A 57368-nucleotide genomic window follows, 5' to 3' on the forward strand; every position below is an offset into this window, starting at 1 on the left:
TTCGATACGCACGGTTAACGGGGAGATCGCTTTTACCGTGGTGCCTTTATAGATCAGGCGGAACTGCGGCACCCCTTCGGTCATAAATTTATGGAAGGTGAATGCCACATCACTGGCCCGGATAGGTGAGCCGTCGTGGAAGGTGGCGCGCGGATTGATTGAGACTTCGACCCATGAATAATCATCGGCGTAGCGGGCCACCTCAGCAATCAGCGGATAGTAGCTTCCCGGTTCATCATCAGAGGTGGTAAACAGGCTGTCATAGAGCGACTCGGTGCGCACGGCGGCGTTACCGCGCAGCGCAAAGCGGTTAAAGTTATCGAACGTACCGAGAAAGGAAAGCGTAATATTGCCGCCTTTAGGCGCAGCGGGATTCACATAGTCAAAATGTGAGAAATTGATGGCATATTTGGGCTCGCCAATAACGGCAAACGCGTAATTCTCTTTAATGGTTTGCGCATGGGTAATGGTGCCCACTAGCAGCAAACTCAAAATAAACAGGCGCACAAACTTCATCGGGCGGGATCCTTTACCAGTGGCGCTCCGGGCGCACCAACGTTTTCTCATTGAATAATAAGGGAGGGTGCGCCCATTGTGAAATAATTAACGGCCTAAAGTCGTGATGAAAACTGCGGGGGATGCCACATTGTGAATTGTTCAAGTGTCATTGGGCGGCTGAAATAGTAACCCTGCATAAAATTAACGCCATGTTCCCGCAGCCAGCGAGCCTGTTCCGGCGTTTCGACACCTTCTGCAACAGTGGACATATTCAGACGTTTCGCCAGCGTCAGCACGGCATCAAGCACCGGTGACGTGACGGTTTCAGTACCAATGGCATTCACAAAGCCACGATCAATTTTAAGATAATCAAGGGTGAATCGTTCAAGATAGATAAGTGCGCTGTGACCGGTGCCGAAATCATCAATGGCAATTTCATAACCTTCATCACGCAGCCACTGGAATAATTTCACTGCCTCACTCTGGCGCAACATATCCCGCTCGGTGATTTCCAGCACGAGGCGGAAATAGTCGTCCGGAAGGGAATGGGTAAACTGGCGAATATCCTCAGCAAAGCTTTCAACATGCAAATGGCCGGGCGAGATATTAATACCCAGTTTGGCCCCCTGCGGCAGCAGCGTTTGCAAGACCGGCGCATCGTGGGCAATAAGCTTAAACAGATGCAGCGTTAGCGGCACGATTAGCTGTTGCGCCTCGGCATACTGGATAAATGCATCTGGTGGGATCTCTCCGGCAGTGGGGTGCTTCCAGCGCATGAGTACCTCGACACCGCGCACCCGTAATTCGCTGGCATCAACCACTGGCTGGTACACCACATAAAACTGATTCTGTTTAATGGCGGTAAGGATCTCTTTGCCAGGACGCATTCGGATATACAGATACCAGGCCGTCAGCAAACCGGCAAGCGTACCCACCATGCCGCCAAACAGCAGGGCAAACTGTACATCTTCGGGCTTCCAGGTTTCAGTATAAAGATTAATAGTCAGCGGAAGGCCAACAAGATGAGCCGTGCGAAACGGCGTGGTTTTCAGGGTACGCAGATCAACAAGGCCCGTCGAAAAGGTGGAGATCGCGTTGTGGCCGATTCCGAGAGCAATACCGGTCAATTCTTGTTGCTGTGAGGTATAAAGCAGGAAAGGGGGGAGGTTGACATTGAGTGATACAAAAACGCCACGGTCATCAAGCAAGGGGCTGCGGAACCACATTGCAATTGCAGGTTTGTCCGGCATCATTGGCGTGCCGTGTAAGATGACCATATTAAAGTCTTTGTGCAGATCAATCTCCGGCAGGAGATCCTTCATCGGCACGTGCATCACGCCCGTAGCGGAAGAACAAAATGCGTTATCGTTTTTGACTAATAAAAATGCGCGGACATTGGTGCTAAAAGCGGCGCGCGAGGTCAGTTCACTGGCGACATCAGCGCACTCATTGAGCGTTAGCGGCTGGAGCGCCTCAGCGGTGGTTTTGATATCGCTAAAATAGTCTGTGAGCCAGTGCTGCATGCCCGCGAGTACGGCATTCATCTTTTGTTCGTGTTTCTTCTGAACAACTAAAAATTGAATCCCGCTAACGGCAATAGCCGCGAAGAGACCGACCAGAAGGCTAAACAGAAGAATTTTCCGGCTGGCGGAAAAGCTGCGGGTCAACATCACTTATATCCATATCTGGCGAGTTTGAGCGAAAAAAAGCCAGGCGATTGCTCTGTTTGATTTCCTGGAATATAGCCTGGAAAGTGTTAATGAGACATATAAAAAGGCAAGAAAAACGGGTATAAAAAAACACCGCCGAAGCAGTGTTCTTTTATCGTTTCGCGCCAGCCAAGGGATAACCGGCGAAAACATGCGTTAGCTGCGGGACAATATGCGGCGCGCTTCGTTGTAGCGCTTCTTCCAGTAAGGTTCATCCATACTGGAAATCACCACACCACTACTTGTCGAAGCATGGACAAACTGGTTATTGCCAATGTAGATGCCTACATGGCGACCCGTTGACCCCGCTCTGAACAACACCAGGTCACCGGTACGCAAACTGGTGCGTGATACCGACTTACCCATTTCCTGCTGTTCGTAGGTTGAACGCGGTAATTCTAAACCAAACTGCTCACGGAAAGTGCGCTGGACGAAGCCGGAACAATCAATACCTTTCTTGGTGTCGCCGCCTAAGCGGTAACGTACACCTTTCCAGTCAGCATATTGATCGAGGATGCGATTTTTCACATCCAGATTGCGCACCATATTTTCAAATTCATCCTGAGAGGCTTGCAGTGAAGAGATATCTTCGCCCACAGCATGCGTCTCAGAATGCATGTTTTTCGCGGTATTTGTTGAACAAGCTGATAACAGAACCGCCACTGCTACCGCGGGAATCGCCCGCAAGATATATCTCAAAATCGGCTGAGATTTGACCATGTTAATTATTTTCCCTTGAAGTCCTTAACGATAAATATCGTTATAAAAAATGCCAACGCAGCGAGAGTAATTAGCTGTATGCAATGAGACAATTACCCGTGGTCAAATCTGTGGATGAACGCACAAATTTATTTGTTATGAGAATAATTGCTCATTAGCTCAAAGCAGACCCGAGATTACCCTATCACTACGGGCATTGCGAGCGCTTTTCTGCGTTTTTTTATAAGAAATTATGATACAGAAAGTTAATTATCAGGAATGGCTAAAAAAGCGGCAATTTAGGTTAAGAATCATGCAAATCGCTAATTTGAATAGTGATTGTTATGACAGGGGGATGACAGAAAAGGCGAAGTTTTGACAAATTTGCATCAGGGATCGAAAACGATCCCTGATGATTAGCGTACATCCATGTTATTAAATTGTATGAAAGTTGTTTATTTTCCCGGTAGGTAACGATTAAACAGGCTAATTATTTTGTCGCTAAGTGGTGTCATCAGGCACCACGGCAGGCCAATCAGCACCACAGAAAGAGAACCAACAGCAATATCGGTAAACCAGTGGGCGCCAATCATCACGCGTGGGAATGCGAAAACCACAAAAATAATCAGGGCAATGGCGAACGCTTTTTTACCGAAATAACGCAGCATGATAGAAGAAAAAATAAGCAACATCATGCCATGATCGCCCGGGAAACTGTCTTTGGAGGCATCCTTGGTCGGGAAATCCAGTAATTCACTGACCCGATGAATGCCGCTAAAAAAGAGTGTCGGGCTTTCGCGTTTAACGGGAATAAGCAATTGCGCGAGCTGATTAATAGCCACCGCAAACAGCAACATAGTCAGGCCAATAATGACGATCCGGCGACGTCCGGCGCTGTCTTCACGCAACCAGAACGACAGCATCAGGCAACCCATTGCAATGAGCGAGCAGGCGTCAAAGGCGCGGTTGTTGGTCAGCGCGACCAGCCACAGGAATGCACGGTTCTCAACGAGGCCGTTATTGAAGAAGTGGAAAATTGCCGCGTCCAGCGGAAACCAGAATCCATGATTGACCGGTAAATACCAGGACAGGAACAGCGCAAAACCAGCGACATTAAGCAAAAAAATAAGCGGTAAACGAGTCTTCATCTTTATCCATTTTTGAACAATACGGGCAAAACAGTAGTGTCCTTAACTTAAACGAAGCTTCAACAAACTGGCCTGCAAGGCATTCCAGTCCGCTTCGGAGGCGGTAATTAATTCAATACGGCTGTCCGGCGGCGCGACATTTTGCGTCTCAATATGCAGATCCAGCCCCTGGCGATTAATACGCACCAGCCCTTCGGGAATACGCATTACACCCTTGACGCGTTCAACTGGCGCAAGGCGCGCCCACTCAAGTAAACCAATGGTGTCAAACTGCGTATCTGCGTCAAAAATCCAGCCGCACGCATGATGACCCTGGCCACTATTCAGGCTGCGTCGCCAGCGTTGATGTTCAGGCAAGCTTAACGCCGCCAGTCCTTTTCTTTCGCCGGTGTGGTGATGATGTTCGGCACTGGTGGGAAGTGCGCGCAGATTGCGGCGAGGGTTATCCAGCAGCGACACGGGAATATTTCCCTGTGTGGCGTTGATACGCAGACGGTCGCCGCCATGTTGCTGCCACCATACTTCCAGTGCCTGTTGGCTCTCAACGCTGGCGCGGTCTTCTTTATTAGCAACAATGATGTCAGCCGCCGCAAGCTGGTCGCGGAAGTTTTCATTACCCGTCACTTTTTCGTCCAGCAACTGACGTGGGTCGATAAGGCACAGGGTCGCGCGCAGATCGATCCAGGGTTCATAGACCGGGGCAGTGAGCATATCGAGAATCTGTTTTGGATGGCCCAGGCCGGTAGGCTCAATCAGTAAACGATCGGGTTTACCCTGACGTAACAGCGTGTTAAGGCCAACCTGCATTGGCAGGCCGTTCACGCAGCACATGCATCCGCCGGGGATCTCTTTTAATAAGGCCCCGCTGTCCGCCAGTAACGCGCCATCAATGCCCACTTCGCCAAATTCATTGACCAGAACGGCCCATTTTTCGTTGGGGTCTTTATTTGCCAGCATATGGAGAATGGACGTCGTCTTCCCGCTGCCAAGAAAGCCAGTAATCAGATTTGTTTTCGTCACGTTTACTCCAGCATTACGCACAATAATAAGTGCGACAATCCTGGCGAAAATTGGCAAAAAAGAGAAGGGCAGGAGCGGAGAAAGCACTTTCCGCCCCTTTTAATGGCAGAAAATGTTAAATCTGCAGGGCGTTACGCACCGCCTGGTGCGCCCCTTGCGTGCGCAACTGTTGCCATGCACTGTCGATGGCATTCACAAAACGCGGGTCGGTGGGTAAATCAGTACCGAAGATTTCACTGAGCGCCAGCAACGCCCCAACGCGCTCCCTTTCACTGCTGGTCTCGACGATAGCCCGTAACTTATCGACCAGAGGATCGCGCACATCAATGGCCTCGCCTGCGTCATCCGTTCCGCTGACATAGCGCATCCAGCCTGCCACGCCGAGTGCCAGCAACGGCCAGTGGCTTTCACGCTGTAAATGCACGCGAACGCTATCCAGCATACGCTGCGGCAGTTTCTGGCTACCGTCCATCGCTATCTGCCAGGTGCGATGTTTAAGCGCCGGGTTGGAAAAACGGGCAATCAGATTGTCCGCATATGCGTTGAGGTCCACGCCGGTAATAGCAAGCGTAGGGGCCTGTTCGCCAAGCATCAACTGACGTGCGGCACGGCGAAAAACCTCATCCTGCATACAATCGCTGATATGGGCAAACCCGGCCAGATACCCCAGGTACGCGAGGAACGAATGGCTACCGTTCAGCATACGCAGCTTCATCTGTTCCCACGGGCGAACGTCTTGTACCAGTTGCACGCCTGCCACTTCCCATTGCGGACGACCGGCAACAAAGTTGTCTTCAATGACCCACTGAATATAAGGCTCGCAACTGATGGCACAGGGATCGGCAACCCCCAATTCAGCGGCAATTTCCGCCAGGGATTCGTCAGTAGCGGCCGGCACGATACGGTCCACCATGGTTGAGGGGAAACTGACATGCGTATCAATCCACTGCGCCAGTTCGGAGGAACGGGTCTGCGCCATACCCAGTACCGCATTTTTCACGATGTGACCATTATCCGGAATATTGTCGCAAGAAAGCACCGTAAAGGCGGGCAGGCCGCGCTCACGTCGACGGGCGAGCGCTTCAACCAGAATGCCTGGTGCGGAATGCGGTTCGCCAGGTTCCTGGAGATCATGGGCAATGCGCGGTTGAGTGAAGTCAAGTTTACCGGTTGCCGGGTCGATGCAATAGCCTTTCTCGGTGATGGTCAGGGAAACAATGGCTACCTGCGGTTCGCAAAATTTTTCAATGATGGCCGCCAGTGAGTCCAGTTTGGCATTCAGACATTCGTTAACCGCACCAACAACGTAGGCTTTATTCCCTTCAGCCCCTTTTTCCTGCACGGTGTACAGATGATCCTGCGCGCGCAACTGCGCCATAAGCTGGTCGCCGCTGAACAGGCTAATCTCGCATATGCCCCAGTCGCCCCCCAGCGCGTTCAGCACACGGTCAGTCAACAGTGCCTGATGGGCGCGGTGAAAGGCGCCAAAACCGAAGTGAACAATGCGCGAACGCAATGAACGGCGATCATATTGAGGTAACTGCACCGTTTCTGGCAGCGTTACGGAGGCAATTGTTTGCATTGAAATACACCTGTTTAACCATTAATTAACAATATGCAGTGTAAAGTTATATGACAGCAAATTGAATTGGTGTGCCTGAAATATCCGGGTAATGTGAGCTGGATCAATCATTCTTGCGGCGGCGTTTGACCCTCTCCGTTAAACATGTATGGTAGTCGTCATAGGCTTTGCGGTATTGGTATAACAACTTTGAGGGTGAGGCGATGGAACAAACCTGGCGTTGGTACGGACCGAACGATCCGGTTTCATTAGATGATGTGCGTCAGGCTGGCGCAACAGGTGTTGTGACGGCACTGCACCATATTCCCAACGGTCAGGTCTGGCCGGTAGAAGAAATCAAACAGCGTCAGGCATTGCTGGCTGAAAAAGGGCTGACCTGGTCGGTGGTGGAAAGTATTCCTGTGCATGAAGATATCAAAACGCACAGTGGACAGTATGACACCTGGATTGCTAACTATCAGCAAAGCATCCGCAACCTGGCAGCCTGTGGCATCGATACCGTGTGCTACAACTTTATGCCGATCCTCGACTGGACGCGTACCGATCTGGAATACGAACTGCCGGACGGCTCCAAAGCGCTGCGTTTTGATCAGATTGCTTTTGCTGCGTTTGAACTTTATATCCTCAAACGCGACGGCGCGCAGGCTGATTACACCGAAGAAGAACAGCAGCAGGCGCAGGCCTATTTTGAAGCGATGAGCGCAGCGGAAATTGAAAAACTGACGCGCAATATTATTGCTGGTCTGCCGGGTGCGGAAGAGGGTTACACGCTGGATCAGTTCCGTGCCCGTCTGGCGGAATACGATGGCATCAATAAAGATCAGTTACGCGAAAATATGGCTTATTTCCTGCGTGCAATTGTTGCCGTGGCAGAAGAAGTCGGCGTGCGTCTGGCGGTGCACCCGGACGATCCGCCGCGTCCAATCCTTGGCCTGCCGCGTATTGTCTCGACCATTGAGGACATGCACTGGCTGAAAAACGCGGTCGACAGCATCAATAACGGTTTCACCATGTGCACGGGTTCCTATGGTGTACGCGCCGATAACGATCTGGTGAATATGATTGAGACTTTCGGCGACCGTATTCACTTCACGCACCTGCGTTCTACCTGCCGTGAAGATAACCCGAAAACCTTCCATGAAGCGGCGCACCTGCAGGGCGATGTGGATATGGTTTCGGTTGTGGCGGCGATCCTGAGTGAAGAGCAGCGCCGTAAGAAAGCCGGCGACCTGCGTCCGATTCCGTTCCGTCCGGATCACGGTCATCAGATGCTCGATGACCTGCGTAAGAAAACCAACCCAGGCTATTCGGCGATTGGTCGTCTGAAAGGGATGGCGGAAGTGCGCGGCGTGGAACTGGCGCTTAAGAAAACGCTGTTCCGCGACCTGTTGTAATCCGTTAGCTTCGTTCTGAAATAAAAAAAGGACAGTTTTTACTGTCCTTTTTTACTTTTACAGGCTGGCTTAGTCCGCACGGCCCATATAACGGCTTTCTTCAATATGAATGCGGATTTTCTCGCCGGTGGTCAGGTATTCCGGAACCTGAATCACCAGACCCGTGCTCATGGTTGCCGGTTTGGTACGTGAACTGGCTGACGCGCCTTTAATGCCTGGTGCGGTTTCAACAATTTCCAGATCAACGGTCTGCGGCAATTCCAGCGCCAGCAATTGACCATCCCAGGTCAGCACCTGCATATCAGGCATCCCGCCTTCCGGGATAAACAGCAGTTCTTCTTCGATCTGCTCTTTTGTGAAGGTGTACGGCGTGTAATCTTCTTTATCCATAAACACGTATTCGTTGCCATCAACATAGGAGAAGTCAACGAAACGGCGGGTCAGGGTCACGGTATCAACGATATCGTCACCTTTGAAACGTTCTTCGACTTTCAGGCCGGTGCGCACATCGGAGAAACGCATTTTATAGAGGGTTGCGGCGCCGCGGGCGCTCGGTGACTGAATATCAATATTCTTTACAATCAGCAGCTTGCCGTTGTAGTTCAGCACCATACCTTTCTTGATTTCGTTCGCTCTTGGCATCAGTGGGATCCTGTAAATTAGAAATAACGAAAATATCGCGACAAAGTACCCGCGAGGGCCTTTACAGGCAAGTGGAATCGCTGAGTTTTGCGTTTGACGGGGAAAACAGGTAGTTTGGCGGCCAGCCCAACAGAGAGTCATGATTATGGAATGCCGTACGGATTGCGGAGCGTGCTGTATCGCCCCTTCGATTTCAAGTCCTATCCCCGGTATGCCACAGGGCAAGCCGGCCAACACGCGTTGTGTCCAACTGGCGGATGACAACACGTGTAAAATTTTCGGCTCCCCGCTACGTCCAGCGGTGTGCGCCAGCCTGCAACCGAGCGCTGGCATGTGTTTCAGCGATCGGGAGGCGGCCATGACTTTCCTGATTAATCTGGAAGCCGCGACCACACCTTAAGGCGACTCCGCGCTGTACTGATATTTCGCTTCATGCTCCAGTAACCATTTCTTGCGCGCAATACCGCCGCCGTAGCCGGTCATTGCACCGTCCTTGCCGGGGATCCGGTGGCAGGGGATGACAATCGCAATACGATAATGAACAGATGGTGTTGTTCGTCAGCAAGGCGCTGGCGGATGGCGTTCAGTAGTGATGCAAATTCAGCAGAATCCTGCAACACCCGCTTTCTTTGCTGAACGCGGCTGTCTTCCAGGTCAATGCCTGCGACACCGAGTTCAGCCAGCGCGAGCAGGTTTTCGATGATCTGTTCGTGATTGTCACCATAGCCATACTCCATATCAACGGCCAGCGGGATGGAACAGCATGCCTGTAAACGGACGATCGGGTGGTGGAGTTCTGCGAAGGTAATGCCGTCGCCATCGTCATAGCCATACATCGTGGCAATGGCGGCACCCATTGCCTGATAACCCGCGGCCTGTGCGGCTCTGGCGCTGAAGACATCCCAGACATTTGCTAGCAGTAACGAGCCGTCTTGTCGGTGTAAAAGGGCAAAATTCATCATCACAATCCTCTGTTGAATGGCCGCTTATCGGTACCGATAAGGCGTGACGGGCGACAACCGAAAAACGGACAGGTATTTTTCCCCCTCTCTTATTTGCTCACAAAAACGGAACAACATTTCAACGATACTGCCGTGCTGATGGGTGCTGAATGTGACCTAAAAGACGGTCAGCTTTGTTCAGCAAAAATGGGATGCCAGGGAGTGAAATGTGCAGTAGATCGTAATTTTGCAATCAAAAACGAGACTTTTCTTGATTGCTGAAGCGGAAAAGTCAAGACTTCTCGAAACGTTTCAGCGTCATCTTGTTTTCAACACATTTCAGGGTGGCGCATTATTTCTCAAGTTAGCTGAAACGATTCAGTTCAGCAGGAGAGGATTTACATGTTCCAGTTATCCGTTCAGGACATCCATCCGGGCCAGCAGGCCGGGACGAAAGAAGAGGCGATTCGTCAGATTGCTGCCGCACTGGCAGAAGCAGGCAATGTCGCCGGTGGTTATGTTGATGGCATGCTGGCGCGTGAGCAGCAGACGTCAACGTTCCTTGGCAACGGGATCGCCATTCCCCACGGGACGACTGATACCCGCGACCAGGTGTTGAAAACCGGCGTCAAAGTGTTCCAGTTCCCGCAAGGCATTCTCTGGGGGGAAGGCCAGGTCGCCTATGTGGCTATCGGTATTGCCGCCAGTTCTGATGAACACCTGGGCCTGCTGCGTCAGCTAACCCACGTCCTGAGCGATGATTCTGTTGCTGCACAACTGCAATCGGCGACCACAGCAGAAGAACTGCGTGCGTTACTGATGGGTGAACAGCAAGTGGCGTCGCTGAAACTGGATAACGATACCCTGAGCCTGGACGTTGTCGCCAGCGACCTGGTGACGCTGCAGGCGTTGAACGCTGCGCGGCTGAAAGAAGCGGGCGCGGTTGATGCTGTCTATGTGGCACGCGCGATTAACGAACAACCGCTGAATCTCGGTCAGGGGATCTGGCTGAACGACAGCGCACAGGGCAACCTGGCGAGCGCGGTGGCTGTCAGCCGGGCTGCAAAAGCATTTGATGTGAACGGTGAAAGCGTTGCGCTGCTGGTCAGCGTAGCAATGGCTGATGACCAGCCGGTTGCCGTGCTCAAACGTCTGAGTAATCTGCTGCTCGACAACAAAGCTGACCGTCTTCTGAGCGCAGATGCCGCTACTCTGCTGGCACTGTTGACCAGCGATGACGCTATTGCTGACAACCTGCTGACCGCCGAGTTTGTTGTACGCAACGAACATGGCCTTCATGCCCGTCCGGGCACCATGCTGGTCAATACCATCAAACAATTTAATAGCGAAGTGACTGTCGCTAACCTCGACGGTACCGGTAAATCCGCCAATGGTCGTAGCCTGATGAAAGTGGTCGCGCTGGGCGTGAAGAAAGGTCACCGTCTGCGTTTTACCGCACAGGGTGATGATGCTGAACAGGCGCTGAAAGCGATTGGCGAAGCCATCGCTGCCGGTTTGGGGGAGGGCGCATAATGAGCAGACGTGTCGCTACTATTACCCTTAACCCTGCCTATGATCTGGTCGGGTATACCCCGGAAATTGAACGCGGTGAAGTAAACCTGGTTCGCACTACCGGCCTGCATGCTGCGGGTAAAGGTATCAACGTGGCGAAAGTGCTGAAAGATCTGGGCATCGACGTGACCGTTGGCGGCTTCCTGGGTAAAGACAACCAGGACGGTTTCCAGCAATTGTTCAGCGAACTGGGCATTGCTAACCGCTTCCAGATTGTTCAGGGCCGTACGCGTATCAACGTGAAGTTGACGGAAAAAGACAGCGAAGTCACTGACTTCAACTTCTCCGGCTTCGAAGTGACGCCGGCAGACTGGGAACGTTTTGTTGCAGACTCTCTGACCTGGCTGGGTCAGTTCGACATGGTTTGTGTCAGCGGCAGCTTGCCATCGGGTGTGAGCCCGGAAGCCTTTACCGACTGGATGACGCGCCTGCGCAGCCAGTGCCCATGCATCATTTTCGACAGCAGCCGCGATGCGCTGGTTGCCGGTCTGAAAGCTGCGCCGTGGCTGGTTAAACCTAACCGTCGCGAACTCGAAATTTGGGCTGGTCGCAAATTACCAGAATTGAAAGATGTGATCGACGCGGCGCATGCGCTTCGTGAACAAGGAATTGCCCATGTGGTTATTTCACTGGGCGCGGAAGGGGCGTTGTGGGTTAACGCTTCGGGCGAATGGATCGCCAAACCGCCGTCAATGGAGGTGGTAAGCACCGTTGGCGCAGGGGATTCAATGGTTGGCGGTCTGATTTATGGCCTGTTAATGCGAGAGTCCAGTGAACATACGTTGCGCCTGGCCACTGCCGTGGCTGCACTGGCCGTTAGCCAGAGCAATGTAGGTATTACCGATCGTACCCAGTTAGCCGCGATGATGGCGCGTGTTGACTTAAAACCCTTTAACTAACAGCAGGAGAGCATAATGAAAACGCTGCTGATAATTGATTCTGAACTCGGTCAAGCTCGCGCATATATGGCGAAAAGCCTGTTAGGCGCAGCGGCACAAAAAGCGAATTTGCAGTTTATCGACAACCCCGGTGAAGCTGAACTGGCGATCGTTCTGGGCTCCCGCGTGCCGGCTGACAGCGCGCTGAGCGGTAAGAAAGTCTGGTTGGGCGACATCAATCGCGCTGTGGCTCATCCGGAACTGTTTTTAAGTGAAGCAAAGAACCACGCTTCTCCGTACACGGCTCCGGCGGCGGCACCTGTGACGTCCAACAGTGGTCCGAAACGTATCGTGGCCATCACCGCCTGCCCGACGGGTGTTGCACACACCTTTATGGCGGCAGAGGCCATTGAAACCGAAGCGAAAAAACGCGGCTGGTGGGTGAAGGTGGAAACACGCGGCTCTGTTGGCGCGGGTAACGCCATCACGCCGGAAGAAGTGGCACAAGCCGATCTGGTGATCGTTGCCGCTGACATCGAAGTGGATCTGGCGAAATTCGCTGGCAAACCGATGTACCGTACCACCACGGGCCTGGCACTGAAGAAAACGGCGCAGGAATTAGACAAAGCGCAAGCCGAAGCGAAAACGTATCAGCCGAGCGGCGGTACGCAAGCTGCGAGCAGTGAAGGTAAAAAAGAGAGTGCGGGCGCCTATCGCCACCTGCTGACCGGTGTTTCTTACATGCTGCCGATGGTCGTTGCCGGTGGTCTGTGTATCGCCCTGTCCTTTGCCTTCGGTATTACTGCATTTAAAACGCCGGATACGCTGGCTGCCGCGCTGATGCAAATCGGTGGTGGGTCTGCGTTTGCCCTGATGGTGCCGGTGCTGGCCGGTTACATTGCCTTCTCCATCGCTGACCGTCCGGGTCTGACGCCGGGTCTTATTGGCGGTATGCTGGCCGTAAGTACCGGCTCTGGCTTTATCGGCGGTATTATTGCCGGTTTCCTTGCGGGTTATCTGGCGAAAGCCATCAGTAAAGGCGTTAAGCTGCCGCCAAGCATGGAAGCGCTGAAACCGATCCTGATCATTCCGCTGTTCTCAAGCCTGATTGTTGGTCTGGCAATGATCTACCTTATCGGTAAACCGGTTGCGGGTATCCTTGCAGGTCTGACGTCCTGGCTGCAATCCATGGGTACGGCGAATGCTGTCCTGCTGGGGGCAATCCTCGGTGGCATGATGTGTACCGATATGGGTGGTCCGGTGAACAAAGCGGCCTACGCCTTTGGTGTTGGTCTGTTGAGTACACAGACTTACGCACCGATGGCCGCTATCATGGCTGCCGGTATGGTGCCGCCGCTGGCGATGGGTCTGGCGACCCTTGTTGCCCGTAAGAAATTCGATAAAGGGCAGCAGGAAGGGGGCAAAGCGGCGCTGGTACTGGGCCTGTGCTTCATCTCCGAAGGTGCGATTCCGTTCGCGGCACGTGACCCGATGCGTGTTCTGCCATGCTGTATCGCCGGTGGCGCGCTGACGGGGGCTATCTCCATGGCGATTGGCGCGAAACTGATGGCACCGCACGGTGGCCTGTTCGTTCTGCTGATTCCAGGTGCAATCACCCCGGTTGTAGGTTATCTGCTCTCTATCGTGGCAGGTACCCTGTTGGCAGGCCTGGTCTATGCGTTCCTGAAACGCCCGGAAACCGACGCTGTTGCCAAAGCCGCATAATGTGATTGACTGAGTAATAAAGGGGCCGGGAGACCGGCCCTTTTTTTATTTCCCCGCCTTCTGTGCCCCGCATCTCATTTCTGTAACGTGTTTTAGTCCCATCCCCTATAAATTTGTGATGACCTTCATATCTATTCACCTTCGCTTGTCTGGGCGTATTTACTTTACGCAAATTCAGCTTACGATAAACACATGTTCAAAAATAAACATGTGCTCTAATAAGGTTTCGCAACCAGACGATAAACGAATTGTTGTCTCGACGATCTCATTAATATGGCATTTCTTGCCAGAGGGCGTTTTATGCGTAAAAAGGATTATATAATCACTATTGGTTCCGCCAATATGGATGTGGCGGGCTATTCACATGGTGTATTGAATTACGCGGATTCCAATCCGGGGAAAATAAAATTCACGCCGGGCGGTGTGGGGCGTAATATTTCACAGAATCTGGCATTGCTGGGAACTGAGTCATGGCTACTCACCGTGGTGGGCGATGATTTTTATGGCCAGTCTCTCTTAAATCAAACCAGTCAGTCCGGTGTACGAATAGAAAAATGTCTTATTGTTGCAGGTGAAAATACATCGAGTTATTTATCGCTCCTCGATAATACCGGCGAAATGCTGGTAGCCATTAACGATATGAATATTACCGATCATTTGTCTGCGGATTTCCTGGCAAAACATATCGATTTTATTCGCGACGCCAGCGTAATTGTTGCCGACTGCAATATCAGTGAAGACGCGCTCGCCTGGCTGCTGACACATACGGGAGATACGCCTGTTTTCATCGATCCGGTATCCGCCTGGAAATGCGTCAAAATACGCGACTGGCTGGGACAGATTCATACGCTGAAACCCAACCGCCTTGAGGCCGAAACGCTCAGTGGCATTACGCTTTCCGGGCGCGACGATGTAGGAAAGGTTGCCGAATGGTTTCATGCTCGCGGCCTGCGACGGCTGGTACTGAGCATGGGCGGCGACGGCGTTTATTACAGCGAGCGCGATGGCGTAAGTGGGTGGTCACCTCCGATTAAAACCCAGGTCGTTAATGTCACCGGGGCGGGTGACGCCATGATGGCGGGTCTGGCGGCCTGTTGGGTAGAAGGTTTTTCATTTATCGATTCGGTCCGTTTTGCGCAAGGGTGTTCGTCTATGGCTCTGGCGTCCGAATATACCAATAATCCTGACTTATCTTTTTCAAAAGTCACATCACTAGTGGAGAAACAAGATGTCTGAATTAACGATTTCCCCTGAATTACTGCATATTTCTGCGGAAGTAAAAGAAGCGCTGGAAAATAATAAACCGGTTGTGGCGCTGGAATCGACAATTATTTCTCACGGTATGCCCTTCCCGCAAAACGCGCAAACGGCAATTGAAGTCGAAGAGACTATTCGAAAACACGGTGCGGTACCGGCAACTATCGCCATTATTAAAGGCGTCATGAAAGTTGGTCTGACGAAAGAGGAAATTGAATTATTAGGCCGTGAAGGGCACAGCGTCGCAAAAGTCAGTCGCCGGGATTTACCTTTTGTGGTCGCCGCTGGATTAAATGGCGCAACCACGGTGGCATCCACCATGATTATTGCCGCGCTGGCCGGTATTAAAGTTTTTGCGACCGGAGGTATTGGCGGCGTTCACCGTGGTGCCGAACATACATTTGATATTTCCGCTGATTTGCAGGAGCTGGCGCACACTAATGTCACGGTCGTTTGCGCAGGGGCGAAATCTATTCTCGACCTCGGCCTGACCACCGAATATCTGGAAACCTTCGGTGTACCGTTAATTGGTTATCAGACCAAATCATTGCCGGCGTTTTTCTGCCGTACCAGCCCGTTTGAGGTCAGCATTCGTCTGGACAGCGCAAAAGAGATCGCGCGTGCGATGGCGGTGAAATGGCAAACCGGCCTTAACGGTGGCCTGGTGGTAGCGAACCCGATTCCTGAACAGTTTGCGATGGCGGAAGAGAAAATCAACGCCGCTATTGATCGGGCGGTGAAAGAGGCCGAAGAGCAGGGCGTGGTTGGTAAAGAGAGCACGCCGTTCCTGCTGGCTCGTGTAGCCGAACTAACCGGCGGCGATAGCCTGAAATCAAACATTCAGCTGGTGTTCAACAACGCCGTGCTGGCATGTGAAATCGCAAAAGAGTACCAACGTCTCGCATAAACCGGGCGCGGGCAGTGAGCGGTCGCCCGCAGGGATATCAGACATACCAAAACCTGGCGTTTACGCCGGGTTTCCTGGCATGAAGGGAAAATCATTATGGATATAATGAGAAGTTTTCTGGGTATGGTGGTATTACTGGCCATCGCTTTTCTGCTGTCAGTAAATAAAAAACGCATTAGTTTACGCACGGTTGGCGCGGCGCTGCTGCTGCAAATCGCTATCGGCGGGATTATGCTCTATTTCCCGCCGGGCAAATGGCTGGTTGAGCAGGCGGCGCTGGGGGTACATAAAGTGATGTCCTACAGCGACGCGGGCAGTGCCTTTATTTTCGGTGCGCTGGTCGGGCCTAAAATGGATGTGCTGTTTGACGGTGCCGGGTTTATTTTTGCCTTCCGCGTACTACCAGCGATCATCTTCGTTACCGCCTTAATCAGCCTGCTTTACTATATTGGCGTGATGGGGCTGTTGATCCGCATTCTGGGTGGGATTTTCCAGAAAGCGCTTAAGATCAGCAAAATCGAATCCTTCGTCGCCGTGACCACGATTTTCCTCGGGCAGAATGAAATCCCGGCTATCGTGAAGCCGTTTATTCATAAGCTCAATCGCAACGAACTGTTTACCGCTATCTGTAGCGGGATGGCGTCAATTGCCGGGTCGATGATGATCGGCTACGCCGGAATGGGGGTGCCGATTGACTACCTGCTGGCCGCGTCACTCATGGCGATTCCGGGCGGTATCCTGTTTGCCCGTATGCTGAGTCCGGCAACCGAGGCCTCGCAGGTCACGTTTGAAAATCTCTCGTTTACCGAAACACCGCCAAAAAGCATCATTGAAGCGGCGGCGTCTGGCGCAATGACCGGGTTGAAAATTGCCGCCGGTGTGGCGACGGTGGTGATGGCATTTGTGGCGATCATTGCGCTATTAAACGGCATTATTGGTGGTGTGGGCGGTTGGTTCGGTTTCGGCAACGCGACGCTTGAAGGGATCTTTGGTTATGCGCTGGCACCGCTGGCATGGATCATGGGTGTGGACTGGCACGATGCAACGCTGGCTGGCAGCCTGATCGGGCAGAAACTGGCGATCAATGAGTTCGTTGCCTATCTCAATTTCTCCCCTTATCTGCAAGCGGGCGGCTCGCTGGATGTCAAAACCATCGCCATTATTTCGTTTGCGCTGTGTGGGTTTGCCAACTTCGGTTCCATTGGCGTGGTGGTTGGCGCGTTTTCCGCGATAGCTCCCCAACGTGCGCCGGAAATCGCCCAGCTTGGGATGCGGGCGCTGGCGGCGGCAACGCTCTCTAACCTGATGAGTGCCACCATCGCCGGGTTCTTTATCGGTCTTGCCTGAGTCAACGGCACGCCAGTGTCACTGGCGTGCGTTCTTACGCTTCAGCTTTGCTTGTATTGAGTAACGCCATCGCATTTTCTGCTGAGAGGGCAGGGTTGTTGATGCTCACGCTGGCGCGGGATATCGCCGCACAGGCCATGGCAAAGTGGGCGCTCTCGGTAAAATCTCCCCCTTCCAGGAAGCTATATAACAGCCCCGCCATAAATCCGTCATCGGCCCCGAAGCGGTCGGTGAAGGTGTGATCCGGAGAGGTCAGCAGAAGCTGCTCGCCATCACGTTTAGAGCAGAACACGGAATCATCGTCCAGATACACGAAGATGCGTTGCACCCCTTGTTCATGGAGTGAATTGACCGCCGCGATTTTGTCTGCTTCACGACGAATCGGCTGACCCCATAAGATTTGCAGCTCTTGTAACGTGGGTTTCAGCGTGTGAATGCGTGACAGCCAGGGGCGAATCTTATCGGCTTTGAACTCGGAAACCGTATCGACGAAGACCGGAATATTCCCCGCCATGGTGAAGACCCACTGCAATGCCTCTTCGGTCAGGTTGCAATCAGCGAGTACCACACCCGCATGCATCACCAGATCGCGTGAGGCATTGAGCAACTGCGGCGTTAATTGCTGCAGAATGTGGGTATCGTTGATGGCCAGTACAGTCTCTTCCTGCTGATTGGCAACCGACAGATAGGTAGAGGTATTGTGCCCGTGCAGACGAATACAGCTTTGCACGTTCACTCCGGCCTGGCGGGTCTGTTCCAGTAACGTTTCGCCGTAAAAATCATCCCCCACGGCGGAGATAAGGTGCACATCGCGGCCCAGCAGGGCAAGGTTGTGGGCAACATTACGCCCTACGCCGCCTGCGGAGCACTGGATGTTACCGGGGTTGGAGGCGGACTGCGGGTAATGGATATCCGCCACGCCGCGAATATCCATATTAATGGCGCCAAACACGACGCAGTAATCCTGCTCGGTCAGAATGTAGCCTTTGCCTTTAATAAGCCCTTTACGCATCAAATCCATAATATGGGCGGCGACGCGTGAACGGCTGATTTGTAAAATATCGCCTATCTCATTTTGCTGAATAAGTGGGTTGCTGCGCAGGATTTGTAATATCTGTTTTTCCCTGTCGTTCATTTACGCCACGGCCTCTTCATTTTGTTGGGCTTTCAGCCAGGCAATCTCTTCTGCCCAGATGTCCGGGTTGATGGTTTCCAGAATCATCGGAATACCGTCGAAGCGATCGTCTTGCATGATCCAGCGGAAGGCATCATGACCAATATTGCCTTCGCCCAGGCTGTGATGGCGGTCGACACGGCTGCCGAATGCGCTTTTGGCATCGTTGAGGTGCATACCGCGCAGGTAGTTGAACCCCACTACGCGTTCAAATTCGGCGAACACTTTCGCGGTGCTTTCGGTGGTGCGCAGGTCGTACCCGGCGGCAAACGCATGGCAGGTATCGATACACACGCCGACGCGGGATTTGTCTTCGACACCATCGATAATGGCGGCCAGATGCTCAAAGCGAAAGCCGAGGTTGCTACCCTGGCCTGCGGTATTTTCGATAACCGCCGTGACGCCTTTGGTTTGTGCGAGCACAACGTTAATGGATTCGGCAATGCGCGCCAGGCACTTATCTTCATCGATTTGCATCAGATGGCTGCCGGGGTGGAAGTTCAGCAGCGTCAGCCCCAGTTGTTCGCAGCGTTGCACTTCATCGAGAAAGGCATCGCGGGATTTCTCCAGCGCCTCTTCAACCGGGTGACCCAGATTAATCAGATAACTGTCGTGGGGCAGAATTTGTCCCGGCTGATAGTGGTATTTTTCGCAGGCGGCTTTGAATTCATCAATCGTCTCGCTGGTGAGCGGCGCGGCACGCCATTGACGCTGATTTTTTGTGAACAGGGCAAACGCAGTGGCTTCGATTTCTGCTGCGCGAATGGCGGCATTGGCCAGACCGCCGGCGGCGCTGACATGCGCTCCGATGTATTTCATGTAAAGACTCCTGTTAAACCCGCAATACGCGTCATCCTTCACGCTGCATCGTTGTTGGCTTCATTCACACACCCCGCGCCGGGGATGCTTTCATTTGCCGCCTTGATACAACGCGAAGGATTTTGCGTAATTAAATAAACATTTTTCCAATAATAGCGGGTTAACAGGGAACAGACGTAAGGTTTTATGCCATCACATGGTGCACCAGCAGGTTAATTGCACCGCCACCGACAATCAGCCAGACAAACAGCGCCAGCGCCATCAGTAGCGGCTTCGCTCCTGCCTTTTTCAGTGCGCTGATATGGGTGGTTAATCCCAGTGCGGCCATCGCCATCGCCAGCAAAACGGTATCGACGGTAATCAGGACATCAACCACACTTTTCGGCAGTAGATGGAACGAGTTAAATACGGCCACCAGGATAAACAACACCGCAAACCACGGAATGGTAATTTTGCTCTTTTCGCCGTCTGCCGCCGGGGAGAGTTGTTTAACCCGCGAGGCGAGCAGGATCAGGAACGGTGCCAGCATCATCACGCGCAGCATTTTGGTAATGACCGCCGCATTCTCGGCATCCGGGCTGACGGCATGGCCTGCGGCCACCACCTGCGCCACTTCATGCATGGTTGAACCCATATAGATGCCGTACGCTTCCGGGGTGAACCAGTGCGCCAGCAGCGGATACATGGCCGGGTAGATAAAAATGGCCAGCGTTCCGTAAATCACCACGGTGGCGACGGCAACGGCGACTTTGCTGGACTCCGCTTTGACCACCGGTTCGGTTGCCAGCACGGCGGCAGCGCCGCAAATACTGCTGCCTGCACCAATCAGCCAACTGGTTTTTCTGTCCAGCCCAAAGACCTTTTGACCGAGTAAACAGGCCAGTATAAAGGTGCTGGAGAGCATCAACACATCGATAGCGATGCCGCTGACGCCCACCTCGGCAATTTGCGAAAATGTCAGGCGCAAGCCATAAAGAATAATACCGAGACGCAGCAAATACTGTTTTGACCATAATACGCCCGCATCACAGTGAACATGGATGCGCGGGTAAAGCGTGTTGCCTGCGACAATACCAAATAAGATAGCCAGCGTTAGCGCGCTAAAGCCTGCACCCGCAACCGAAGGAATATTACCCAGCCACAATGCCAGCCCGGCGATGACCGCACTGAGTAACAGACCCGGTGCGAACAACGCGACGTAATTCTTGCGTGGAACATGATGTGTGATTTCAGTCATAACCTTCTCCTTTCTCCGGGTAAAAGGTTACGGCGCTCTGGTTTAAAGGTAAAATTGATTATATATTTATAATTAATCTTTATAAGTGGTAAGTGACCCTTGCCCCGACGGTGAAAATTTATGCATATCACATTACGGCAGCTCGAAGTTTTCGCCGAGGTGCTCAAGAGCGGTTCCACGACCCAGGCTTCGCAAATGCTGTCTTTATCGCAGTCGGCGGTCAGCGCTGCGCTGACTGACCTCGAAGGCCAGCTCAGCGTTCAGCTTTTCGATCGCGTCGGTAAACGGCTGGTGGTGAATGAGCATGGCCGTTTGCTCTATCCCAGGGCGCTGGCGCTGCTGGAGCAGGCGACGGAAATTGAGCAACTGTTTCGTGAAGAAAATGGCGCAATTCGCGTGTACGCCAGCAGTACGATTGGCAACTACATACTGCCGGAGATCATTGCCCACTATCGACGGGATTTTCCCCAGTTGCCGCTGGATATGAGCGTGGGCAACAGCCAGGACGTTATCAATGCGGTGGCCGATTTTCGTGTCGATATAGGTCTGATTGAAGGGCCTTGCCATACGGCTGAGATCATCGCTGAACCCTGGCTTGAGGATGAACTGGTGGTGTTCGCGCCGCCAGACTCCCCGTTGTTGCAAGGGGAGGTTACGCTGGCGCGTCTGGCCGCTGCGCCGTGGATCCTGCGTGAGCGCGGCTCCGGTACGCGTGAAATTGTCGATTACCTGCTGCTGTCCCATCTGCCTGAGTTTCATCTCGGCATGGAGCTTGGCAACTCAGAAGCTATCAAACATGCTGTGCGCCACGGGCTTGGCATCAGTTGCCTGTCACGGCGCGTGATCGCCGAACAGCTTGAAGCGGGTTCGTTGGTCGAAGTCCCTGTTCCCTTGCCTCGCCTGGTGCGCACCCTGTGGCGCATTCACCACCGTCAAAAGCATCTTTCCAGTGCACTGAATCGCTTTTTGCGTTATTGCGACATTTGATTGCACCAGTAACAGGCAGTTGCACCATTCTGGTGTGCGACTGCCTGCTTTATCTTCTCTTTATGACCGCTTAACTGCCGCTATAGCGGGCCTGCTCGCGTTTTTATCTCGTTGGCACATTAGTTGCAAAAAGTGATTCAAAGAATCTTTTGTTTCATGAACGATGAGGTGACGAGAATGAAGAAGTGGATGATGGCAGCAGCGGGTGCGGCATTAATATTGTCCTGTGCAGGGCAGGCGATGGCCGATCAGCTCCAGGATATTCAAAAGCGTGGCGTGCTGCGCGTGGCGGTACCGCAGGACTTCCCGCCGTTTGGCTCCGTGGGAACCGATCTCAAGCCGCAGGGCTACGATATCGACATGGCGGAGTATCTGGCCAAAGAGATGAAAGTGAAGGTGGAGCTGGTGCCGGTAACCAGCGCTAACCGCGTCCCTTATCTGCAAACCAATAAAGTTGATCTGGTCATCTCCAGCCTCGGTAAGAATGCGGAGCGCGAAAAAGTGATCGACTTCAGCCGCGCCTATGCTCCGTTCTTCCTTGGCGTATTTGGCCCGAAAGACGCCACTCTGGCAGACGCTGCCGCGCTGAGCGGGAAGTCGGTCGGCGTCACCCGTGGGGCGGTGGAGGACATGGTGTTAAGCGATCTGGCCCCGAAAGATGCCGAGGTCAAACGCTACGAAGATAACAACACCACCATCTCTGCTTATCTTTCCGGCCAGGTGCAGTATATGGCGACGGGTAATGTGGTGGTGGCTGCGATTGCCCGCCAGAACCCGGAAAAAGCGCCGGTCAGCAAATTTATGCTTAAAGATTCCCCCTGCTTTATCGGGCTTAAGAAAAATGAGCCTGCGCTGAAAGCCGAAGTGGACAAGCTGATTGAACAGGCATTGAAAGACGGCACGCTCAACAACTTCTCGCAGAAATGGATGCAGGCGCCGCTGCCCGCCACCCTGGGCGTGTAAGGGTCTGGCATGACGACAACGCTTGATTTTGCCGCGCTGTGGCCGTTCTGGCCGCAGCTACTCGCGGGGCTTTGGACCACGGTAACCTTAACCATTCTGGCAACCATCGGCGGTGTGTCTCTTGGCATCCTGGGCGCGGCGCTACGTAGCGGCAAGCCCACGCTGGCGAGCCATATCTGGGGCGCGTATGTCGAGCTTATTCGTAATACGCCGTTCGTGGTGCAACTCTTTTTTATCGTTTTCGGTCTGCCTGGTCTGGGGCTGAAATTAACGGCAGGCGAGGCGGCGTTAATCGCCATGCTGGTCAACCTTGGGGCTTACAGTACGGAGATTATCCGCGCCGGGATCCAGGTGGCGCCAAAAGGACAATGGGAAGCGGCGCGCGTGCTGGGGCTAACGAAAACGCAGACCTTTATTCGCGTGATCCTGCCGCCATCGCTGCGGCGTATTTATCCGGCCCTGGTCAGCCAGTGCATTATTGTAATGCTCGGATCGTCGGTAGTCTCGCAGGTGTCCTATGAAGAGCTGACGTTTGCGGCAAACCTGATCCAGTCGCGTACGTTTTTAAGTTTTGAAGTTTATCTGGTCACCACATTGCTGTATCTGGCGCTTTCACTGTTGATGCGTCAGGTATTGATGGCAGCGGGACGGAAGTGGTTGGGGAGCGAGAGTTGATGAGTACATTTACCGACTGGGATATTCTGCGCAACCTGTTGCTGGCGGCGCGCTGGACCTTGCTGCTGTCGCTGATCGCGTTTATCTGCGGCACGCTGGTGACACTGCCGCTGCTGGTATTACGTATCAGCCGCTGGCACTGGCCGAAACGTCTGATCAGCGCCTATGCCGCGCTTTTTCAGGGTACCCCGCTACTGATGCAGCTCTTTCTGGCTTTCTTCGGTATTGCCTTGTTCGGTATCGATGTTAGCCCGTGGACGGCGGCAACGCTGGCGCTGACGCTCTTTACCAGCGCGTTCCTGCTGGATATCTGGTACGGGAGTATTAAGGCGTTGCCGAAAGGGCAGTGGGAGGCCTGTCGCTGTCTGGGGTTGAGTTTTGGTCAGACACTGTTTCGGGTAATTGCGCCACAGGCTATTCGCATTGCCATCGCCCCGACGGTCGGCTTTTCCGTACAGGTGATTAAAGGGACGGCGTTGGCCTCGATCATCGGCTTTGTCGAACTGACCAAAGCAGGCACCATGCTGAATAATGTCACCTTCGCTCCTTTTAAAGTGTTTGGCCTGGTTGCCCTGGGCTATTTCCTGATGTGTTACCCGCTGTCGCGTTACAGCCGTTATCTGGAGAAGAAATTCCATGCCGCTCATCACCATTAATGACGTGCAAAAATATTATGGCGAGAACCATGTGCTCAAAGGCGTAAGTCTGGATATCGAAATGGGCGAAGTGGTGTCGATCATCGGGCGCAGCGGCTCCGGGAAAAGTACCTTGTTACGCTGCATGAATGGGCTTGAGGGCTACCAGGACGGCAGTATTAAACTCGGTGGGATGACGGTGACCGACCGGGAGTCGCAGGCGCGGGAAATCAGTCGCTCGGTGGGGATGGTGTTTCAGAGTTTTAACCTGTTTCCACACATGACCGCGCTGGAGAACGTGATGCTGGCGCCGCGTCGGGTGCTGAAATTACCGGCGGATGAGTGCCGCAAGCTGGCGATTGAGATGCTGGAGAAGGTCGGTCTCGGTGAGCGCATCGATTATTACCCGTCGAATTTGTCAGGCGGGCAGCAGCAGCGCGTGGCGATTGCCCGTGCGCTGGCGATGAAACCAAAAGTATTACTCTGCGATGAGATAACCTCAGCGCTGGATCCGGAGCTGGTGGGCGAGGTGTTACGTGTGCTGGAGCAGCTTGCCGCCGAAGGGATGACCCTGATTCTGGTGACCCACGAGATGAGTTTTGCCCGCGAAGTGGGCGACCGGGTGGTGTTTATGCATCAGGGAAAAGTATGGGAGCAGGGCGAAAGTAAGTCGTTCTTTAGCCAGCCGCGTACCCCGGAATTGCAGCAATTTATCGCCTCAGTGCGTGGACTGAATTAGGTCTTTGCGTTTTTCCCCCTCACCCTAACCCTCTCCAAAAGGAGAGGGGAGGTTGCAGTTACGCCGCTCTCCGTCAGCTTTCAGCCTCTTTCTCCCCTCGCTCGCCAGATGTCGATTCCACTGCTTTACTTATAATCCACTGGCGATCATGAAGGTCTCTAATAAAACGTTGATTGTGCCGGAAGGATGCCCTTTCGTTTGCTACAATCGCGCCTCATTTTTTAGATGGATAGCATTTTCTTATGGTTTCCGAAACTAAAACCACACAAGCGCCCACGCTTCGCCGTGAACTCAAGGCGCGTCACCTGACGATGATCGCCATTGGCGGATCAATCGGTACAGGGTTGTTTGTCGCATCAGGGGCGACGATTTCTCAGGCGGGCCCGGGCGGCGCGCTGTTCTCCTATATTCTTATCGGTCTGATGGTCTATTTCCTGATGACCAGCCTTGGCGAGCTGGCGGCGTATATGCCGGTGTCCGGCTCCTTCGCGACTTACGGCCAGCAATACGTTGAAGAAGGCTTTGGCTTCGCGCTGGGCTGGAACTATTGGTACAACTGGGCGGTGACCATCGCCGTTGACCTGGTGGCTTCGCAACTGGTGATGACCTGGTGGTTCCCGGATACGCCCGGCTGGATCTGGAGCGCCGTATTCCTGTGCGTGATCTTCCTGCTCAACTACATCTCCGTTAAAGGCTTTGGCGAAGCGGAATACTGGTTTTCGCTTATCAAAGTGACCACCGTTATCATCTTTATCGTCGTTGGCGTACTGATGATCGTCGGCATTTTCAAAGGCGACCAGCCGGCTGGCTGGAGCAACTGGCAGGTAGGCGACGCACCCTTTGCGGGCGGGCTATCGGCGATGATTGGCGTGGCGATGATTGTCGGCTTCTCCTTCCAGGGTACCGAGCTGATTGGTATTGCGGCAGGGGAGTCCGAAGACCCGGAGAAGAACATTCCGCGCGCGGTGCGTCAGGTGTTCTGGCGTATTCTGCTGTTCTATGTGTTCGCTATCCTGGTCATCAGCCTGATCATTCCTTATACCGATCCGAGCCTGCTGCGTAACGATGTGAAAGACATCAGCGTCAGCCCGTTCACCCTGGTATTTGAACATGCGGGTCTGTTGTCTGCGGCAGCGGTGATGAATGCCGTTATCCTCACGGCGGTACTGTCGGCGGGTAACTCCGGTATGTACGCGTCTACCCGTATGCTCTACACCCTGGCCTGCGATGGCAAAGCGCCGCGCATTTTCGCTAAACTGTCGAAAGGCGGCGTGCCGCGTAACGCCCTGTATGCCACCACCGTGATTGCGGGTCTGTGCTTCCTGACGTCGATGTTTGGCAACCAGACTGTTTACCTGTGGCTGCTGAACACCTCCGGCATGACCGGTTTTATCGCCTGGTTGGGTATTGCTATCAGCCATTACCGCTTCCGTCGTGGTTATGTCATGCAGGGGCACGATCTGAACAACCTGCCGTACCGTTCAGGTTTCTTCCCGCTGGGGCCGATCTTCGCTTTTGTGCTGTGTCTGATCATCACCCTGGGCCAGAACTATCAGGCTTTCCTGGCGGATACCATTGACTGGGGCGCCGTAGCGGCAACCTATATTGGTATTCCACTGTTCCTGATCATCTGGTTTGGTTACAAACTGTCGAAAGGCACCCACTTTGTAAGCTACAAAGATATGGTGTTCCCGGAGCGCTTTAAGAAATAACCGGCAGTCGTTCTGCGATGACCAATAAAAACGCCCCGGCAAATTACCGGGGCGTTTTTTGTTAAGCGTTATTAGAAGTTATAGGTTAAGCCAACGGTATAACGGCGGCCATCAAGGACCGTGTCATAGGTGTCGTAATCAATCTGTTTATCCAGCACGTTGTAAACCCCGGCGGAGACCAGCAAATTCTTATTCGCGTTGTAACGCAGACCCACATCCACCTGACTGTAAGAAGGCGTACCCTGCGACATTGAGGTGCGGCTTAAGTATTCCGAGGTTTTGCCACGGAAGTTCAGGCGTCCCCAAAGACCCACATCCTGCGTGGCCTGCCAGTCGAGCGTGGTGTTAACCATGTGTTTCGGCATTTTGTTAAGCGGCTTGCCGGAAAACTGACCGCTTTTCTGTTCTGACTCGGTGAAGGTGTAGTTGGCCATCAGGTTAAGGTCGCGCGTGATGTTCCAGCCGAAGGTGGATTCGACGCCGCGCATATTGGCTTTATCAACGTTAACGCGATCGCTGACAAAATCGTAACTGACGCTGCCGATCGTACAGGCCGGATCGGCGCTGCTGTTGCACCGACGTACTTCGGTGATTTTATCCTTGAAGTCGGTGTTGAACAGCGTAATGCCTGCGTTGAGGGTGTCATTGTTATCCCACAGCAGGGCGATTTCTTCGCTCAGGCTTTTTTCCGGTTTCAGGTCGGGGTTGCCGACAATCATGCCATTCATGCGGCCACCGCCTGTCGCTTGTCCCCAGCTTGCGGAAGACTGACGCAGATCCGGGGCGCGATAACCTGCCGACACGCCGCCTTTAATTGTCCACTGGTCGGTCAGATGCCACACGCCGTAGCCGCGCGGTGTCCAGTTGGTGCCGTAGTTTTCATCTTTGTCCATGCGCAGGCCGCCAGTCAGCGTCACGCTGTCGAGCACCGCCCATTCATCTTCTGCAAATAACGCCCAGCTCCAGCGGGTGAGTTTATTCAGCCCGTCCGCCGCTTCCAGTTGATTGCCGTTATCGCGCAGTTTCTCATAGCGATACTGCCCGCCGACCGTCATGGTATGGCTGCCAAGGAATATCTGGTTCTGGTTGTTGACGATGGTGTTATACGACTTCATCTGGCGACCCGGGTTATTGGTCTCTTCCTGCTGAATGTAGCTGGATGTATTGAAGTCGCTGTAATAACCGCTGTGGGTTAACGAGTAAGTAGTGTGCTCGTAGCGGCTGTCACTTTTGCTGTTGGGCGTACAAACGTTGCCACGGCAGGTCTCCGCCGCCGAGGACATACCTGGCGTACTGTTGCGATCCTGCAATTCGCGGGCAATATCCAGGTCGAAATCGTTTTTATCATCCGGGGTGAAATTGAACGTCACGCCACCGTTGCGCAGGCGCTGCTCGTTATAGCCGTTGAGGATTTTATCTTCCGCGCGACGGGATAATAGCCCGCTCACTTTCGCGCCCAGTAGCCCGTCAATCAGCGGGCCGGAAGCGGACGCGTTGGTCTGGAAGAGATCGCCGGAATCACTGTTTTCCTGGAAAGTGGCATCGCCATGCACAGAGCCCGTCCAGCCTTTGGTATTGGACACTTTTTTGGTGATGACGTTAATCACACCGCCCATTGCGTCCGAACCGTACAGCGATGACATCGGGCCGCGGATCACTTCAATACGCTCAATAGATTCCAGCGGCGGCAGCCAGCCTTGTTCGATACCGGCGTTATCACTGTTGGGGCGCGTACCGCGGGTGCTGATTCGTTTGCCATCGACCAAAAAGAGGGTGTATTGCGAAGCCATGCCGCGAATGCTGATATCACTGCTGCTGCCACCACCGGTCACCACCACACCCGGAACATCTTTCAACGCGTCGGTGACATCCCGGTACGCTTTATCTTCAAGCTGCTGTTTAGAAATAACCGAAATAGAGGCCGGGGCGTTCTGAATTTTCTGTTCAAATCCAGTTGCGGAGACGACAACAGTGTCTTCTCCAGCCGCAAGGAGTGCCGGGGGGAAGGTGGCAGCGCAGACGGCAACTGCCAGCAATTTAGCGCGAGGTAAAGTCATTTTGTCATTCCGTTTAAATGAATAAAGCTCCATCGGGCAATACCATGAAGACTATAAGTGTTTGTCTTTTAAGAACTCTGGTGATGGAGAAGCGGAAGGATTGTGGATAAAAAGTGAATTTATGTAAATACAACTGATAATTGAAATCATTTGCATTTGTTGATTTTGATGAAGGGAAATCTAATATTTTCAGCGGGATAGTTGCAAGTGTAAGGAATCGTAAAGAGGAGGGCACCGCCCTCCGGTGATTATTTCAGCAGATATTGCGCGTGGAAACGCAGGTGGTCTTCAATAAACGAGGCCATAAAGTAATAGCTGTGATCATAGCCAGGCTGAACGCGAAGCGTGAGCGGCCAGCCGGTCTGGCGGGCGGCCTCAGCCAGACGGGCGGGCTGTAGCTGTTCTGCGAGGAATTGATCGGCATCGCCCTGATCGATAAGCGTCGGGATCGCATCTTTATTTTGACTGGCCAGCATCAGCGCGCAGCTATCCCAGGCCTGCCAGGTTGAGGTGTCGTTGCCCAGATAAGCGCTAAAGGCTTTCTGTCCCCAGGGGACCTGTGCCGGGTTCACAATCGGCGCAAACGCAGAAACACTGGTAAAGCGCCCCGGGTTTTTCAGCGCCATGATCAGTGCGCCGTGGCCGCCCATCGAATGGCCGCTAATGGCGCAACGTTCGCTGACGGTAAATTGTGATTGAATCAACGCGGGGAGTTCATCGCGCAGATAGTCATACATGCGGTAATGCGCCGCCCACGGTTGTTCGCTGGCGTTGAGATAAAAGCCCGCGCCTTTGCCCAGATCATAGCCATCGGCGTCGGCAACGTCATCGCCGCGCGGACTGGTATCTGGCATTACCAGAACAATCCCCAGCTCAGCCGCAACGCGTTGCGCGCCGGCTTTGGTGGTGAAGTTTTCATCGGTACAGGTCAGGCCCGACAGCCAGTACAGCACCGGAGGGGGGGTTGTTGTCTTCGTAGGCGGTAAAAAAATGCTGAATGTCATGGTGCAATTCAGCACGGTGGAGTCGTGCCGCCAGCGTTGTTGGCGCCCCTCAAAACAGCGGTGCTCTTCAAGCAATTCCATGCAAGGCTCCTTGATTATTTGTTAACAGTTAAAGCGTGACGATCACTCATAATACAGATAATTCATGCGCCTGTGAGTAACTTTCACTTTCACCTCGCTGCATCATAATGCATCATAAATTTTACTTTTTTTTAACGTTAGAGGTTTCCATGGCGCTACGCATTGCGCTCTGTGGCTTTATCGTACTGGTGGTGGCAATGGGAATAGGGCGCTTTGCTTTCACGCCCCAGGTGCCGCTGATGATTCGCGATGGACAACTGACGTTAACCAGCGCCGGACTGGTCTCCGCGATGAATTACCTCGGTTATTTACTGGGGGCGTGGGATGCGATGCGCGCCACTAAACATATCGAGATGCGTCTGTATCTTGGCGTTGCGGGGGCTGTTGCGCTGACCTTTCTTTCGGCGCTGGCGGATAACGCCATTGCACACGGCGCGCTGCGCCTGGTGATTGGTGCGATGAGCGGCTGGGCGATGGTGCTTACCGCGGCCTGGACGAACGAGCGTCTGGCGCATTACGCCCGTCCGGGTTTGAGTGCCGCCGTGTTTGCCGGGCCGGGGGCGGGCATCGCCCTGAGCGGCCTGCTGGCGGTGGTTATTCAGTCGCGCGCGCTCTCCTCAACGGCAGCCTGGCAGGTCTATGGCGTACTGGCCCTGGTGCTGGTGGTATTGATCGCCCGCTATTTGCCGCGTCCGGGCCAGTTACATCGCTCCGGCGTTCAGCCAGAACCGCTGCATTTGACGACCGATCTGAAACGACTGGTCTGGAGCTATAGCCTGGCGGGGTTTGGCTACATCTTACCCGCGACCTTTCTTTCGCAAATGGCGGCGCTGCGCTTTCCCGGTAGCCTCTTTGCACAGTTTGTCTGGCCAGTGTTTGGTGCTGCCGCAGTTGTCGGGATTGGGCTGAGTATTGCCCTGCGTCATGTGGGCCACAGCCATCAGCGGCTGGCGATTGTGCTTTGGCTACAAGGGGTGGGGGTGGTGGCCTCTTGCGTATTGCCGGGGATGAGTGGTCTGGTCATGGGCGCGCTGTTGGTCGGCGGGGGTTTTCTGTGTGCGGTGCAGTTATCTCTGCTGTATGGCCGCGAACTGGCGCCGAATCATACCCGGTATATGGCAGGTTTGCTCACCACTGGCTATGCCGTCGGGCAATTGATTGGGCCGATGACGTCTGCGCTCTCCACCTGGCTTACGCAGCGGCTGGAACCCGCACTGGGACTGGCCGGGCTGGCGCTGCTGCTCGGCGGGATTTTGGTCTGGAAACGTACGGCGTGAAAGGTACGAGCAATTTCATTAATTATCTCCGTGAATACTGGATTCTGTGCGCGACCTCACGCACAATGATTGCTCGCTTCGCCCGTCGCACGGCGAAGATGCCACACCTGCAGGAGAATAAAAAATGTCATCACTCAGTAAAGAAGCGGCTCTCGTTCATGAAGCCCTGGTTGCCCGTGGCCTTGAAACCCCGTTGCGCCCGCCTGTCGACATGGATAACGAAACCCGTAAACGCCTGATAGCCGGTCATATGACCGAGATTATGCAGCTCCTTAATCTCGATCTGAATGATGACAGCCTGATGGAAACCCCACATCGCATCGCCAAAATGTACGTTGATGAAATTTTCTCGGGACTGGATTATGCCAATTTCCCGAAAATTACCGTCATCGAAAATAAAATGAAAGTGGATGAGATGGTGACGGTGCGTGATATTACGCTGACCAGCACCTGTGAACACCACTTTGTCACTATCGATGGGAAAGCGACCGTCGCTTATATTCCCAAAGAGTCGGTGATTGGTCTGTCGAAAATTAACCGTATTGTGCAGTTCTTTGCCCAGCGTCCGCAGGTGCAGGAACGTTTGACGCAGCAGATCCTGACGGCGCTGCAAACGCTGCTGGGTACCAATAATGTGGCGGTGTCCATTGACGCGGTGCATTACTGTGTGAAAGCACGTGGCATTCGTGATGCAACCAGCGCCACCACCACAACGTCATTGGGCGGCCTGTTTAAGTCCAGCCAGAACACTCGCCAGGAGTTCCTGCGCGCAGTACGTCACCATAACTAATTAGCCCGGAGAGCTGGATACATGGAGAGAAATGTCACGCTGGATTTTGTTCGTGGCATTGCCATTCTCGGTATCCTGCTTCTGAATATCACCGCTTTTGGACTGCCAAAAGCGGCCTATCTTAATCCCGCCTGGACTGGCAGCATCACCTTAAGCGATGCCTGGACATGGGCTGTGCTCGACCTGTTTGCGCAGGTGAAATTCCTCTCCCTGTTTGCGCTTCTGTTTGGCGCGGGCCTGCAAATGCTCTTGCCGCGCGGTAAGCGCTGGATCCAGTCACGCTTAACGTTACTGGTACTGCTGGGTTTTATTCACGCGCTGGTCTTCTGGGATGGCGATATTTTGCTGGCTTACGGACTGGTGGGGCTTATCAGTTGGCGCATGATTCGCGATGCGCAAAGTGTGAAAGCGTTGTTCAATACCGGGCTGGCGCTGTATTTGATTGGCATTGTGGTACTGCTGTTGCTGGGATTCATATCTGGCAGTGCGCCAAACCGTTCATGGCTGCCGGGGCCAGCCAATATCCAGTATGAAGTCTGGTGGAAAACCACGGGCAGTATGATGGAGGCCATCAGTAATCGTGCTGATATGCTCTCTAGCGGTCTGCTGGCGCTGGGGGCGCAGTATGGCTGGGAGTTGGCCGGGCTGATGTTGCTGGGCGCAGCGCTGATGCGTAGCGGCTGGCTGAAAGGGCAGTTCAGTCTGGGGCACTATCGCCGTACGGGATGCTTTTTGATAGCGCTTGGCGTAGCGATAAACCTGCCGGCCATTATTGCCCAATGGCAACTTGACTGGGCATATCGCTGGTGCGCGTTTATCCTGCAAGCGCCGCGTGAGCTGGGCGCACCCATACAGGTGCTGGGTTATACCGCGCTTATCTTTGGTTTCTGGCCGCAACTGTGCCGCTGGAGACTGGTTAATGCTGTGGCCTGCGTTGGGCGGATGGCACTGAGCAATTACCTGCTGCAAACGCTCATTTGTACCACGCTGTTTTATCGTTTCGGCCTGGTGATGAAGTTTGACCGCTTGCAACTGCTGGCTTTCGTCCCACCTGTCTGGGCCGTCAATATTCTCTTCTCTGTTTTCTGGCTGCGCCGGTTCCGTCAGGGGCCGATGGAATGGTTGTGGCGGCAATTAACCGCACGTGCTGCGGGGACATCATTGCCGCGCACATCCAGATAACGATCTGGATCACAATCATTAACAAAATGGATGTAACCGTTTCCATTGATGTGATGCCACTCACGCAGCAACCTCTCGCCGACTGAGAGAATAGCCTCCTTGCTAAACAGGGGGTATCTGTGAGCTGCCGTAATCAACATAAAGGTTGGTCAATATGATCACCATTCGTGATGTGGCCCGTCAGGCGGGCGTTTCCGTCGCGACGGTTTCCCGTGTGCTGAATAACAGTGCGCTGGTCAGTCAGGAAACGCGGGAAGCGGTGATGAAGGCGGTTGCGCAACTGGGCTATCGCCCGAATGCCAACGCCCAGGCACTGGCCACGCAGATCAGCGACACCATCGGCGTGGTGGTGATGGACGTCTCCGACGCCTTCTTTGGCGCGCTGGTGAAAGCGGTAGATACCGTGGCGCAGCAGCACCAGAAATATGTGCTCATCGGCAACAGTTACCACGAAGCGGAAAAAGAGCGTCACGCTATTGAGGTGCTGATACGTCAACGATGTAACGCATTGATCGTTCATTCAAAAGCGCTAAGTGATGAAGAACTCGCCGGGTTTATGGAACAGATTCCTGGCATGGTGGTTATCAATCGCGTGGTGCCGGGTTATGTCCACCGTTGTGTCTCACTCGATAACGTCAGCGGTGCGGTGATGGCCACCCGCATGCTGCTCAATCACGGACATCAACGCATAGGCTATCTCGCCTCCAGCCATCAGATTGAAGATAACGACATGCGCCGTGAGGGCTGGGTTAAAGCGCTTGCGGAGCAGGGTATTGCCGCGCCGGATGCCTGGGTGGGTATGGGGTCACCGGATATGCAGGGCGGGGAGGCTGCTATGGTGGAGCTCCTGAGCCGCAACCAGCAGCTTACGGCGGTGTTTGCCTATAACGACAGCATGGCCGCCGGGGCGTTAACGGCGCTGAAAGATAATGGCATTGCGGTGCCACCGCATCTTTCTCTCATTGGTTTCGATGATATACCGATTGCCCGTTATACCGATCCGCAATTGACGACGGTGCGATATCCGATTGCGTCAATGGCCCGCCTGGCCACTGAACTGGCGCTGATGGGGGCTGCGGGCAAGCTCGATCCTGAGGCAACGCACTGCTTTATGCCAACGCTGGTACGCCGTCATTCTGTCGCCTCACGTCAATCTGTGGCAACGATCACTAACTTATGATGTTTGTTGATGTAACCGTTTTCAATCTGTGAGTAAATTCACAGTATCTTAACAAGACGGTGACTATGATGTCAGCGTTTTAGAAGCTGAAACACAATGTAACGGTGATTATTCATTTTCACCGAGTCATTCAGCCTCAAGCATCGAAGAAAGCGCATTATTGGAGCGTTACCGAACACGGAAGAAAGAATTTTTTGAGTGAACTTCGGCGAACAGTAACGTTTCATTAACTTGCTGCCCCGCCGATCATTATTCGCATGAACTACCCTGCATAAAAAAACCGGAGATACCATGAATAAGAAGGTGTTGACTCTGTCTGCTGTTATGGCAAGCATGCTTTTTGGCGCAGCCGCACATGCAGCTGATACCCGTATTGGTGTGACCATCTATAAATATGACGACAACTTCATGTCAGTTGTCCGTAAAGCCATCGAGAAAGACGCCAAAGAAGCTTCTGGCGTACAGCTGCTGATGAACGACTCCCAGAACGACCAGTCCAAACAGAATGACCAGATCGACGTTCTGCTGGCGAAAGGCGTTAAAGCCCTGGCAATCAACCTGGTTGACCCGGCTGCTGCAGGCACCGTTATCGAAAAAGCACGTGGTCAAAACGTTCCGGTTGTGTTCTTCAACAAAGAGCCTTCTCGCAAAGCGCTGGACAGCTACGACAAAGCTTATTATGTGGGTACTGACTCCAAAGAATCCGGCATCATTCAGGGCGACCTGATCGCCAAACACTGGGCTGACAATAAAAACTGGGACCTGAACAAAGACGGTCAAATCCAGTACGTTCTGCTGAAAGGCGAACCAGGTCACCCGGATGCTGAAGCTCGTACCACTTACGTTATCAAAGAGCTGAATGACAAAGGCATCAAAACTGAGCAACTGCAGTTAGATACCGCGATGTGGGATACCGCTCAGGCGAAAGACAAAATGGACGCATGGCTGTCGGGTCCGAACGCCAACAAAATTGAAGTCGTGATTGCGAACAACGATGCGATGGCAATGGGTGCGGTTGAAGCGCTGAAAGCGCACAACAAATCTTCCATCCCGGTATTCGGCGTGGATGCGCTGCCAGAAGCTCTGGCACTGGTTAAATCTGGTGCAATGGCCGGTACCGTGCTGAACGATGCCAACAACCAGGCGAAAGCAACTTTCGATCTGGCGAAAAATCTGGCAGACGGTAAAGGCGCAGCTGACGGCACCAACTGGAAAATTGAGAACAAAATTGTTCGTATTCCTTACGTTGGTGTAGATCAGGGCAATCTGTCTCAGTTCATCGGTAAATAATTCGTTTTAAGCATGTTCTCACCGGGCGCAACAATAATAGTTGCGCCCTTATAATACGATATGCCAGGCCAACAAGGTACAATTATGGTCAGCAATAATACTCAGTCGTCCGGTGAATTCTTGTTGGAAATGAGCAATATCAACAAGTCTTTTCCAGGGGTAAAGGCTCTCGATAATGTGAATTTAAAAGTGCGTCCGCACTCAATCCATGCATTAATGGGTGAAAATGGCGCCGGTAAATCGACATTATTAAAATGCCTTTTTGGGATATACCAGAAAGACTCCGGCAGTATTCTTTTTCAGGGAAAAGAAATCGATTTCCATTCTGCAAAAGAAGCGCTGGAAAATGGTATCTCAATGGTTCACCAGGAACTTAACCTGGTGTTGCAACGTTCTGTAATGGACAACATGTGGTTAGGTCGTTACCCAACCAAAGGCGTGTTTGTCGATCAGGACAAAATGTACCGTGATACAAAAGACATCTTTGATGAGCTGGATATTGATATTGATCCGCGTGCGCGTGTCGGTACATTATCTGTTTCGCAAATGCAGATGATCGAAATTGCAAAAGCGTTCTCATACGATGCCAAAATTGTCATCATGGACGAACCAACTTCTTCGCTGACCGAAAAAGAAGTTAATCATCTTTTCAAAATTATCCGTAAGCTGAAAGATCGCGGCTGCGGTATTGTTTATATTTCCCATAAGATGGAAGAAATCTTCCAGCTCTGTGATGAAATTACGATCCTGCGTGATGGTCAGTGGATTGCGACCCAGCCGCTTGAAGGGCTGGATATGGACAAGATCATTGCGATGATGGTAGGGCGTTCGCTCAACCAACGTTTCCCGGATCGCCAGAACACGCCGGGTGAGACGATTCTCGAAGTACGTAATCTGACCTCATTGCGCCAGCCGTCAATCCGCGATATCTCCTTTGATCTGCGTAAAGGTGAGATTCTTGGTATTGCTGGTCTGGTTGGGGCGAAGCGTACCGATATCGTAGAAACATTATTTGGTATTCGTGAAAAAGCCACGGGTACAATTAAGCTACACGGCAAAAATATTAATAACCACAATGCGAATGAAGCCATCAATAATGGTTTCGCATTGGTTACCGAAGAGCGTCGCTCTACCGGGATTTACGCTTACCTGGATATCGGATTTAATTCGCTTATTTCCAATATTCAGAACTATAAAAATAAAGTCGGTCTGCTGGATAATTCCCGTATGAAAAGCGATACCCAATGGGTTATTGACTCCATGCGCGTGAAAACACCCGGCCACCGTACCCAAATTGGATCGCTTTCCGGTGGTAACCAACAGAAAGTGATTATTGGTCGCTGGTTGTTAACCCAACCAGAAATCTTAATGCTTGACGAACCCACTCGTGGTATTGACGTTGGGGCGAAGTTCGAGATATATCAGCTGATTGCGGAGCTGGCGAAGAAAAACAAGGGGATTATTATTATCTCCTCTGAAATGCCTGAATTGTTGGGTATCACTGACCGTATTCTGGTGATGAGCAATGGTCTCGTTGCCGGAATTGTTGACACTAAAACGACAACGCAAAACGAAATACTCCGTCTTGCGTCTTTGCACCTTTAAGATCAGGGGCTCCTCATGAGTGCGTTAAATAAAAAAACTTTTCTCACTTATCTGAAAGACGGCGGTATTTACGTTGTTCTTTTAGTGTTACTGGCGATTATTATTTTCCAGGATCCTACGTTCTTAAGTCTGCTGAACTTAAGTAACATTCTGACCCAGTCTTCCGTGCGTATTATCATCGCACTGGGCGTAGCCGGGCTGATTGTGACACAGGGTACTGACCTGTCCGCAGGGCGTCAGGTAGGCCTGGCGGCGGTAGTGGCAGCGACCTTGTTGCAGTCGATGGAAAACGTCAACAAAGTGTTTCCGGAAATGCACACGATGCCGATCATCGCGGTCATCGGCATTGTTTGTGTGATCGGTGCAATCATCGGTCTGGTGAACGGTATTATCATTGCTTACCTCAACGTGACGCCTTTTATCACCACGTTGGGTACGATGATCATCGTGTACGGTATCAACTCCCTGTACTACGACTTCGTGGGTGCATCGCCGATTTCCGGCTTTGACAGCGGCTTCTCTACCTTCACGCAAGGCTTTATCGCGCTGGGTGCGTTCCGTCTGTCTTATATCACCTTCTATGCATTGATTGCCGTCGCCTTCGTTTGGGTGTTGTGGAACAAAACCCGCTTTGGCAAAAACATATTCGCTATCGGTGGTAACCCGGAAGCGGCAAAAGTGTCTGGTGTTAACGTTGCGCTGAACCTGCTGATGATCTATGCCCTGTCCGGTGTGTTCTATGCGTTCGGTGGGATGCTGGAAGCAGGTCGTATCGGCTCGGCAACCAATAACCTCGGTTTTATGTACGAACTTGATGCTATCGCAGCGTGCGTGGTAGGCGGCGTCTCCTTTAGCGGCGGGGTAGGTACGGTTCTGGGCGTGGTGACCGGTGTAATCATCTTCACCGTTATCAACTACGGTCTGACCTATATCGGTATCAACCCGTACTGGCAGTACATCATTAAGGGCGGCATCATCATCTTCGCGGTGGCGCTGGACTCCCTGAAATACGCGCGTAAGAAATAACAATCAGAACCCGGATACGGCGTTGCCTTATCCGGGCTACTTTTTGCAGCAAATCCGGATAAGGTGTTTTAATGCCGAATCCGGGATTGCCTTACCTTGATAGCGCATCGGCGGCGCAAATCAGCGCCAGATGGCTCAACCCCTGCGGCACGTTGCCGCGCCATTCGCCGCTTCGCACATCGAACATCTCATTAAACGTCTCCACATTGCCCTTATCGCAGAGCGTCTTAAGGATGGTGTCCATACAGTGCCGGGCGCGTGTTTTATCCCCCATCTCCGCCAGCGCCTCCACCATCCAGAACGAACAGGCGACAAAGGTGCTCTCCTCCTGCTCGACACCACTGTAGCGATAGAGCATGGGCTCGCCGTGCCCCAGTTCGTCCATAATGGCGTTGAGGGTTGAACGCATGCGCTGCGGATTACAGTGCTTACCATAATGCCAGGCAAGACAGAGCGAGGCATCGAGCCGGTCGCTGCCGGCATAAAAGGTATACGCCTGCTTTTTCTCCGACCAGCAATGCGTCTCGACCCATGCCTCGATGCGCGCTTTTTCACGATCCCAGCGGGCCACCCAGGTTGCCTCCAGGTGCCCCTCGCGCGCCAGATGGGCGGCAATATCCAGCGTTATCCAGCAGGTGATTTTAGAGTGGGTGTAGTGTTGCAGGTCGTGCAGTTCCCAGATGCCGGAGTCCGCCTGCTTCCAGATATCGGCGCAGGTATTCGCCAGCGAGGCGAGCAGCCGGGCGGTGGTAAGATCCAGCACGTGTCCGGCGCGGACAAACAGCAGAGCGGTAGCCAGCAGATCGCCATACATACTGAGCTGTTGCTGGTCACGTGCGTTATTGCCGATGCGCACCGGGCGTGAGTTCTTATAGCCGCATAATGGCGGGTAGCTTTCCGCCGGAACGATGCCGCCATCAAGGGTATAACAGACGCGGACTTTGCCGTCATGGCGCAGGATGGTGTTGGTAAGCCACGAGAAGGCCGCCTTGCACTCCTCCAGCGCACCGATAACGGTAAAAGCACGGATGATCATGCAGGCATCTCGTGTCCAGGCGTAGCGGTAGTCATAGTTTTTCTCGCCGCCGATGCCTTCCGGTAATGATGTGGTCGGTGCCGCCGCCAGGGCGCCGGTCGGGGAATAGAGCAGGAACTTTAGCGCCAGAGCCGAACGCGTCACGTGCTCAGGGAACATGCCTTTATAGGTCAGGCTTTCGCACCATAACTGCCAGACGTGGTCGGAGATATCAATATGGCCGTCAATTTTTTCAAGAGAGGGTACGGCGAGCGGTTCTTTATGGCTGACCAGCAACGCCACCAGTGAACGCACACCTTCACGGGCGATAACGGTTCCCTCTATCGCGTAGTCATCGAAATGGGTGACGGTGACATCGTCAGAGGTCCGCAGCATCGCCATTAAATCGCCAATATGGATAACCTGGCCTTTGTTGGTGTTCTGAATCCAGGGGGAGCGGGTACAGGCCGCCGTTCCCGGCACAAAGATCACCCGCAGTTCGACTTCGCCTTGAATGCCTTCGACGCGTCTCGCCAGTTCACACCAGGGCAGGCGTCCGGCGTAATTGCTATTGAGGGATTCAGTCAACATCACACAACCGGACGCTGTCTCATAAAAGGTTTCCAGCACATTGCTGTTTTCCCGGTAGCGGCGATCAACGCGATAATCGTCGGTGGGCTCAATCTGGAAATAACCACCGCTGGCGGCGTCAAGAATGCGATCAAAGAGCGGCGGGGAGTCCATATTGGGGGCGCACCACCAGTCAATTGCGCCGTCGGGGGCGATTAACGCCACCGAGCGGCCATCGCCAATGGCGGCGTAATCGCCCAGTCCCGCATAGCCATCATGACGCGGCGGATGAGAGTACGACTCGTTCTTCATCTTTTCTCCTGGTCATAAGTATGGCGGCCATCTGCCGCCATAAATAAGTGCGTAGATCAAGCGTAACAAGGATTGGCGATAGCGCAGGAAAATGACCTGTCTTTTCATCAAGCTGACGTAAGGTCGCTGAGGATGTATTCCTGTTTAGCGTTGGCGCTCCCGGTGGGAGATATACGTTCGGTTTGGATATCCGGGGCAAAAACGGAGCAGGGCGCAATGCCCGGAAAAATGAGAAATGTAAGCAAAACCGATGTGAGGTTGAACGTGTAATAAGAAAATTATTACCCAATAAAAAACAAGAGTAGCCACAACAGCTATGGCAGGCCGTAGCCTGCCACAGGTATTACAGCGTTCCCGTTCCGCCGTCAGAACACCAGACCTGACCAGAAGAGTAGGAACTCTCATCCGAGGCAAACAGCACATACAGCGGGGCAATCTCCACGGGTTGACCCGGGCGGCCAAGCGGTGCGGATGCGCCAAATTGTTTCACTTTTTCCTCAGGTTGACCGCCGCTTGATTGCAGCACTGTCCAGTATGGCCCTGGCGCGACGGCGTTGACGCGAATACCTTTAGCGCCAAGTTGCTGTGCCAGCGCTTTGGTAAATGCGACCCCACAGGCTTTGGTTTGCGCATAGTCCAGCAGAATAGGGCTGGGCTGATAAGCCTGAACCGAAGTGGTATTGATAATCACCGCCCCTTCCTGCAAATGAGGGATGGCTGCTTTGGTTATCCAGAACGGCGCATACACGTTCGTTTTGAAGGTTGCATCAAACGCCTCGGTGGTCAGATCCTCAATGGATTCGCAGTATTGTTGACGTCCGGCATTGTTGACCAGAATCTCCAGTCCTCCCAGTTCCCGGACGGCGCTTGCGACGAGCTGCTGGCAAAATGCTTCATCACGAACATCGCCAGGTAACGCGACTGCTTTTCGTCCTTCTGCGGCGATTAACGCGATCACCGCTTCGGCATCGGATTGCTCCTCAGGTAAATAATTAATCGCCACGTCCGCCCCTTCACGGGCAAAAGCGATAGCAACGGCGCGGCCGATACCTGAATCACCACCGGTAATTAATGCACGCTTACCTGCCAGCCTTCCGGAACCGATATAACTTGTTTCCCCATGATCGGGAATAGGTTTCATCTCGGAAGCCAACCCCGGCGGCTGTTGCGGCTGCGCCGGGAAAGGAGGCCGTGGGTAATGAAGATGTTTCTTATCCGCAGGTGACATAATTATTTTCCTCTTCTGTAAACCAGAATTTTAAGGTAGACCTTAATATTCATTCGCGCTATCAGAACAGAAATAACGAAACGTTTTTTTTAATTTTTATACAAACGGAACGCGCTATTTTTTCTTATTTTATGTAAAAGCTAAAACTAGCGAAGCGGCTATTTCTATCAAGCAATTCGTCAAGGATATATCTTCCGTTTGTCCTTTTTTTGAACATGAAGGTAACAAATCGTTAACTGATAACCCCCTGTTGAATAACATATATTCGGAATTTACTTAGGTTGATAATTAATAAACGCGACGATATAACGCATGGAATAACAAATTCACTTTTACATTAAAAGTTCACCTATTCTTTATTGTTAATTTTTGCATTTCGGTGCTACGCTCTTTGAGTCACAACATTCACAAGGAGATTAGGATGAACAATGAATCAGCATTTCCTGCATTTCCCGTTAATGGATGGCAGGTGGGAGCAGTGGAAGATTTGAATGGCGTGGTTATTCGTTTTGGTTACAGTACTTCCCCTTATGCGCCGGGCGGTTCAACGTTCGAGTCGCAGTTTTTTAGTCTGACGCCGGAGAAAGTTAAAAGCCTCATTTACGATCTCCAGGTTAGTCTGCATAAGTATGAAGAAAAAGTTGCCTGATACCCCTCAGTTTATGAATGATTAACATTGCAGCAGCTGTGGCTTATTGCAGTCTGCTGCCCATTATTGCCAGGCATCATACTATTCAATTTGTTATTTTTACTACATAATAGTTAAGTGCCGCTACGTTAACATTTAAGTCAATTCTTAATGTTGGCGTATTGCCTGCTTCTTACGCTATATATTATAGGTGAGCAATCCGTTGTGATGCTGAACTGGAGCGCCTATGAATGTTGTGTATTTTAAAGTTGATCACCCGCCGCACGAAAGACAAACCTCTGTTCACTACTATTTAAAATCCGTGCAGCTATTGCGGGATAATGCTGTTGTTGCCGATCTTGGTGATCTGAAAATAACTAATTTGCCTGCCTGGTTTTATACCGTTATCCCCACTGGATTCAGTAAAATAGAATTTTCAATGCAAAATAGATCGCAGTTACGTATTGAATGTTATGCGGGTTACTTACGTACTGGTGAGTATATTGTCTCGACGCCCGGCGGCGAAATCGTTTTGCCATTTAATGCCCTCTCAGGGCTTTGGACGCTGAATAAGCAAGGACAAGTGCATATCGACCATCAAGAATTTATGACACGCAATTATTCGCTACTTCGACCTGCCAAAATACCTGCACGTGGTGTATCCGTGTTTTGATGTGGGGTAGAGAGATATCTAGTTATTTTTCTTGTCTAAATCAAGTAGCTGCTCGACGGTCACCGCCGGGTAGCCCTGCGCATCTTCAGGTACCTCCTGCAATGAAGGAATAGGTTCCAGCGGGCCTAAGAAACGGGGTTCACGTTTGAACAGATATAAATCAGCGAGCGTCCCCAGACGTGCGCCAAATTCACGTATGCGTACGCTCCACATATTTTTCGGCGAAGGGACGGCATAGCATTGCGCCTGGATGCCCATATGCTGGGCAATAAAAAGTGCACGTTCGCAATGAAAGCGCTGGGTGATAATAATAAAATCGTTGGTATCGAAAACCTTACGAGTACGCACAATCGAGTCGAGTGTGCGAAATCCTGCGTAATCCAGCACGATGTCAGAAGGGTCAACGCCAGCGGCAATCAGGTCCTTACGCATGGTCATCGGCTCATTATAACTTTGCAGAGCGTTATCGCCGCTTAATAGCAGGTAATTCACTTTGCCGCTGTTGTAGGCATTCAGCGCGCCCTGAATACGATAGCGGTAATACTGATTAATCACGCCAGTGCGGTAATATTTTGCGGTACCCAGTACCACCCCCACCTGACGCCAGGGCAAATCCTGCAGGTCATCGTAGATGTAAGGTGCGGTTTTCCAGCTTATCCAGCGGTCTAAGCCGAGCGCAGTCAACAGCAGTAAGCCGATAAGGACCAACAGGCTGTATACAAAGCGCTTTAGCATGCGGACAAACTCGATACAGGATTAAATTTCACTCAAGGCTACTTTACCCGTCCGGCAATCGCAAGAAACGGGCGCTCAATTGCGGGGTTTTTCATCACTGCGGGCAAAATGCCCGCAGTTGACTGGTCAGTCGAGCAAAACACGCTCAACGTTCTGGCAACCCAGAGCGCGCAGCGTGGCGACAGTCGCGTCCCATTGGGTGAGAGGGGCATCTGCTTTTTCTGCGAGTACTGCACGCTGCATATCCGGATAGTCGAACCCGGCCAGGCTCATCAGATTCAGCGCGCCCTGGAGTGGTGGCAATGTCGGGTTGAATGCGGCATTTTCCGCATAGCTGCCGCTGAAAATGCGCCCATTGCGACACTCAATAGCCACACCAGACGGCGATTGCGTATAGGGCGTATGACTTTTGTTGGCTGCTGCGATAGCTGCCTGAGAAAGCGCGTCTCCGCGGAGGGCAAACCCGTGGTCCTGAGCATCAAGTAGCAGGGTTTTAATCTCAAGATCCTTAGGACCGAATGCGTCTGGCAGATAATCGCCCAGGGTATGCGGCGCACGACCCGGTAAGTTAATACGCAGCGTCAGGCCGCTGTTCAGTTCATTCATAAACTGACGACAGTGACCGCAGGGGGTGTAATTAACGGTGATGGAGGCCAGCGCCTTTTCACCGCGCTGCCAGGCGTGGCTAATGGCACTCTGCTCTGCATGGACGGTTTGCTGCATGGTGGCGCCAGAGAATTCCATATTGCTACCGAAATACCAGGTGCCGCTAACGCCGCGGGCAATCGCGCCGACATTAAAGTGCGAAAGCTCAGTACGTGCGCAGGCTGCTGCTAACGGTAACAGAGCGAAAGCCAACGCGTCTTCGTCCATTCCTGTGGCGTTAAGCAGAGTTGCTACCTGTTCTGCGCTTAACATCGCGGGAAAATCCGCGTCCGCCAGCAGCGGCGCCAGTGCGGCCTGTAAATTCTCCGCAAGGGTCGGAAACGCAGTGTGAAAACGTGAATGCATGGCGTTGCCTCATAACAATGTATTGGGATCGTAGTGTAAGGGCCGTCTTAGCCTTTATATGTGATCAACATCTCACTGTATATGCAACGTATGCAATTCAAATTAAAAATGCGCGACGCATCGCAAATTTTAACCCGCTATCGCGAGGATGACCGGGAACAGGAATGGCGCAATCAGTGACGTAATAATCCCACAAATGACCAGCGCCAGTGAGCTAAAGGCCCCTTCCTGATAATCCAGCTCTGCACAACGCGCGGTGCCCAGGGCGTGCGACGCGGTGCCCATCGCCAGGCCACGCGCTGATTTCGTGTGGATACGCATGGCATTCAGCATGGTATGACCGAAGACCGCGCCCAGGACGCCGACAAAAATCACACAGACTGCGCTAATTGCCGGAATACCGCCAATGCTGCCGCCAACCGCCATGGCAATCGGCGTGGTGACCGATTTAGGCAGAATGGACGCGGCAATCTCTGGCGATGCCCCCAACATCAGTGCAATACCGGCGCCGCTCGCCATCGCCACGATACTGCCAAAAAAGCAGATAGTGATGATGGATTTCCAGCGTGCGCGAATCTGGTGCAACTGCTCATAAAGCGGAAACGCCAGGGCGACCACGGCAGGTTGCAATAAATCATTAAGGATTTTGCTGCCCTGGAAGTAGTGGTCATAGGGGATACCGGTAACCAGCAGGAACGGGATAATGACCACCATCGCAATCAGCAAAGGATTTAGCAGCGCCATCTTGAAACGTGCAGAGAGCTTACGCGCAGCAAAAAAGACCGCCAGCGTGAGCGGAAGCGACCACCAGATATATGCCATCATTTTTCACTTCCCTTCTCGCCAACGACTTTACGCTCGCCGTGTATCAGATGCGTACTCCAGCTCACCACGAGAAAGACAATCACCGTACTGACGGCACAGGAGACGACTATTGGCCCAAACTGTGCGCGCAGAATGTCGTAATACTGCATTACGCCTACGCCGATTGGCACAAACAGTAGCGCCATGTAGCGGATCAGCACGTAGCAGCCGGGATTGACCCATTTGGCAGGCAGGATTTGCAGTGCCAGCAGGACAAACATGATTAACATGCCGATGATGCTGCCGGGAATCGTAATAGGCAGCAGTGATGAAATATAAATTCCTGCGTATAAACAAGCATATATCAGGACAAATGCGCGAAGGTACTGCCAGACAATGTTCAGTGATTTACTCATGGTGTATACCCTTGATGAAACGCATTCATCATACAATTAAAGCCGGAAATGTGCTACCGATCACATCATGAATTCTGAGCATACCAAACATTCCATTCTGGAACGTCGGGCATTACCACAAGATTGTTGTTCCAGGATTACGCGCTGTTTTTACGCTCTGCGGTGGGGATCGCCTGAATGCTGTGGATCACTTCGCGCATCGCGCGATTCACGACTTTGTCCTGGCGCATAATCAGCCCAAGCGTGCGATGCAGCGCAGGGACCAGCGGCTGCACAGTTAAGCCTGCGCAATCTTCTTCCTGCGCAACCGACATCCGCGGCACAATGCTGTAACCAAGTCCTGCGCGCACCATCCGTTTGATCGCCTCAATACTGCCAAGCTCCATCACTGGCGAGATATTCTTACCGGCACGCTGGAACCAGCCATCAATAAGCTGGCGTGTACTGCTCCCGGCGGCAAAAACAATCAGCGGCAGTTGCTCCGTCTCAACGCCAGACTCGCCCTCGGGCGGTTTCGCCGTGATAGAGACAAATTCATCGACCAGGACCGGCGTTACATCCAGATTTCTGCTGGTGGCGGGCAGGGTAACAAGGCCGATGTCGATACTGTTCTCCTCCACACCCCGGACAATATCCTGCGTATTGCCGGTTCTGACGCCAACCGAGAGCTGAGGATAGTCTTTACGTAGCTGTTGCAATATGGCAGGTAATAAATGAATACAAACCGTGGCGCCTGTGCCAAGCGTAACCGTGCCGCTGATATCGAGCTTATGCATGGCAACAGATTGCACGGCAGCACTAACGGCTTTTTCGATTTCTTCGCAGTGGGCCAGTAATGTCAGCCCTGCCGGTGTCGGGCGAACGCCGCGACCGGTGCGTTCAATCAGGCGGGTTTGCAGCGCGGTCTCCAACTGGCGCATCTGGAGACTGACCGCAGGCTGCGAGATCCCCAGCGCTTCGGCGGCAGCGGTAAAGCTGCGCCGGCTGATGACCAGCCTGTAGGTCGTCAATTGATCGAGACTGAGGTGTGCCATCCAAAGTTTTCCTTATACAGGTAATAAGCGCAGCACTATGTCTGTACTTATGCGTTACGGCTAGCCTGTCAACACACCTGATCAGGAGCCGGACAATGGAAATTATCGAAGCAGAAGAACAACATATTAGCGCAATGCAGCAAATATACGCCTGGCACGTGGTGAATGGCAGCGCCTCATTTGAAACCACCGCACCTGACAGAGAGGAAATGCTGGCGCGTTTAAACAAGACTCGCAGCGCCGGATTGCCGTGGTTTGTCATTCTCGAAGAGGGGATCGTGAAAGGCTATTGCTACCTCTCACACTATCGCACGCGTTATGCCTACCGCTACACGCTGGAGGACTCTATCTATATTGATGAACAATTTCGCCAGCGCGGAGCAGGCAAAGCGTTACTGGCGAAAGCCATTGAATGGGCGGAAAACCACGGCTATCGCCAGCTTATTGCCGTCGTTGGCAACAGCGAAAATGTGGGGTCGTTGCGCCTGCATCAGCAGGCAGGTTTTACCCTGACAGGAACGCTGAACAATGTCGGTTTTAAGCATGGTCGCTGGTTGGATATTGTCATTATGCAGCGCACCCTGGGCGAAGGAAGTTCGAGTCTTCCGGCTGTGGACGCTTACCCCCGCTCGGCCTGATGCAGCAGCGTTTTGAAACACACTTTCTTCCCTGTGTCAGAGGCGCTACTATGTCGCCTCATTTTTTCAGGGGCAATATATGCGTGTATTACTGGCGCCGATGGAAGGTGTGCTCGATTCGCTGGTGCGCGAGCTGCTGACCGAGGTTAACGACTACGATCACTGTATCACCGAGTTTGTGCGGGTGGTTGACCAACTGTTGCCGGCGAAATCGTTTTACCGCATCTGCCCTGAACTGCATCATCAAAGTCGCACTCCCTCCGGTACGCTGGTTCGCGTACAACTACTGGGGCAATATCCCGAGTGGCTGGCGGAAAACGCGGCTCGTGCGGTGGCATTAGGTTCCTGGGGCGTCGATCTCAACTGCGGCTGTCCGTCGAAGCTGGTGAATGGCAGTGGCGGCGGGGCAACGCTGCTCAAAGACCCTGAGCTGATTTATCGCGGGGCGAAAGCCATGCGCGAAGCCGTGCCCGCTCATCTGCCGGTAACGGTAAAAGTGCGTCTGGGGTGGGATAGCGGCGCACGACAGTTTGAAATTGCCGATGCCGTTCAGCAGGCCGGCGCGTCTGAGCTGGTGGTTCACGGGCGAACAAAAGAAGACGGCTATAAAGCGGAGCGTATTAACTGGCAGGCCATTGGTGAGATTCGCCAGCGTCTTAGCATTCCGGTTGTCGCGAATGGCGAGATCTGGGACTGGCAGAGCGCGCAGGACTGCATGGCAGCAACCGGCTGCGATGCGGTAATGATTGGTCGTGGCGCGCTGAACGTCCCCAACCTGAGCCGGGTCGTCAAAGAAAACGCGCCGCGAATGCCCTGGCCCGAGGTTGTTGCGCTGTTGCAAAAATACACGCGGCTGGAAAAGCAGGGCGATACCGGGATGTATCATGTGGCGCGAATCAAACAGTGGCTGGGCTATCTGCGCAAAGAGTACGCCGAAGCGATTACGCTGTTCGAGCAGATTCGTACCCTTAAGAGTTCACCGGACATAGCCCGCGCGATTCAGGCACTGAAAGCGTAAACTCTGCGATCATAGTCACGTTTTTGCGTGGCATTGATTGAGTGAATGAAGCAACCTGATAAAGTTTCCTGCGGATTGTTACTGCGTAAGCAGGCTAAACCTGATGTTCTGGCATTTGCCGGAAGTCAGGTTTTTTTGTTTCTGGGGTTCGGATGAAAATCGCCAAAATACTTAATAATAATGTGGTGGTCGTGCTGGATGAACAACAACGCGAGCAGGTCGTTATGGGCCGGGGGCTCGCGTTCCAGAAACGTACCGGCGATGAGCTGGATGACAGCAAAATCGAGAAGATTTTTGCCCTGCAAAGTGACGAACTGGTCAGACGCTTAAGCGAGTTGCTCAATCAGATCCCGCTTGAGGTGATGACCGCCTGCGATCGCATTATTGAACTGGCGCGCGGTCGGCTGGGGAAGTTGCAGGATAGCCTCTATATCACCCTGACAGACCACTGCTTTTTTGCCATTGAACGGCTGAAAACAGGGCAGGTGATTCGCAATGTTCTGTTGTGGGAGATACGCCGTCTCTATCCCAAAGAGTTCCAGATTGGGCAAGAGGCACGGGCAATCATCGCAAAACGCCTGGGCGTGGAATTACCAGAAGATGAAGCCGGATTTATCGCGCTGCACCTGGTCACCGCCCAGCTTAACAGTGATATGCCGGATGTTATGCATATCACTAAAGTGATGCAGGAGATCCTGCATATCGTGAAGTACCAGTTGAAACTCGACTATAACGAAGAGTCGCTCAGCTATCATCGGTTCGTCACGCACCTGAAATTTTTCTCCCAGCGGATGTTAACCCGCACGGTGGTCGAGGATGACGATTTGTCGCTGCACCAGGCGGTTAAAGAGAACTATGCCAGCGCCTGGCGTTGTGCGGAAAAGGTGGCTCGCCATCTGGAACAAAACTATCAGCGGAACCTCACCACAGAAGAGATTATGTTCCTTGCGATTCATATTGAGCGCGTACGAAAAGACAAACGCTAAAAATAGCGTGAAGAACGAAGTGTAAAACAGGATTGTTACTGCATCTCGCAGGCAAAACCTGAGCCCGGCCCGCGAGGTGCTGGACTCAGGTTTTTTTTTATCTCAGTCACAGCCTTCGGGCATAAGAAGTAAGGAAAAAGCATGGAATATCAAGCGCTGGCGAAAGATATTCTCAGCCACGTTGGGGGCAAGGAGAACATTACCAGCCTGGTGCACTGCGCCACCCGGTTACGCTTTAAGCTCAAAGATAACAAGAAAGCTGATGGCGAAGGGCTGAAAGCCAACCCAGGCATCATTATGGTGGTCGAAAGCGGCGGGCAGTTTCAGGTAGTGGTTGGTAACCACGTTCATGACGTCTGGCAGGCGGTGCGTGATGAAGCCGGGCTCACGGATGACACACCGGTTGCTGAGCCGGAACAAGGGGAAAAAGTCTCTCTTGTTGGTCGCGTGATCGATGTCGTCTCCGGCATTTTTACCCCTTTTATCGGTATCATGGCAGCATCAGGGATCCTGAAAGGGCTGCTGGCGCTGGCCGTGGTCTGCGGCTGGTTGACGACAAACAGCGGAACATACCAAATCTGGTTTGCCGCCAGCGATGCGCTGTTCTATTTTTTCCCGCTGATTCTCGGTTACACCGCCGGGAAGAAATTTGGCGGTAACGCCTTTGTGACCCTGGCGATTGGCGGCGCGCTGACCCACCCGATGATGATAAAAGCCTTTGAAGCAAGCCAGACACCAGGGGCGGTCAGCGAAACGTTTTTGGGAATCCCGATAACTTTTATCAATTACAGCGGCTCGGTTATTCCGATCATTATTGCCGCCTGGGCAAGCTGCTGGCTGGAAAAGCAATGTAATAAATTCCTGCACTCGGCAGTGAAGAACTTTTTTGGTCCGCTGATCTGTATCGCGGTGGTTGTGCCGCTGACCTTCCTGGTGATCGGTCCGCTGGCGACCTTGCTGAGCCAGGGGCTGGCGCACGGCTATCAGGCCATCTACCTCTTTGCCCCCTGGCTGGCTGGCGCAGCGTTGGGTGCGCTGTGGCAGGTGTGCGTGATTTTCGGTCTGCACTGGGGTCTGGTGCCGCTCATGATCAATAACCTGACCGTGTTCGGCCAGGACACGATGCTGCCCATTTTACTGCCTGCGGTACTGGGCCAGGTGGGGGCGGTACTGGGGATTTTCCTGCGTACCCGTGACCCTCGTCAGAAAATACTGGCCGGTTCGGCGGCCACGGCGGGTATCTTCGGTATTACTGAACCCGCGGTCTATGGTCTGACGCTACCGCTGCGCCGTCCGTTTATTTTTGGCTGCGTTTCCGGGGCTATCGGCGGGGCGATTGTTGGCTTTAGCGACAGTCACGTCTACTCGTTTGGTTTTGCCAATGTCTTTACTCTGGCGCAGATGATCCCGCCGGGCGGTGTGGATGCCACCCTGTGGGGCGGGATTCTGGGTACGGTTGTTTCACTGGTGCTGGCGTGCATCCTCACCTTTGTGGCGGGGATGCCAAAAACGACTACGGTGACAAAACCGATTGCCGTTGTGCCGGGTGAAAACGACATCCTCTCACCGATGTCCGGAACCGTACTGGCGCTTGAACAGGTGCCGGACAGCACCTTTGCAGCCGGGTTGCTCGGCCAGGGGGCGGCGATTATCCCCTCAGACAATAAAGTGATTGCGCCCTTTGCCGGTGAAGTGGCCTCACTCTTTCAGACAAAACATGCCATCGGCTTATTAAGCGACAGCGGTATTGAGGTGTTGATCCATGTGGGCATCGATACCGTCAAGCTGGAGGGCAAGCCCTTTACCGCACATGTCAGCGTTGGCGATAAGGTTCAGCCTGGCGATTTACTGCTGGAGTTTGATCGCGATGCGATCCTCTCAGCCGGATACGATCTGGCAACGCCCATTATCATCAGCAACAGTGACGACTATCGCGCTGTGACGACCGTGGCATCGACATCGGTGGAATCCGGTATGCCGCTACTGGCCGTCAATCGTTAATCAAAGGAGATATCAATGAATACATTCCCGAATGACTTCTTATGGGGCGGCGCTATCGCTGCAAACCAGGTGGAAGGCGCTTATCTGGAAGACGGCAAAGGCCTTTCCACCTCGGATGTGCAACCAAAAGGCGTATTCGGTGACGTGGTAGAGCGCGTGGCAGGTGACAGCGGCCTGAAAGATGTCGCTATCGATTTCTATCACCGCTACCCGGAAGATATCGCCCTGTTTGCGGAAATGGGTTTTAGCTGCCTGCGAGTGTCCATTGCCTGGACGCGTATTTTCCCCAACGGTGATGAAACCACGCCCAATGAGGCGGGGCTGGCGTTCTACGACAAACTCTTTGATGAGATGATTAGCAAAGGGATGACGCCGCTGGTGACGTTATCGCATTACGAAATGCCATGGGGGCTGGTGAAAGGTTACGGCGGCTGGGGCAGCCGTCAGACCATTACCTTCTTTGAGCGTTATGCCCGCACGGTATTTGAACGTTATAAGAACAAAGTGAAGCTGTGGCTGACTTTTAACGAGATCAACATGTCGCTGCATGCCCCGATGACGGGTGTCGGCCTGCCGGAAGGTAGCAGCAAAGCGGAGATCTTCCAGGCTATCCACCATCAGCTTGTGGCGAGCGCGCTGGCGGTAAAAGCCTGCCACGAGATTATCCCGGATGCCAAAATCGGCAATATGATCCTCGGCGGCCTGATGTATCCGCTGAGCTGCAAACCGGAAGACGTGCTGGAAACGCTGCAGCAAAACCGTACCTGGCAGTTCTTTGGCGACGTGCAGTGCCGTGGCGAATATCCGGGTTATATGCTGCGTTTCTTCCGTGAAAACGGCATTACTCTCAACATTAGCGATGCGGATCGTGACGCGCTGCGCACCACCATCGATTTTATCTCGTTTAGCTACTATATGACCGGCTGTGTGACGACCGACGAAGAACTGAACCAGAAAGCGCGCGGCAACATACTCAGCATGGTACCGAACCCGCACCTTGCAAGCTCAGAATGGGGCTGGCAGATTGACCCGGTTGGCCTGCGCACGCTGCTGAACGTCATGTGGGATCGCTGGCAGAAACCGTTATTTATCGTGGAAAACGGTCTGGGTGCGAAAGACAAACCGGAAGCGGATGGCAGCATCAATGACGATTACCGCATCAGCTATCTTAACGATCACCTTGTGCAGGTACGCGAAGCCATTGAAGACGGGGTGGAGGTGATGGGGTATACCAGTTGGGGGCCAATCGATCTGGTGAGCGCGTCAAAAGCGGAGATTTCCAAACGCTATGGCTTTATCTACGTTGATCGTGATGATGCCGGTAACGGTACGCTGGCGCGCAGCCGTAAGAAAAGTTTCTGGTGGTATCAGGAAGTCATCGCCAGCAGAGGGGCATCGCTCAAGCGATAAGCTAACGGCTGTCATTCGCAATACCCCCTCACTTCCACGGAGGTGAGGGGGGAGTTTTTAGAAAATCATCTTAAACACGCCGGTGACCACCAACAGCCCAATCAAAAAGATAATCAAAATAACCCACAGCAATACCTTCAACATGCTTTTCTCTCCCTTGATGCGTTGTACTCACCGCAAAGTGTAGCAACCGTTCAGAAATATGCCTTTTCTCTATACTGAAGGTTTGGCCTCACGACCGGAGGGGAAAATGACCATGCAGAAAGTCGCTATTGTGACCGCAGCGGATTCAGGTATTGGTAAAGCCTGCGCGCTAATGCTGGCGGAAAAAGGGTTTGATATTGGTATCACCTGGCACTCGGATGACAGCGGGGCGCGCGATACTGTTCAACAGGTAGAAGCGCGCGGCAGACAGGCCCGTACCATCCAGCTCGACTTAAGCCATCTGCCGGACGGCGCTCAGGCTATCGAGACGCTGATTAACGCGTTCGGCCGTGTCGATGCGCTGGTCAATAATGCCGGCGCAATGACCAAAGCACCGTTTTTGGATGTCAGTCTGGAAGCGTGGCGGAAGATTTTTACCGTGGATGTTGAAGGGGCGATGTTGTGTTCACAAATTGCCGCACGTCATATGGTTAAGCAGGGGCAGGGGGGACGTATTGTGAATATCACCTCTGTGCATGAACACACCCCACTGCCTGAAGCCAGCGCCTATACGGCGGCGAAACATGCGTTGGGCGGATTAACCAAATCCATGGCACTGGAGCTTGTTAGTTACAACATACTGGTTAATGCGGTGGCGCCCGGTGCGATAGCCACGCCGATGAATAATATGAGCGATGCTGACGCCAAACCGGGCTCTATGCCGAACATCCCGCTGGCAAGGCCCGGTAAAACCCAGGAGATCGCGAGCCTGGTGGCCTGGCTCTGTTCTGATGACGCCAGTTATACCACCGGGCAGTCGTTCATCGTCGACGGCGGCTTTATGCTGGCGAATCCGCAGTTTAACGCCAGCCGCCATTAACTACTCTGACGGTGGGTTGCGGCGTTTCTTTTGCCGATGCCGCAGCCACCAGCGCACGGAAAAGACCACCACCACGGCCAGTACCAGCCAAATCAGCTTCTTAAGATGGTGATCAAACTGATGTAACCACGGCCCGATAACTTCCCCACCCAGGTAGCCTAACGTCGTGAAAATCAATGCCCAGACGATGGCGCCGAAAATATTCAGTGGCAGGAAGATTTTTGGGGGCAGATGGCTGGCGCCGATCAGTAGCGGCCCGATGATGCGAAAGCCGTACATAAAACGCGTACCGATGACAAACAGCCAGGGACGGCGGTTAATCATGCGTTGTGCCTGGTTAATTTTGTCCTGATGGCGGGAAAAGCGTTGCAGGATCTTCATGCCATATCGGCGCCCCAGCAAATAGAGCAACTGGTCTCCAATCATCCCACCGAGCGCAACGGCCATGACCACCAGCGGAAACTTAAGCAACCCCTGATGCGCGGCAACGCCACCCAGCAGGGTGATGGTTTCCCCCTCAGCAATACTACCAACAACCAGCGCGGCATAGCCGTACTGGCTGATAAGATGATTCATATCCATAGGTCCAACAATTCTCCCGTTAAACCCCTTAAGCATACACCCTATGAATTGAATGCGCCGACAACCACGGTTTCGTTGCGCGGATTGTCGCTACGTATTTTTCGATCTGAACACAAAATAACCAGCAGAGTGACTTATACTTAAGGTGTCTGTATTCGGGCATTCAGCAAGGGGGCGTTATGAACCATGTCTGGGGACTTTTTTCCCATCCCGATCGTGAAATGCAGGTCATAAAGGGCGAAAACGAAACCGTTTCGCATCACTACACCCACCATGTCCTGATCATGGCGGCGATTCCCGTTATCTGTGCTTTTATTGGCACGACGCAAATAGGCTGGAATTTTGGCGAAGAGAGCGTGGTTCAGTTGAACTGGTTTACCGCGTTTTATCTGGCCGTCATTTTCTATGCGCTGATGCTGGCCGGTGTGGCGGTGATGGGCCGTGTGATTTGGTGGATGGCAAGGAGCTACCCGCAGCGTCCCTCTCTGGCGCGCTGTATGGTTTTTGCCGGGTATGTCGCAACGCCACTCTTTTTGAGCGGTCTTGTGGCGCTCTATCCGCTGGTCTGGCTGTGCGCGCTGGCGGGGACCGTAGCACTTTTCTACACCGGTTATCTGCTCTATGTAGGGATTCCCACCTTCCTCAATATCAACCGAGAGGAAGGGCTGAGTTTCTCCAGTTCGACGCTGGCGATTGGGGTGCTGGTACTTGAAGTGCTGCTGGCGCTCACGGTCATTCTTTGGGGTTACGGCTACCGTCTGTTCTAATCGCATTGCGTTGCTGGTTGAAGTACCAGCAACGCAATCTTCTGCAATGAATCTTGTGTGGCGACATGCGGGCGTGGCGGCTATTATGCCAGGGCCAGCTTCTGTTATTTACTTCCTGAACAGATGCGGTGTGCGTAATCACGTGCATGAATAATCATCAGAAGTCACACCATGCTGAAAATCCGAGTTTCTTTATTAAGCCTCGCGCTTATGTTTGCCGTGCCCGTCGCACCGCAGGCGCTGGCAAAAACTGCTGCGGCAACAGCGTCCGCGCAACCTGAAATTGCCTCCGGTAGCGCGATGATTGTCGATTTACAAACCAATCAGGTTATCTACTCCAGCCACCCGGATCTGGTACGTCCCATCGCGTCTATCACTAAGCTGATGACGGCAATGGTAGTGCTGGATGCGCATCTGCCGCTGGATGAAAAAATAAAAGTGGATATCAGCCATACGCCGGAAATGAAAGGGATCTACTCTCGCGTACGTCTGAACAGTGAAATCAGCCGCAAAGATATGCTGCTGCTGGCGTTGATGTCCTCAGAAAACCGTGCGGCGGCGAGCCTTGCTCACCATTATCCTGGTGGATATGACGCGTTTATTCGTGCGATGAATGCAAAAGCGAAGGCGCTGGGCATGACGCACACCCGTTATGTCGAGCCGACAGGCTTATCTATCAGCAATGTGTCCACGGCGAGCGACTTGATTAAACTGCTGGTGGCCACGAAACAGTATCCGCTGCTGGGCCAGTTGAGCACTACGCGGGAAGACATGGCGACGTTCAGTAATCCGGGGTATACGCTGCCGTTCCGTAATACCAACCATCTGGTGTATCGCGATAACTGGAATATTCAGTTGACCAAAACCGGGTTTACCAATGCGGCGGGTCACTGCCTGGTGATGCGTACCGTTATTAATAATAAGCCGGTGGCACTGGTGGTGATGGATGCTTTCGGGAAATATACCCACTTTGCGGATGCCAGCCGTTTACGGACCTGGATTGAAACCGGGAAAGCACAGCCTGTACCCGCTTCTGCATTAAGCTACAAACGTCAGAAAGCGGCGCAGATGGTGGAAAACCACGGCGCACAAACCGCGCAAAACGACTAATTATTCCGGCAGCGTCCAGTCACCATCGTTGAGTGGGCGCTGCATGATAACCGTATCCCGCCAGTCACCTTTCTTGTAGCCCACGCTGCGTAACTGCCCGACAATTTCAAAGCCGTGTTTTTTATGCAGGCGCAGCGATCCGGCATTATTTTGCCCATCGCCGATCACCGCGATCATCTGCCGCCACGGACCTTCTTCACACCTTGCGATCAGCGCATCCATCAGCATGCTGCCTATGCCATGTCCGGTCATACTGGCGTCAACATAGATAGACTCTTCCAGTGTATAGCGGTAGGCCTGGCGCGGACGGTAAGGACTTGCGTAGCAATACCCCACCACGATGCCATGGTAGAGCGCGACCATCCAGGGAAGCCCGTCATTGGCGATTTTGTGCATGCGTTGGCGCATTTCGTCGATAGTAGGCGGCACTTCTTCGAAGGAGGCGCGGCCATGCAGCACGTGCCAGGCATAGAGAGATGAAATCGCATGAACATCATCAAGCGTGGCATCACGCACCACGAGTGCGTTTTCGGACAGGACATCAACGGCAGACATGATGGAGTAACTCCTCAATGTAGCAGGCCAGAGAAACGTTTCTCTGGCCTGCTACTTTAGTACGAATGAAGAGTACAATACAGCCTGGCTTAAACATATATCGCAGTTAGACTGCGACGAACCACTAACGTCATAGACTATTGCCAGTTTTTTCTCTTGCTTGTTTTTCCGATCCCAGGGTTCATGCTGTTAGTTGGGTCGTTTTCCAGGTAAAAACGTTTTAAATCATCGGGCGCCTCATATAAATGCCCCACGTTGTGTTCAGCCGGGTATTGCGCGCCGCGCTGGCGCAATAATTCCAGCATCTGTTCTTTGAGCGCGTGCGTATCAACGCCTTTCTTCACAATATAATCCTGATGGAAAACATGGCAGAAGAAATGGCCGTAATAGAGCTTCCAGGTTAACTGGCTGTCAATCTCCGGCGGCAGATGTTCGAACCAGTCATTGTCATTGCGGCGCAGGGCAATATCCAGCGCCAGAATGTCTTCTACTTCATCGGCATGTACCGCCTGATAGCGAATTGCCGCCCCCGCTGCGGCGAAGCGGTGAAGAAAGGCTTTGTTCCCTTCTTCTGTTGTACAGGCGAAGAACCCGCCCTCTGCCGTCTTAAAGTACTCGGTCAGCCAGCGTTGCGCCTCAGCGATACCGTCACCCGACATTTTCAGTAGCAGATGGTGTTCATACTTGTCCCGCCAGCTTTTCATTCGGGGTGGCAGGTGAGAGGGGAACAGGTGCCCCAGCTTTTGCATTGCCCGGTCGGTAAAGTGCGGCTTAAATAGGGAGGCTTTTGCCAGCAGGGCATCGGTGCGGCCTTTCAGGGTAAAAAAGAAAGGCATTTTGTCGGTACCGAGCTTGTCGATCATCAGGAAGGTGTCTTTCCCGTAGCGCTCGGCGATATCGTAAATATCGCGATGCATATATTCCCCCGCCACCGGCAAATGGGTGAACTCGCTAAGAATATGGCGGCGAAGTGCGCTCAGCACCTCCGGCTGGTTGGTGCCGATATAAAACACCTGCTGGTGGGTGGGGGCGACAAAGGTGTCCAGCCGTACGGCGAAGACGGCCAGTTTCCCGGCACAGCCGGAGGATTCAAACAGAC

General features: G+C 53.0%; 54 protein-coding genes and 1 pseudogene (2 of these 55 only partly in view). 31 read left to right on the forward strand and 24 right to left on the reverse strand.

Annotation, left to right across the window (positions count from 1 at the left end; translation table 11 throughout):
* The 6 genes from ABU190_RS01990 to ABU190_RS02015 form a co-directional block, all read right to left on the reverse strand.
* On the reverse strand, positions 1-516 hold the start of the coding sequence (locus ABU190_RS01990) for an extracellular solute-binding protein (protein WP_354690235.1). Its footprint begins 1293 nt before the window's first position; the window shows 516 of its 1809 coding nt (coding positions 1-516); it begins with the start codon at positions 514-516; the stop codon falls past the left edge of the window.
* A 95-nt stretch (positions 517-611) separates the two neighbouring features.
* Positions 612-2168, reverse strand: a complete 1557-nt coding sequence (locus ABU190_RS01995; protein WP_354690236.1) for a cyclic di-GMP phosphodiesterase — start codon at positions 2166-2168, stop codon at positions 612-614.
* A 195-nt stretch (positions 2169-2363) separates the two neighbouring features.
* Positions 2364-2927, reverse strand: coding sequence for a bifunctional murein DD-endopeptidase/murein LD-carboxypeptidase (gene mepS / locus ABU190_RS02000; RefSeq protein ID WP_039079949.1), 564 nt, complete (start codon positions 2925-2927; stop codon positions 2364-2366).
* Between the two features lie 434 nt (positions 2928-3361).
* Positions 3362-4054, reverse strand: coding sequence for a phosphatase PAP2 family protein (locus ABU190_RS02005; protein WP_039079950.1), 693 nt, complete (start codon positions 4052-4054; stop codon positions 3362-3364).
* Positions 4055-4096: 42 nt separating this feature from the next.
* Positions 4097-5074 (reverse strand): GTP-binding protein, encoded by a 978-nt coding sequence (locus ABU190_RS02010; RefSeq protein WP_108702303.1) that lies wholly within the window; start codon positions 5072-5074, stop codon positions 4097-4099.
* Between the two features lie 115 nt (positions 5075-5189).
* On the reverse strand, positions 5190-6656 hold the full coding sequence (locus ABU190_RS02015) for a fructuronate reductase (RefSeq protein WP_354690237.1): 1467 nt from the start codon (positions 6654-6656) through the stop codon (positions 5190-5192).
* A gap of 203 nt (positions 6657-6859) precedes the next feature.
* On the opposite strand from ABU190_RS02015, the gene uxuA reads away from it, so the two are divergent.
* Positions 6860-8050: a mannonate dehydratase gene (uxuA, locus tag ABU190_RS02020; RefSeq protein WP_039079952.1), complete on the forward strand. Its 1191-nt coding sequence runs from the start codon at positions 6860-6862 to the stop codon at positions 8048-8050.
* Between the two features lie 69 nt (positions 8051-8119).
* Here the strand turns inward: uxuA and yeiP are convergent, their stop codons facing one another.
* Positions 8120-8692, reverse strand: a complete 573-nt coding sequence (gene yeiP / locus ABU190_RS02025; RefSeq protein WP_039079953.1) for an elongation factor P-like protein YeiP — start codon at positions 8690-8692, stop codon at positions 8120-8122.
* A gap of 145 nt (positions 8693-8837) precedes the next feature.
* Between yeiP and ABU190_RS02030 the strand changes: the two genes are divergently transcribed.
* On the forward strand, positions 8838-9092 hold the full coding sequence (locus tag ABU190_RS02030) for a YkgJ family cysteine cluster protein (RefSeq protein WP_354690238.1): 255 nt from the start codon (positions 8838-8840) through the stop codon (positions 9090-9092).
* Here the strand turns inward: ABU190_RS02030 and ABU190_RS02035 are convergent.
* Positions 9089-9226: pseudogene (locus ABU190_RS02035) on the reverse strand (methylated-DNA--[protein]-cysteine S-methyltransferase); the annotation flags it as partial. The gene ABU190_RS02030 and the pseudogene ABU190_RS02035 overlap by 4 nt on opposite strands.
* Positions 9172-9654 (reverse strand): isocitrate lyase/phosphoenolpyruvate mutase family protein, encoded by a 483-nt coding sequence (locus ABU190_RS02040; protein WP_354690239.1) that lies wholly within the window; start codon positions 9652-9654, stop codon positions 9172-9174. The gene ABU190_RS02040 and the pseudogene ABU190_RS02035, both read right to left, overlap by 55 nt.
* 381 nt (positions 9655-10035) lie before the next feature.
* On the opposite strand from ABU190_RS02040, the gene fruB reads away from it, so the two are divergent.
* The 6 genes from fruB to ABU190_RS02070 all read left to right on the forward strand — a co-directional run bounded on the left by fruB (position 10036) and on the right by ABU190_RS02070 (position 17319).
* A complete protein-coding gene (gene fruB, locus ABU190_RS02045; RefSeq protein ID WP_039079955.1) occupies positions 10036-11166 on the forward strand; it encodes a fused PTS fructose transporter subunit IIA/HPr protein in 1131 nt (376 codons plus the stop codon).
* Positions 11166-12104, forward strand: coding sequence for a 1-phosphofructokinase (fruK, locus tag ABU190_RS02050; RefSeq protein WP_039079956.1), 939 nt, complete (start codon positions 11166-11168; stop codon positions 12102-12104). The genes fruB and fruK overlap by 1 nt, the downstream gene beginning before the upstream one ends.
* Before the next feature lie 15 nt (positions 12105-12119).
* On the forward strand, positions 12120-13808 hold the full coding sequence (fruA, locus tag ABU190_RS02055; protein WP_354690240.1) for a PTS fructose transporter subunit IIBC: 1689 nt from the start codon (positions 12120-12122) through the stop codon (positions 13806-13808).
* 300 nt (positions 13809-14108) lie between these two features.
* On the forward strand, positions 14109-15044 hold the full coding sequence (locus tag ABU190_RS02060) for a pseudouridine kinase (protein ID WP_354690241.1): 936 nt from the start codon (positions 14109-14111) through the stop codon (positions 15042-15044).
* The gene (locus tag ABU190_RS02065) at positions 15037-15972 is read left to right on the forward strand and encodes a pseudouridine-5'-phosphate glycosidase (RefSeq protein WP_039079959.1); all 936 of its coding nucleotides are present in this window, start codon (positions 15037-15039) and stop codon (positions 15970-15972) included. Before ABU190_RS02060 ends, ABU190_RS02065 begins: the two co-directional genes overlap by 8 nt.
* Positions 15973-16068: 96 nt before the next feature.
* Positions 16069-17319, forward strand: coding sequence for a NupC/NupG family nucleoside CNT transporter (locus ABU190_RS02070; RefSeq protein ID WP_354690242.1), 1251 nt, complete (start codon positions 16069-16071; stop codon positions 17317-17319).
* Positions 17320-17353: 34 nt separating this feature from the next.
* Here ABU190_RS02070 and ABU190_RS02075 read toward each other — a convergent pair whose 3' ends face one another.
* The 3 genes from ABU190_RS02075 to ABU190_RS02085 form a co-directional block, all read right to left on the reverse strand.
* A complete protein-coding gene (locus tag ABU190_RS02075; protein WP_271850760.1) occupies positions 17354-18454 on the reverse strand; it encodes a sugar kinase in 1101 nt (366 codons plus the stop codon).
* Positions 18455-19312: a deoxyribonuclease IV gene (gene nfo, locus ABU190_RS02080; RefSeq protein ID WP_039079962.1), complete on the reverse strand. Its 858-nt coding sequence runs from the start codon at positions 19310-19312 to the stop codon at positions 18455-18457.
* A gap of 184 nt (positions 19313-19496) precedes the next feature.
* The gene (locus ABU190_RS02085) at positions 19497-20549 is read right to left on the reverse strand and encodes a YeiH family protein (protein ID WP_354690243.1); all 1053 of its coding nucleotides are present in this window, start codon (positions 20547-20549) and stop codon (positions 19497-19499) included.
* A gap of 120 nt (positions 20550-20669) precedes the next feature.
* Between ABU190_RS02085 and yieE the strand changes: the two genes are divergently transcribed.
* From yieE to ABU190_RS02115, 6 genes are all read left to right on the forward strand, one after another.
* On the forward strand, positions 20670-21536 hold the full coding sequence (yieE, locus tag ABU190_RS02090; protein WP_039079964.1) for a DNA-binding transcriptional regulator YeiE: 867 nt from the start codon (positions 20670-20672) through the stop codon (positions 21534-21536).
* A 177-nt stretch (positions 21537-21713) separates the two neighbouring features.
* Positions 21714-22499, forward strand: a complete 786-nt coding sequence (locus ABU190_RS02095) for a transporter substrate-binding domain-containing protein (protein WP_071195685.1) — start codon at positions 21714-21716, stop codon at positions 22497-22499.
* Positions 22500-22508: 9 nt separating this feature from the next.
* The gene (locus tag ABU190_RS02100; protein WP_039079966.1) at positions 22509-23174 is read left to right on the forward strand and encodes an amino acid ABC transporter permease; all 666 of its coding nucleotides are present in this window, start codon (positions 22509-22511) and stop codon (positions 23172-23174) included.
* Positions 23174-23830: an amino acid ABC transporter permease gene (locus tag ABU190_RS02105; protein ID WP_039079967.1), complete on the forward strand. Its 657-nt coding sequence runs from the start codon at positions 23174-23176 to the stop codon at positions 23828-23830. Before ABU190_RS02100 ends, ABU190_RS02105 begins: the two co-directional genes overlap by 1 nt.
* Positions 23811-24548 carry an amino acid ABC transporter ATP-binding protein gene (locus ABU190_RS02110; protein WP_039079968.1) on the forward strand — a complete coding sequence of 246 codons (738 nt, stop codon included), beginning with the start codon at positions 23811-23813 and terminating at the stop codon, positions 24546-24548. Before ABU190_RS02105 ends, ABU190_RS02110 begins: the two co-directional genes overlap by 20 nt.
* Positions 24549-24790: 242 nt before the next feature.
* On the forward strand, positions 24791-26260 hold the full coding sequence (locus ABU190_RS02115; protein ID WP_039079969.1) for an amino acid permease: 1470 nt from the start codon (positions 24791-24793) through the stop codon (positions 26258-26260).
* Positions 26261-26331: 71 nt separating this feature from the next.
* Here ABU190_RS02115 and ABU190_RS02120 read toward each other — a convergent pair whose 3' ends face one another.
* Together ABU190_RS02120 and fghA are read right to left on the reverse strand one after the other, a co-directional pair.
* Entirely contained in the window at positions 26332-28317 is a 1986-nt protein-coding gene (locus ABU190_RS02120) for a ligand-gated channel protein (RefSeq protein ID WP_354690244.1), read from the reverse strand.
* A gap of 248 nt (positions 28318-28565) precedes the next feature.
* On the reverse strand, positions 28566-29402 hold the full coding sequence (fghA, locus tag ABU190_RS02125; RefSeq protein WP_354690245.1) for an S-formylglutathione hydrolase: 837 nt from the start codon (positions 29400-29402) through the stop codon (positions 28566-28568).
* A gap of 149 nt (positions 29403-29551) precedes the next feature.
* On the opposite strand from fghA, the gene ABU190_RS02130 reads away from it, so the two are divergent.
* The 7 genes from ABU190_RS02130 to mglC all read left to right on the forward strand — a co-directional run bounded on the left by ABU190_RS02130 (position 29552) and on the right by mglC (position 37752).
* Entirely contained in the window at positions 29552-30679 is a 1128-nt protein-coding gene (locus ABU190_RS02130) for a YbfB/YjiJ family MFS transporter (protein WP_354690246.1), read from the forward strand.
* A gap of 124 nt (positions 30680-30803) precedes the next feature.
* The gene (gene folE / locus ABU190_RS02135) at positions 30804-31469 is read left to right on the forward strand and encodes a GTP cyclohydrolase I FolE (protein WP_039079972.1); all 666 of its coding nucleotides are present in this window, start codon (positions 30804-30806) and stop codon (positions 31467-31469) included.
* Between the two features lie 21 nt (positions 31470-31490).
* On the forward strand, positions 31491-32651 hold the full coding sequence (gene yeiB / locus ABU190_RS02140) for a DUF418 domain-containing protein YeiB (RefSeq protein WP_354690247.1): 1161 nt from the start codon (positions 31491-31493) through the stop codon (positions 32649-32651).
* A gap of 154 nt (positions 32652-32805) precedes the next feature.
* A complete protein-coding gene (gene galS / locus ABU190_RS02145) occupies positions 32806-33831 on the forward strand; it encodes an HTH-type transcriptional regulator GalS (protein WP_039079974.1) in 1026 nt (341 codons plus the stop codon).
* A 291-nt stretch (positions 33832-34122) separates the two neighbouring features.
* Positions 34123-35121 carry a galactose/glucose ABC transporter substrate-binding protein MglB gene (gene mglB / locus ABU190_RS02150; RefSeq protein ID WP_047369543.1) on the forward strand — a complete coding sequence of 333 codons (999 nt, stop codon included), beginning with the start codon at positions 34123-34125 and terminating at the stop codon, positions 35119-35121.
* A gap of 84 nt (positions 35122-35205) precedes the next feature.
* The gene (gene mglA, locus ABU190_RS02155; RefSeq protein WP_271850753.1) at positions 35206-36726 is read left to right on the forward strand and encodes a galactose/methyl galactoside ABC transporter ATP-binding protein MglA; all 1521 of its coding nucleotides are present in this window, start codon (positions 35206-35208) and stop codon (positions 36724-36726) included.
* Between the two features lie 15 nt (positions 36727-36741).
* Positions 36742-37752, forward strand: coding sequence for a galactose/methyl galactoside ABC transporter permease MglC (gene mglC / locus ABU190_RS02160; protein WP_047369545.1), 1011 nt, complete (start codon positions 36742-36744; stop codon positions 37750-37752).
* A gap of 91 nt (positions 37753-37843) precedes the next feature.
* On the opposite strand, the gene ABU190_RS02165 is transcribed toward mglC, so the two are convergent.
* Positions 37844-39649: a glycoside hydrolase family 15 protein gene (locus ABU190_RS02165; protein ID WP_354690248.1), complete on the reverse strand. Its 1806-nt coding sequence runs from the start codon at positions 39647-39649 to the stop codon at positions 37844-37846.
* A gap of 343 nt (positions 39650-39992) precedes the next feature.
* Positions 39993-40877 carry an SDR family oxidoreductase gene (locus ABU190_RS02170; protein WP_193793921.1) on the reverse strand — a complete coding sequence of 295 codons (885 nt, stop codon included), beginning with the start codon at positions 40875-40877 and terminating at the stop codon, positions 39993-39995.
* A 421-nt stretch (positions 40878-41298) separates the two neighbouring features.
* Here ABU190_RS02170 and ABU190_RS02175 point away from each other — a divergent pair, with 421 nt between their 5' ends.
* Both ABU190_RS02175 and ABU190_RS02180 read left to right on the forward strand, forming a co-directional pair.
* Entirely contained in the window at positions 41299-41526 is a 228-nt protein-coding gene (locus ABU190_RS02175) for a phage domain protein (RefSeq protein WP_041852031.1), read from the forward strand.
* Positions 41527-41752: 226 nt separating this feature from the next.
* Positions 41753-42178: a hypothetical protein gene (locus ABU190_RS02180; protein ID WP_354690249.1), complete on the forward strand. Its 426-nt coding sequence runs from the start codon at positions 41753-41755 to the stop codon at positions 42176-42178.
* An 18-nt stretch (positions 42179-42196) separates the two neighbouring features.
* On the opposite strand, the gene sanA is transcribed toward ABU190_RS02180, so the two are convergent.
* The 5 genes from sanA to ABU190_RS02205 all read right to left on the reverse strand — a co-directional run bounded on the left by sanA (position 42197) and on the right by ABU190_RS02205 (position 46178).
* A complete protein-coding gene (sanA, locus tag ABU190_RS02185; protein WP_193793919.1) occupies positions 42197-42913 on the reverse strand; it encodes an outer membrane permeability protein SanA in 717 nt (238 codons plus the stop codon).
* A gap of 126 nt (positions 42914-43039) precedes the next feature.
* Positions 43040-43924, reverse strand: coding sequence for a cytidine deaminase (gene cdd / locus ABU190_RS02190; RefSeq protein ID WP_354690250.1), 885 nt, complete (start codon positions 43922-43924; stop codon positions 43040-43042).
* Between the two features lie 129 nt (positions 43925-44053).
* On the reverse strand, positions 44054-44749 hold the full coding sequence (locus ABU190_RS02195; RefSeq protein WP_296429774.1) for a CidB/LrgB family autolysis modulator: 696 nt from the start codon (positions 44747-44749) through the stop codon (positions 44054-44056).
* Positions 44746-45144: a CidA/LrgA family protein gene (locus ABU190_RS02200; protein ID WP_110294521.1), complete on the reverse strand. Its 399-nt coding sequence runs from the start codon at positions 45142-45144 to the stop codon at positions 44746-44748. The genes ABU190_RS02195 and ABU190_RS02200 overlap by 4 nt, the downstream gene beginning before the upstream one ends.
* Positions 45145-45281: 137 nt before the next feature.
* Complete coding sequence (locus ABU190_RS02205) at positions 45282-46178, reverse strand: LysR family transcriptional regulator (RefSeq protein WP_354690251.1); 897 nt, start codon at positions 46176-46178, stop codon at positions 45282-45284.
* A gap of 95 nt (positions 46179-46273) precedes the next feature.
* Between ABU190_RS02205 and ABU190_RS02210 the strand changes: the two genes are divergently transcribed.
* From ABU190_RS02210 to ABU190_RS02235, 6 genes are all read left to right on the forward strand, one after another.
* Positions 46274-46816: an N-acetyltransferase family protein gene (locus ABU190_RS02210; protein WP_354690252.1), complete on the forward strand. Its 543-nt coding sequence runs from the start codon at positions 46274-46276 to the stop codon at positions 46814-46816.
* Positions 46817-46895: 79 nt separating this feature from the next.
* Complete coding sequence (dusC, locus tag ABU190_RS02215) at positions 46896-47834, forward strand: tRNA dihydrouridine(16) synthase DusC (RefSeq protein ID WP_354690253.1); 939 nt, start codon at positions 46896-46898, stop codon at positions 47832-47834.
* Positions 47835-47986: 152 nt separating this feature from the next.
* Positions 47987-48820, forward strand: coding sequence for a transcriptional antiterminator BglG (gene bglG / locus ABU190_RS02220; RefSeq protein WP_041852022.1), 834 nt, complete (start codon positions 47987-47989; stop codon positions 48818-48820).
* A gap of 141 nt (positions 48821-48961) precedes the next feature.
* Positions 48962-50821 carry a PTS beta-glucoside transporter subunit IIABC gene (gene bglF, locus ABU190_RS02225; protein ID WP_354690254.1) on the forward strand — a complete coding sequence of 620 codons (1860 nt, stop codon included), beginning with the start codon at positions 48962-48964 and terminating at the stop codon, positions 50819-50821.
* Positions 50822-50836: 15 nt separating this feature from the next.
* On the forward strand, positions 50837-52231 hold the full coding sequence (ascB, locus tag ABU190_RS02230) for a 6-phospho-beta-glucosidase (RefSeq protein WP_354690255.1): 1395 nt from the start codon (positions 50837-50839) through the stop codon (positions 52229-52231).
* 256 nt (positions 52232-52487) lie between these two features.
* Positions 52488-53255 (forward strand): SDR family oxidoreductase, encoded by a 768-nt coding sequence (locus ABU190_RS02235; RefSeq protein ID WP_172960921.1) that lies wholly within the window; start codon positions 52488-52490, stop codon positions 53253-53255.
* Here ABU190_RS02235 and ABU190_RS02240 read toward each other — a convergent pair whose 3' ends face one another.
* Entirely contained in the window at positions 53256-53837 is a 582-nt protein-coding gene (locus ABU190_RS02240; RefSeq protein WP_041852018.1) for a DedA family protein, read from the reverse strand.
* 179 nt (positions 53838-54016) lie between these two features.
* On the opposite strand from ABU190_RS02240, the gene ABU190_RS02245 reads away from it, so the two are divergent.
* A complete protein-coding gene (locus ABU190_RS02245; protein ID WP_271850740.1) occupies positions 54017-54604 on the forward strand; it encodes a Yip1 family protein in 588 nt (195 codons plus the stop codon).
* Positions 54605-54775: 171 nt separating this feature from the next.
* Positions 54776-55714, forward strand: a complete 939-nt coding sequence (gene pbpG, locus ABU190_RS02250) for a D-alanyl-D-alanine endopeptidase (RefSeq protein ID WP_071195698.1) — start codon at positions 54776-54778, stop codon at positions 55712-55714.
* Here the strand turns inward: pbpG and ABU190_RS02255 are convergent, their stop codons facing one another.
* The gene (locus ABU190_RS02255; RefSeq protein WP_271850739.1) at positions 55715-56269 is read right to left on the reverse strand and encodes a GNAT family N-acetyltransferase; all 555 of its coding nucleotides are present in this window, start codon (positions 56267-56269) and stop codon (positions 55715-55717) included.
* Positions 56270-56406: 137 nt separating this feature from the next.
* Positions 56407-57368 carry the 3' portion of a D-lactate dehydrogenase gene (gene dld / locus ABU190_RS02260; RefSeq protein WP_354690256.1) on the reverse strand. The gene runs 745 nt beyond the window's last position, so the window shows 962 of its 1707 coding nt (coding positions 746-1707); its start codon lies off the right edge, out of view; its stop codon occupies positions 56407-56409.

This window comes from Phytobacter sp. RSE-02 (assembly GCF_040578655.1).
Classification (GTDB): Bacteria; Pseudomonadota; Gammaproteobacteria; order Enterobacterales; family Enterobacteriaceae; genus Phytobacter; species Phytobacter diazotrophicus.

Bases quoted from the DNA above. Each gene is read 5' to 3' on its own strand.
- ABU190_RS01995 (WP_354690236.1), bottom strand. From the start codon at position 2,168: ATGTTGACCCGCAGCTTTTCCGCCAGCCGGAAAATTCTTCTGTTTAGC.
- mepS (WP_039079949.1), bottom strand. From the start codon at position 2,927: ATGGTCAAATCTCAGCCGATTTTGAGATATATCTTGCGGGCGATTCCC.
- ABU190_RS02005 (WP_039079950.1), bottom strand. From the start codon at position 4,054: ATGAAGACTCGTTTACCGCTTATTTTTTTGCTTAATGTCGCTGGTTTT.
- ABU190_RS02015 (WP_354690237.1), bottom strand. From the start codon at position 6,656: ATGCAAACAATTGCCTCCGTAACGCTGCCAGAAACGGTGCAGTTACCT.
- uxuA (WP_039079952.1), top strand. From the start codon at position 6,860: ATGGAACAAACCTGGCGTTGGTACGGACCGAACGATCCGGTTTCATTA.
- yeiP (WP_039079953.1), bottom strand. From the start codon at position 8,692: ATGCCAAGAGCGAACGAAATCAAGAAAGGTATGGTGCTGAACTACAAC.
- ABU190_RS02030 (WP_354690238.1), top strand. From the start codon at position 8,838: ATGGAATGCCGTACGGATTGCGGAGCGTGCTGTATCGCCCCTTCGATT.
- ABU190_RS02040 (WP_354690239.1), bottom strand. From the start codon at position 9,654: ATGATGAATTTTGCCCTTTTACACCGACAAGACGGCTCGTTACTGCTA.
- fruB (WP_039079955.1), top strand. From the start codon at position 10,036: ATGTTCCAGTTATCCGTTCAGGACATCCATCCGGGCCAGCAGGCCGGG.
- fruK (WP_039079956.1), top strand. From the start codon at position 11,166: ATGAGCAGACGTGTCGCTACTATTACCCTTAACCCTGCCTATGATCTG.
- fruA (WP_354690240.1), top strand. From the start codon at position 12,120: ATGAAAACGCTGCTGATAATTGATTCTGAACTCGGTCAAGCTCGCGCA.
- ABU190_RS02060 (WP_354690241.1), top strand. From the start codon at position 14,109: ATGCGTAAAAAGGATTATATAATCACTATTGGTTCCGCCAATATGGAT.
- ABU190_RS02065 (WP_039079959.1), top strand. From the start codon at position 15,037: ATGTCTGAATTAACGATTTCCCCTGAATTACTGCATATTTCTGCGGAA.
- ABU190_RS02070 (WP_354690242.1), top strand. From the start codon at position 16,069: ATGGATATAATGAGAAGTTTTCTGGGTATGGTGGTATTACTGGCCATC.
- ABU190_RS02075 (WP_271850760.1), bottom strand. From the start codon at position 18,454: ATGAACGACAGGGAAAAACAGATATTACAAATCCTGCGCAGCAACCCA.
- nfo (WP_039079962.1), bottom strand. From the start codon at position 19,312: ATGAAATACATCGGAGCGCATGTCAGCGCCGCCGGCGGTCTGGCCAAT.
- ABU190_RS02085 (WP_354690243.1), bottom strand. From the start codon at position 20,549: ATGACTGAAATCACACATCATGTTCCACGCAAGAATTACGTCGCGTTG.
- yieE (WP_039079964.1), top strand. From the start codon at position 20,670: ATGCATATCACATTACGGCAGCTCGAAGTTTTCGCCGAGGTGCTCAAG.
- ABU190_RS02095 (WP_071195685.1), top strand. From the start codon at position 21,714: ATGAAGAAGTGGATGATGGCAGCAGCGGGTGCGGCATTAATATTGTCC.
- ABU190_RS02100 (WP_039079966.1), top strand. From the start codon at position 22,509: ATGACGACAACGCTTGATTTTGCCGCGCTGTGGCCGTTCTGGCCGCAG.
- ABU190_RS02105 (WP_039079967.1), top strand. From the start codon at position 23,174: ATGAGTACATTTACCGACTGGGATATTCTGCGCAACCTGTTGCTGGCG.
- ABU190_RS02110 (WP_039079968.1), top strand. From the start codon at position 23,811: ATGCCGCTCATCACCATTAATGACGTGCAAAAATATTATGGCGAGAAC.
- ABU190_RS02115 (WP_039079969.1), top strand. From the start codon at position 24,791: ATGGTTTCCGAAACTAAAACCACACAAGCGCCCACGCTTCGCCGTGAA.
- ABU190_RS02120 (WP_354690244.1), bottom strand. From the start codon at position 28,317: ATGACTTTACCTCGCGCTAAATTGCTGGCAGTTGCCGTCTGCGCTGCC.
- fghA (WP_354690245.1), bottom strand. From the start codon at position 29,402: ATGGAATTGCTTGAAGAGCACCGCTGTTTTGAGGGGCGCCAACAACGC.
- ABU190_RS02130 (WP_354690246.1), top strand. From the start codon at position 29,552: ATGGCGCTACGCATTGCGCTCTGTGGCTTTATCGTACTGGTGGTGGCA.
- folE (WP_039079972.1), top strand. From the start codon at position 30,804: ATGTCATCACTCAGTAAAGAAGCGGCTCTCGTTCATGAAGCCCTGGTT.
- yeiB (WP_354690247.1), top strand. From the start codon at position 31,491: ATGGAGAGAAATGTCACGCTGGATTTTGTTCGTGGCATTGCCATTCTC.
- galS (WP_039079974.1), top strand. From the start codon at position 32,806: ATGATCACCATTCGTGATGTGGCCCGTCAGGCGGGCGTTTCCGTCGCG.
- mglB (WP_047369543.1), top strand. From the start codon at position 34,123: ATGAATAAGAAGGTGTTGACTCTGTCTGCTGTTATGGCAAGCATGCTT.
- mglA (WP_271850753.1), top strand. From the start codon at position 35,206: ATGGTCAGCAATAATACTCAGTCGTCCGGTGAATTCTTGTTGGAAATG.
- mglC (WP_047369545.1), top strand. From the start codon at position 36,742: ATGAGTGCGTTAAATAAAAAAACTTTTCTCACTTATCTGAAAGACGGC.
- ABU190_RS02165 (WP_354690248.1), bottom strand. From the start codon at position 39,649: ATGAAGAACGAGTCGTACTCTCATCCGCCGCGTCATGATGGCTATGCG.
- ABU190_RS02170 (WP_193793921.1), bottom strand. From the start codon at position 40,877: ATGTCACCTGCGGATAAGAAACATCTTCATTACCCACGGCCTCCTTTC.
- ABU190_RS02175 (WP_041852031.1), top strand. From the start codon at position 41,299: ATGAACAATGAATCAGCATTTCCTGCATTTCCCGTTAATGGATGGCAG.
- ABU190_RS02180 (WP_354690249.1), top strand. From the start codon at position 41,753: ATGAATGTTGTGTATTTTAAAGTTGATCACCCGCCGCACGAAAGACAA.
- sanA (WP_193793919.1), bottom strand. From the start codon at position 42,913: ATGCTAAAGCGCTTTGTATACAGCCTGTTGGTCCTTATCGGCTTACTG.
- cdd (WP_354690250.1), bottom strand. From the start codon at position 43,924: ATGCATTCACGTTTTCACACTGCGTTTCCGACCCTTGCGGAGAATTTA.
- ABU190_RS02195 (WP_296429774.1), bottom strand. From the start codon at position 44,749: ATGATGGCATATATCTGGTGGTCGCTTCCGCTCACGCTGGCGGTCTTT.
- ABU190_RS02200 (WP_110294521.1), bottom strand. From the start codon at position 45,144: ATGAGTAAATCACTGAACATTGTCTGGCAGTACCTTCGCGCATTTGTC.
- ABU190_RS02205 (WP_354690251.1), bottom strand. From the start codon at position 46,178: ATGGCACACCTCAGTCTCGATCAATTGACGACCTACAGGCTGGTCATC.
- ABU190_RS02210 (WP_354690252.1), top strand. From the start codon at position 46,274: ATGGAAATTATCGAAGCAGAAGAACAACATATTAGCGCAATGCAGCAA.
- dusC (WP_354690253.1), top strand. From the start codon at position 46,896: ATGCGTGTATTACTGGCGCCGATGGAAGGTGTGCTCGATTCGCTGGTG.
- bglG (WP_041852022.1), top strand. From the start codon at position 47,987: ATGAAAATCGCCAAAATACTTAATAATAATGTGGTGGTCGTGCTGGAT.
- bglF (WP_354690254.1), top strand. From the start codon at position 48,962: ATGGAATATCAAGCGCTGGCGAAAGATATTCTCAGCCACGTTGGGGGC.
- ascB (WP_354690255.1), top strand. From the start codon at position 50,837: ATGAATACATTCCCGAATGACTTCTTATGGGGCGGCGCTATCGCTGCA.
- ABU190_RS02235 (WP_172960921.1), top strand. From the start codon at position 52,488: ATGCAGAAAGTCGCTATTGTGACCGCAGCGGATTCAGGTATTGGTAAA.
- ABU190_RS02240 (WP_041852018.1), bottom strand. From the start codon at position 53,837: ATGGATATGAATCATCTTATCAGCCAGTACGGCTATGCCGCGCTGGTT.
- ABU190_RS02245 (WP_271850740.1), top strand. From the start codon at position 54,017: ATGAACCATGTCTGGGGACTTTTTTCCCATCCCGATCGTGAAATGCAG.
- pbpG (WP_071195698.1), top strand. From the start codon at position 54,776: ATGCTGAAAATCCGAGTTTCTTTATTAAGCCTCGCGCTTATGTTTGCC.
- ABU190_RS02255 (WP_271850739.1), bottom strand. From the start codon at position 56,269: ATGTCTGCCGTTGATGTCCTGTCCGAAAACGCACTCGTGGTGCGTGAT.